Genomic DNA, 55,977 nt, shown 5'->3' on the forward strand with positions numbered 1-55,977 from the left:
CTTCAGTACATGTGAACGCAACAGTTCAGTCCAGATGAACTGGACGGGACAGTTCAGCGGGTTGGTAGCATGCGGGGCATGGCCGAACCACCCCGGCGCACGCCCACCGGCGAGCGCGCCGACCTCAAGCGCCGGGCCATCGTCCACGCCGCCCGCGAGGTGTTCCTCACCCGCGGCTACGAAGCCGGCATCGACCTCATCGCCCAGCGCGCCGACGTGTCCAAGGTGACGATCTACAACCACTTCGGGAGCAAGCGAGAGCTGTTCCTCGCGGTGATCCACGACGCCCTCGAAGACGCGCTCCAGCAACCGAAGTCGGCCCTGGAAAAGAGCCTGGCGGAGTCCAGCGACATGCGCGAGATCCTCATGCGGGCGGCGCGAGGATGGGTGGCCGGAATGGCGCAGCCACAGGTACTTGCGCTACGCACCCTCGTCGCCAGCGAGGTGGAGCGATTCCCCGAGCTCGGCCAGGCATGGAAGGCCAACGGCCCCGGCCCAACGTCCGCCATCCTCGTCGAGGAGTTCCGCGCACGCATCGACGCCGGCGAGCTCGACATCCCCGACATCGACCTGGCACTGGTCCAGCTCTACGCACTCGTCCTCTACCCACACTTCGCCCACCTCGCATACGGCGAACGAATCGACAAAAAACGCGCCAACGAGCTCATCGACCGCGGCGTGGACATGTTCCTCACCTACTACTCGGTGAGGCGTGCGTCGGCCCGGTAGTGGCCGGGGGTCATGTGGTACTCGCGGCGGAATGCCTTGGCGAAAGCGAACGCGGATCCGTAGCCGGCGGCGTCGGCGAGTTGGGCCAGCGGCTTGTCGGTGTCGCGGAGCAGGCGGGCGGCCGTGGTCATGCGCCAGCGGGTGAGGTAGGTCAGCGGCGGTTCGCCGACCAGGGCGGTGAACCGGCGCGCGAAGGCGGCGCGTGAGAGGCCCGCGACGGCGCCGAGCTGGCCGACCGTCCAGGTGCGTTCCGGGTGCTCGTGGATGGCGGCCAGGGCTCGGGCGGTCACGGGGTCGGCCAGGGCCGCCGACCACCCGTCCGCCGGGCTGGCGTCCCGCAACCAGGCGCGCAGCATGTACACCAGCAGCGCGTCGACGAGCGTCGGTGTGACGGCGGTCGATCCCGGTGGTCGGTTCTCCAGCTCGTCGCCGAGCAGCGTGGTCAGGGCGTGCAGGCCGGGATCGCGGCCCGGCCTGGCGGGCAGGTGCAGCACATCGGGCAAACCCGTCAGCAGCGGGTGTGGCCGGTGGCGCTGCAGCAGGTAGGCGCCGCACAGCGTGACGGCGCGGGCGCCGGCGCCGGGTATCGACATCTGTCCGAACGGCGCGGAGGGGGTGTCGCGCGTGGGTGCGAAGTCGATGAGCGGCACGTCCGGCGCGGACGCCATGGCGTGTGCGGTTCCTCGCCCGAGCAGGACGACGTCGCCGGGGGCCAGCTCGACGGGCTCGAACGTTGCCGAGTCCTCCGACGGCGGGAGGAGCCAGCAGGAGCCCTGGAGCACGACATGAAACGCGGCGCCGGTGATGTGCGTGAACCGCAGACCCCACGGTGCATGCGTCTCGGTGCGCGCGGCGACGGGCCGGCCGATGCGCATCGCGGCCAGGATGTCCGCCATCACGTCCATGCCGTGCAGGCTAGTCGTCTGCGAGAGCGAGATGCTTGGACAAAAGATCGAGCCTCTCAGCCATTTTTCGTCTCCCTGTCCGGACATAGCGTGGCGCTCCTAGGGCGACCCGACGCGAACGGAGGCGGATGATGAACGTTCTGGTGACAGGCGCGACCGGCAAGGTGGGGCGGCGGATGGTCGCGCGCCTGGCGGCGGCCGGCGTCGAGGTGCGGGCCGGCAGCCGCCACCCCGGCGCGGCGACCTCGCCCCATGTCACGCCCGTCGTGTTCGACTGGTACGACAGGTCGACCTGGGCGCCGGCGCTGGGGGAGGCCGAGGGCGTGGTCGTCAAGGGCCTGGACCTGGACCACTACGCCCACGAGACGGTCTCCCAGCTGATCGCCGCGGCTCCGCGGGTGCGGCGGGTGGTCCTGCTGTCCGCGCCGGGTGTCGAGCGGTTGCCCGATGACCAGCCCCGACGCGCCCTCGAGCTGACCGTGCGGGACCACGGCAGGGACTGGGTCATCCTGCGGGCGAACTGGTTCATGCAGAACTTCGACGAGGACGAGCGCGTCTTCGCCGAGGCACTGCGCACCCGTGGCGAGCTGCACGCGCCGACAGGCCGGGCCAGGGTCAGTTTCGTCGACACCCGCGACGTCGCCGACGCCACCGTCGCCGGCCTGACCGAGGACCGCGCCGGCGGCCACGCCTTTACCCTGACCGGCCCGGATTCCCTCACGTTCGGCCAGGTGGCGGACGCAATCGGCCGCGCAACCGGGCGCACCGTTCGGCACGTCGACGCGACCTTGCCCGAACACCGCGAGCACATGCGCCGACCCGACCGCCCCGCCGGCTACGTCAACCACATCAACCACCTGTTCGAGGTGGTCAGAACCGGCGTTCAGGCCGCCGTCAGCGACGACTACCGGCGGCTCACCGGTAACCCGCCGCGCACCTTCGAGAACTACGTCAAGGATGCCTGGACCCGCTGACGAACCTCCTTTCTTGGCTCGGGGTGCGCCCGGTCAGCCGGCGATCCACTCGAGCTGTGGCGGCCGCACCTGGGCGCACAGGGGTTGGCCACTGGCGTCGGTGAGCCGAAGGCGGGCGACGAGGCGTCCGGACCGGGTGGCCGCGCGCAGGACGTCCGGGTCGATCGCGTCCAGCATGAGCTTGGCCCTGCGGAACATGCTGAACTCGCCGGTCTCGCCGATCGTTCCCCACGACAGGTAGATGAACCGGTCCGTGGGACGGCCCTGGACGTATCGCCCCGTGACGTCGATGCCGGTCGGCGTGTTGGTGGCGGCGCAGTCGATGGACCATGTCGCGGTGGGAGCATCGCCCGGGTGCGGGTCGAGCAGCTCGGCGGGGCGATTTCGCCGTTGCAGCCCTACGTGGATGTTGGCGTAGCCCGGGAAGTTCGGGCCGGGGCCACAGGCGCGACCGGGCAGCCCCGTGGCCTCGATCCGGATCTCCATACCGCAATCATCCTCACTCGCAGGTGGTCAGCGTCCAAACGCCCACCCCACCATCAGCGGGAACTCTTCTCGCCAGAACGCGTCGCCGTGCGACCCGACCCGCTCGGTCATGACTACGTCCGTGCCCGCGTCGCGCAGCGCGTCCGCCCACCGGGTCGCGTTCTCGAGGAAGAACGGCTCCAGCGTGCCGGCGACGATGTACGCGCGCGGGAGCGAATCCGGCATCGGGGCGGGCGGCCGGTAGCCCGCCCCCGGCGACGCGCAGAAGACCGCGCCGTAGATGTCGGGATGGCGAAGCCCCATGGCGAGCGAGAGCTCTCCACTCGCGGAGACGCCACACACCGCCGTGCGCTCGGCGGCCAGCGCGACTCCGAAACGTGACAGCACCCATCGGGGGACGTCCTCGACGAAGAACTTCTCGTGCGCCGCGAACCGTTCCGCGTCAAAGACCGGCGAGTACTCGTGGAGCCTGGGCATCTCGTCGTCCGGCCGATGCGTACCGACGATCATGGTTGGCGGTACGTCGACGCCCTCGAGGGTTGCGCCCCACTGCGAGATCAACTGGCCGTCACCGGCGAACACCACCGCCTCGGGCGGAACCGATGGAACGTACGCCGTCACCTGCCGACCACCGTCGTAGTCCAGCGTCTCGGTGACGTACTCACCCGTGATGCTCACCGCCTCCTCCCTGTCGTCACGGCAAGCCCGAAACGCGGGGACATCGGGCTTGCCATTGCATCGAACATGTGTTCGAATGTACCACGTGCGTTGGGGAGGTCAAGAGGTCGTTGCGGACGGTGTCGGGAGCGATGCCGTGCTGCCGGGCATGCGCGGGCTGCTGCGGTCGGTGCGCACGCCCGAGTTTGCCGGCATGGTGTTTCACGAGGTCGAAGCCAGGTCCGCGCTGAACAAGGTGCCCGGCGGCTCGATGCCGTTCGGCTGGACCGTCAACCCCTACCGGGGCTGCAGCCATGCGTGCGCCTACTGCTTCGCCCGCAACTCGCACACCTACCTGGAGCTCGACGCCGGCGAGGACTTCAACCGCCAGGTCGTGGTGAAGGTGAACGTGGCGGGGGTGCTGCGGCGTGAGCTGCGCTCGTCGCGGTGGCGGCGCGAGCACGTCGCGATGGGCACGAACACCGACCCGTACCAGCGCGCCGAGGGGCGGTACCGGCTGATGCCCGGTGTGATCGACGCGCTGGCCCGGTCCGGCACGCCGTTCTCGGTGCTCACCAAGGGCACCCTGCTGGCCAGGGACCTGCCGTTGCTGGCGGCCGCCTCATCGGAGGTCTCGGTGGGCCTCGGCGTATCCGTCGCGCTGACCGACCGCGCGCTGCAGGCCAGCCTGGAGCCGGGCACGCCCACGCCGGCCGCCCGGCTGGACCTGGTGCGCCGGATCAGCGATGCGGGGTTGTCCTGCGGGGTGATGGTGGCGCCGGTGCTCCCGTTGCTCACCGACTCCGAACAGGCTCTCGACGCGCTGCTGGCCCAGGTGGCGGCGGCGGGTGCGAGCGGGGCGACCGTCTTGGCGCTGCACCTGCGCCGAGGCACCCGGGAGTGGTTCCTGAGCTGGCTGGCCCGCGAGCATCCGGGCCTGGTGGCTCCTTACCAACGGCTCTACTCCCGGGGCGCCTACGTCGACCGGCGCTACCGGGAGGAGCTGGGCAGGCGGGTGGCGCCGCTGCTGCGCAGGCACGGGCTGGCCCGCTCGGCCGCGCCGCGCGGGTTGCCGGGGGATGACGAGGGGACCTGGCCCAGGGGGAGCCTGCCGGAGGCGCGCCGGTCCCGGTCCCGAGACGGGGAGGAGGTGGATGGCGAGCAACTGTCACTGCTGTGAACGGGGTCGCCCGGGGGGAGTGTCGGGTCGCCGGAGGGCGGATCGGCGGGCGCGAACCGGCTAGGTTGGCGAGATGGAGCTGGACGAGGCCCGCGAGTACGTGCGCACCCACCACCGGGCGGTGCTCACCACGCTCAGGGCGGACGGGACGCCGCAGATGTCGCCGGTCAGCGTCGGCTTGCACGAGAGCGGGCGCGTGCTGGTGAGCAGCCGGGAGACCGCGTACAAGGTGCGGAACCTGCGCCGCGATCCCCGGGTGTGGTTGTGCGTCTTCCCGGACGAGTTTTTCGGGCGGTGGATCCAGGTCGGGGGCCGCGCGGAGATCGTCTCGCTGCCGGACGCGATGCCGGGGCTGGAGGAGTACTACCGGGGGATCTCCGGTGAGCACCCGGATTGGGCCGACTACCGGGCCGCCATGGTCCGCGAGCGGCGGGTCCTGGTCCACATCGACCTGGAGCACGCCGGTCCCGACCGCTCGGGCTGAGCGTCGGCCACCGTCGCCGGGCTTGCGAGCTTGGGTCGCCGGGGCTTGCGAGCTTGAGTGGCGTGGCGTACCTGACACGGGCTGTCAGGTACGGGTGCCAGGCTGCGGCCATGTCAGCAACGGCCACGTCAACTGCGGCCACGTCAACCGCGGCCGGGTCAACCGCGGCCGGGTCAGCCGCGGCGTCACGCGTGTACCTGGAGCTCGGGCCGAAGAAGGTGTTCGCGTGCTCGGTCGACTGGCCGGGGCTGTGCCGGGTCCGGAGCGGCGAGGAGCCGGCGCTCGACGCGCTGCGCGAGTACGAGCCGAGGTACCGGCCGATCGCCGAACGTGCCGGGCTGGGCGGCTTCCGGCTTGGTGAGCTCACCGTGGTGGAGCGCGCGCGGGGCGGCTCCAGCACGGACTTCGGCGCGCCCGGCGCGATCCCCGAGCTGGATGCCGCCCCGGTCGGCGCCGAGGAGGCCGGGCGCGCGGTCGCGTTGATGCGGGCGGCGTGGGCGGCGTTCGCGGAGGCGGCGGCCGAGTCGCCGGCCGAGCTGCGCAAGGGTCCCCGGGGCGGCGGGCGCGACCGGGACAAGATGGTCGCGCACGTGGTCGAGGCCGAGCGGTCCTACGCGCGCAAGGTCGGTGTGCGGCACCGTCCGTTCGACGTCGCCGACCCGGGGCCGCTGGCGGCGTTGCGCGACGAGCTGGTCGAGGTGCTCGGGCGGCCGTCCGACGGGGCGCCGCCGGTCGAACGGGGCTGGCCGGCACGGTACGCCGTCCGCCGGATCGTCTGGCACGTGCTCGATCACCTGTGGGAGATGCAGGACCGCGCGTCGTGAGCCTGGACACCCGCGGGCGCCTGACACGGACGCCGCGCCGCGCGCCCCGCGGGTGAACCGAAACCTGCTGGCCGGGCACCCGGGGCGGGCGGCTAACCTCACGTTCCGTGATTCGAACCCACTCCGCCGGCGCGCTGCGCGCCGAAGACGCTGGTAGCACCGTGACCCTCGCCGGATGGGTCGCCCGCCGCCGCGATCACGGTGGAGTGATCTTCATTGATCTCCGGGACGCGTCCGGGGTGGCGCAGGTGGTGTTCCGCGAGGGCGAGATGGCCGAGCGCGCGCACCGGCTGCGGGCCGAGTTCTGCGTCGCGGTCACCGGTGAGGTGTCCATCCGTCCGGAGGGCAACGAGAACCCGGAGCTGCCCACCGGGGACATCGAGGTCACCGCCACCGAGCTGACCGTGCTCAGCGAGTCCGCCGCGCTGCCGTTCCCGCTGGACGAGCACACCGAGGTCGGCGAGGAGGTCAGGCTCAAGCACCGCTACCTGGACCTGCGCCGCGCCGGCCCGGCCGCCGCGCTCAAGCTGCGCAGCGAGGCCAACCGGATCGCCCGCGAGGTGCTGCACGCGCGCGACTTCGTAGAGGTCGAGACCCCGACGCTGACCAGGTCCACCCCCGAGGGCGCGCGCGACTTCCTGGTGCCGGCGCGGCTGCGGCCGGGGTCCTGGTACGCGCTGCCGCAGAGCCCGCAGCTGTTCAAGCAGCTGCTCATGGTGGCCGGCCTGGAGCGGTACTACCAGATCGCCCGCTGCTACCGCGACGAGGACTTCCGCGCCGACCGCCAGCCGGAGTTCACCCAGCTCGACGTCGAGGCCAGCTTCGTCACCGAGGACGACGTCATCGAGCTGGGCGAGCTGATCGTCGCCGAGCTGTGGCGCGGGCTGGCCGGTTACGAGGTCCCGCGCCCGATCCCGAGGCTGACCTACGCCGACGCGATGGCCCGCTACGGCACCGACAAGCCCGACCTGCGCTACGGGGTCGAGCTCACCGAGCTGACCGAGTACTTCGCCGAGACCGGCTTCCGGGTGTTCCAGGCGCCGTACGTGGGCGCGGTCGTGATGCCCGGCGGCGCCGCCCAACCTCGCCGGCAGCTCGACGCCTGGCAGGAGTGGGCCAAGCAGCGCGGGGCGCGGGGCCTGGCCTACGTGCTCATCGACGACGACGGCACCGTCAGCGACCGCGGCCCGGTCGTCAAGAACCTGTCCGAGTCGGAGCGCGACGGGCTGGCCAAGGCGGTCGGCGCCGAGCCGGGGGACTGCGTGTTCTTCGCCGCCGGCCAGACCGGCGACGCCCGGGCGCTGCTCGGCGCCGCGCGCGACGAGATCGCCCGCCGCTGCGAGCTGGTCGACGAGGACGCCTGGTCGTTCGTGTGGGTGGTGGACGCGCCGATGTTCGAGCGGGTCCGCGACGACAGCGGCCGCGAGCTGGGCTGGACCGCGGTGCACCACCCGTTCACCGCGCCGAACGCGGACTGGACGGACCGCTTCGAGCAGGCGCCGGACCAGGCGCTGGCCTACGCCTACGACATCGTGTGCAACGGCAACGAGATCGGCGGCGGCTCCATCCGTATCCACCGCTCGGACGTGCAGCAGCGGGTGTTCGCGCTGCTCGGCATGGACGAGGCGGAGCAGCGGGAGAAGTTCGGCTTCCTGCTCGACGCGTTCGCCTACGGGCCGCCGCCGCACGGTGGCATCGCGTTCGGCTGGGACCGGATCTGCATGCTGCTGGCGCGGGCGGAGTCGCTGCGGGACGTGATCGCGTTCCCGAAGACCGGCGGCGGGTACGACCCGCTGACCGCCGCGCCCGCCCCGATCAGCGCCGAGCAGCGCAAGGAGGCCGGCGTGGACGCGGTGCCACCCAAGCCGGACTCGGGCACTTCGGCCGGATAGGGCGCGACGGTGCTGCGCATTCGGGTGCTCTCGCCGCCGGAGTACTCCGAGCGGGCGCGGCGGCTGCTGCTCGACGAGCCGGGGGCCACCCACGTGACGGTGTTCCCCGGCGCGGCGCTGCGGCCGGAGGGTGACGTGATCGAGGCGGTGCTGACCAGGGAGTGCGCCGACGGCCTGCTGTCCGCGCTGCAGGATCTCGGGCTGGAGCGCACCGGCGGGATCACCCTGGAGCACCTCGACACCGTGCTCTCCGACGCCGCGGACGCCGCCGAGGCGGCCGTGCCCGGCGACCCGGCCGACGCGGTGATCTGGGACGAGCTGATCGAGAACACCGGCGAGGAGTCCCGGCTCACCGTCAGCTTCCTGGCGTTCCTGACCATCGCCTGCGTGCTCGCCGCGATCGGCGCGATCACCGACTCGCCGGTCACCGTGGTCGGCGCGATGGTGCTCGGCCCTGAGTTCGGGCCGCTGGCTGCGCTCGCGGTCGGCGTGGTGCTGCGCCGGCGCGACCTGGTCAGGCGCGCGGGCCTGGCGCTCGGGGTGGGGTTCCCGGTGGCCATGGCGATCACCGGGGTGGCCAGCGTGCTGTTCCACCTCACCGGCCTGCTCGACCGCACCACCATCGCCAACATCCCGCAGGTGGACTTCATCTACGAGGTCGGCCCGTTCTCGCTGATCGTCGCGCTGCTCGCGGGCGCGGCCGGGATGCTGTCGCTGACCTCGGCGAAGTCGGGCGCGCTGGTCGGCGTGTTCATCTCGGTCACCACCGTCCCCGCCGCCGCGTTCGCCGCGGTGGCCGCCCTGGAGGGCAGCTGGGACCGCGCCGCGTCCTCCGCCGCCCAGCTCCTGGTCAACCTCCTCGGCATCGTCGCGGCCGGCGCCGCCGTCCTCTGGCTCTCCCCGCGCCGCCGCAAGTTATCCGCCCGCACAACCACTTCGTAGCTCGCACACGTGCTGAAGCAGGTGTGCAAGGTACGGACTGGGTGTGTGGGCGGTAGCGGGCAAAGGCCAGCGGGGACGCCTACCCCGGCGGTAGGGTCAGGGACGATGATCCGTCCCGCCGCCGGCCGCCGGTCGGCCGACTCGTCGACGGCCGTGGCAGTGGAGCGAGCGCTCGGCCTGGCCGAGCAGCTGCTCACCCGACGGTACGGCGCGACCGTGAGGCTGGCCGACCCGGAGGACCTCGGCGGCAGCGCCCGGTCGCTGGTGTTGCGCACCAAGGTGACGGAGAACCCGTTCGGGCTGCCGCGCAGCCTGGTGATCAAGCACTACCAGCGCAACCCCACCCCGGGCCGGGCTGACCGGTTCCGCCACGAGGCGGCCAGCTGCCAGCTGTTCACCGCCATGCAGGGGGACTCGCGGCCCAGCTCGGAGCTGTTCGGGTACGACGCGGCGAACCGGCTGCTGGTGCTGGAGGACCTGGGGCGCTCGTCCACCCTGGCGGACAAGCTGTTCGGCAGCGACGCGGGCGCGGCCGAGCGGTGCCTGCTCAGCTGGGCGCGGGCGCTGGGGCGGCTGCACGCGCTGACGGCCGGGCGCGAGCACGACTTCGACGCGCTGCTGCGCCGGCTGGGCGAGCGGTCCTGGCGCGACCCGATGGCCGACGAGGCGCGCTCCGCGCTGGCCACCCTGCCCGAGCTGATCGAGGCCAAGCTGGGGGTGCGGGTCGGGCCGGCGGCGGCCGAGGAGGCCAGGGCCACCGCCCGGCTGCTCGGCGGCACGCGATACCGCGCGTTCAGCCCGTCGGACACCTGCCCGGACAACAACCTGGTGACCAGGAAGGGCGTGCGGTTCGTCGACTTCGAGTGGGGCTGTTTCCGGGACGTGATGCTGGACGCGGCGTACACCCGGGTGCCGTTCCCGGCGTGCGAGAGCAGCTTCGCGCTGCCGGCCGGGATGGCCGACGCGATGCTCGCGGCGTGGCGCGCTGAGGTCGTCTCCGTGTGGCCCGACCTGGACGAACCGGCCAGGCTGCGGGCCCGGCTGCTGGACGCGCAGCTGCTGTGGGTGTGGCTGTGCACGTTGCTGCTGTTGCCGGCGGGGCTCGCGGAGAACTCCCTGATCGGCAGGGACACCACCCGCTCGCCCCGGGCGCTGCTCGCGCTGGCGCACTACTGGGGCGCGCTGGCCCGCGACGCCGCCGGCGGGGGACGGCCGGCGAGCGCGGAGCTGGCCGAGGCCATGGTGGCCGCGCTGCGCCCGAAGCTCGGTGACGGACAGCCCGAGCTCCCGCTGTTCCCGGCGTTCCGGGCGCGTACAACCGACTAGCAACACCCGCCGCACCGACCGTTCCGCAACAGGTCCACGGCCCGTCACTCCGTTCTCACCGTGGGTGAGTCCTGGTTCGTGATCGTGTTCAGCTGTGACCGCTGAGACCATTGCACCCCTGCCGGGCGCCGAGCCGGCACGGGTGGTACGAGGGCTGGTCGTCCTCGGCGACTCCACGCCGGTCGGCATCGGCGACCCGCTGCCCGGCGGTGGCTGGCGTGGGTTCGGGCCGCTGCTGCTGGGCTCGCTGGGCGCTCCGGGCGCCGTGCGCTACGCCAACGTGTCGTTCCCCGGGGCCAGGATGGCCGACGTGCGCCGCCGCCAGCTCGGCGCCGCCGTGCGGGTGCGCCCTGACGTCGCGGTGCTGGTCGTCGGGATGAACGACACGCTGCGCTCGGACTTCGACCCGGTGGCGCTGACCGAGGACTACGACGCGGTGGTGGCGGCGCTGCGGGCGGCCGGTGCCACGGTGCTCACCGTCAGGTTCCACGACCACAGCCGGGTGTTCTGGCTGCCGGGGCCGCTGCGGCGTGCGCTGCGGGTACGGATCAACGAGCTGAACGCGGTGACCGACGCGGTGGTGGCGCGGCACCGGATCGGCCGCCTCGACCTGGACACCCTGCCGGGCGGCTACCACCGCGCGGCGTGGAGCGTGGACCGGCTGCACCCCTCGGAGCTGGGGCACCGGATGCTGGCGCGCGGGTTCGGGGAGCTGCTCTCCGACGCCGGGTTCGCGGTGCCGCATCCGGTGAGCCTGGCGCGCGGCGGCGGCCGCGAGATCACCGCGGCGCACCACCTGCTGTGGCTGGTGCTCAAGGGGCTGCCGTGGGTGTGGCGGCGCGGGCGCGACCTGGTGCCGTACGCGGCGTCGATCGCGCTGCGCGAGCTGGCCGGCGCGCCGGCGCTCAGCGCCCGCCAATCACACTGAGGCCCGAGTCGAAGCCCTGCCCGTCGTACTCCGCCTGGGCGCGGCGCCGGTGGAGCAGCTCGCGCGCCTGACCGAGCAGCCGCCGGCCGGTGCGCGGTGAGGCGTTGATGTTGAGCAGCTCGCTGACCCGCTCGCCGGTGAGGTCCTCGGAGTCGTCGGTGGCCGCCAGGTGCCGGGCGAGCTGCTCGACGCGGGGGTCGACGGGCCGGTTCGGGTCGAAGCCGTTCTCGGTCTCGTTGTCGTTGTCCGGGTCGAGGTCGGTCTCGTTGTCGGGGGCCGTTCCGTTGGTCAGCTGCTCACCGTTGCGCGACGGCTCGGGCTCGTAGCGGGTCCGCTGGCGGGTCGCGACGGAGCCCGCGTCGGCCTGGCGGGCCACCTCGGTGGGCGGTGGCACGGGCCGGACGTGGCGAGCCGGCGCCGGGGCCGAGGGCGGTGGCGGCGGCTCGGGGTGCGCGGGCGCCGGGGGAGCCTCGGCCATCGTTGGCTCCGAGGGCGCGGGCTGGGAGTTCGGCGGGTTCGGCGCGGCGTGCGCGGGTTCACTCGGGGGCGCCGGGGCGTTCGCCAGCGGCGCGCTGAACGAGGGCGCGAGCGCCGGGGCCGGTGCGGCGTGCCGGGCGGCGGGCGGGGGTGGTACGGGCTGGACAGGTGTCGTGGCGTCGACCCGGGACACCGACGCGGTGGCCGGCACCGGATCCGGCTCGTCGTCGGCCGGCCGGTTCCGAGGCGTCCTGGCCGACGGCGCGATGGTGTGCTCCATCGCGGTGATCTCCAGGACCATGGTGCGCCAGGCGAAGAACGTGGCCCACGGCGCCAGCACGAACCGGATCAACCGGGGGTAGGGCACCGCGACCGGCGGCGGCAGGCCCCGGCGCCGCTGCACCTGCCGGCGCAGCTCGGCCAGCAGCACCTCGAAGGCCAGGTTGGCCGCGACGGGCACGGCCACGCCGAGCGTCACGGTGACCATGTCCTGGTTGGCCCGCAGGTAGGCCCAGACGCCGTTGCTCGCCGACGACGCGGCGACCGCGACCACGGTGGCCAGCCGGGCCGGCACCGCCGGGCGGGCGTCCAGCGAGGCCGCCCAGGCCACGCCGGCCATGGACACCGCGAAGCCGTCGATCACCAGCGGCAGCAGGTGGGGGAAGACGAAGCCCTTGGAGGCGGCGAAGTTGCTCTGTTCCTGGAACGACCACACACAGCCCAAGATCCACACGGAGGCGACGGCGAACAGCGCCGTGCGCATCGGCAGGGCGGCGCCCAGCCGGCGCCAGTACCCGTTTCCCGCTGACGGCCGGCGGTTCCACGCCGCGTCAGGGTCCGACATGGAGATCCCCCTCATGTCTCCCGCCGCGACGGTCGTCGGGCGGTCGGTGCTGTCACTGTAGGGCGTGACAGGGTGGTTCTCTACTCGACCGCGATTATGACCGCCGCCGGTGCCGTCACCCACCCTTTCGCAGGAATCGTGCCATCCGTTCCAGCGCCTCCTCCAACAGCGGCAGCGCCGTCGCGTAGGAGCACCTGATGTGGCCCTCGCCGGGCGCGCCGAACACGTTCCCCGGCACCACCGCGACGCCCTCGGCGTGCAGCAGCCGCTCGGCGAACGCCTCGGAGTCCAGGCCGCTGGAGCGGATGGAGGGAAAGGCGTAGAACGCCCCGCCGGGCTCCGGGCAGTCCAGCCCGATCTCGCGCAGCCCCTTGACGAACACCCGGCGCCGCCGGTCGTAGTCCGCGACCATCTGGGCGACGTCCTCGCCGCCCGCGGACAGCGCCTCCACGGCCGCGAGCTGGGACACGTGCGGCGCGCACAGCATCGTGTACTGGTGCATCCGCAGGCACAGCTCGGCCACCGGCGCCGGCGCGCACAGGTAGCCGACCCGCCAGCCGGTCATGGCGTGCGCCTTGGAGAACCCGCCGAGCAGCACCGTCCGCTCCCGAGCGCCGGGCAGCGAGGGCAGGCAGGTGTGCGCGGCGGTGTAGCTGAGCCGGTCGTAGATCTCGTCCGAGACCAGGTACAGGTCGTGCCGCCGGGCCAGCTCGACCAGCGCGGCGAGGTCCTCGCGGCTCTGCACCGCGCCCGTCGGGTTGGCCGGCGAGCCGATCAGCACCGCCTTGGTCCGCTCGGTGACCGCCGCCTCGATGGCCTGCGCCCGAAGCCGGAAGCCGTCCTCGGCGTGCGTGGCCACCGGCACCGGCACGCCGCCCGCGAACGACACGCACGGCTGGTACGCCACGTAGCAGGGCTCCGGGACGATCACCTCCTCGCCGGGCTCCAGCAGCACCCGCAGCGCCAGGTCCAGCCCCTCCGAGACGCCGGCGGTGATCACGCACTCGCCGTCGGGGGCGTAGTCGACCTGGTACCGGGAGGACAGCTCGGCGCAGATCAGCTCGCGCAGCCGGGGCAGGCCGGCGTTGGAGGTGTACGTGGTGGCGCCGTGCTCCAGCGCGTAGATCCCGGCCTCCCTGACCCGCCACGGGGTGACGAAGTCCGGCTCGCCGACGCCGAGCGAGATCACGTCGGCGCGCTGGGCCGCGATGTCGAAGAACCTGCGGATTCCGGACGGGGGACAGGCCGATATGACGCTGTTGAGCGGTTTCATGGCATGACGGGCAGGCGGTGGTCCGGCTCCGGTTCGACGAACGCGTCGCCGTCGCGCTTGTAGGTCTTGAGCACGAAGTGGGTGGCCGTGGCCTGCACCCGGTCGATGGTGGACAGCTTCTGCGCCACGAACTCGCTGACCTCGCGCAGGCTGCCGCCGGTGATCGTGCAGCGCAGGTCCTGGGTGCCGGAGACCAGGTACACCGAGCGCACCTCGGGGAACCGGGAGATCCGCTCGGCCACGTCGTCGAACCCGACGCCCCTGGCCGGGGCCAGCGACACGTCGATGAACGCGGTGATCGTCTCGGGCAGGTCGGGCTGGACCGCGCGGTTGAACCGGTCCCAGTCCACCACCGCCTTGTACCGGCGAATGATCCCGGCCGCCTCCCACTCGCCGATCCGCTCGCGGACGGTCTGCTCCGGGATGTCGGTCATGGTGGCGATCCGCTCGGCGGTCGCCCGCCCGTCACGGGCCAGGATCTCCAGGATCTCACGCACCTCGCGACCTTAACCGGGCCGGAACCGCTCACCCGTTCCGGCTGGTCGACCAGTCCTCCCACGCCGCGAGGGCGTCCTCGGCGAACCGGGTGCGCAACGGGTCGAGCCGCGAGCCCGGCCGGCCCGGCGGGTCCTGGTGGTCGCCCCGCAGCGCGTCGAGGTAGCCGCGCAGCGCATCGACGGCCCGTTTCGCCCCCTGCTCGGCCTCCTTGGCCTGGTCGGAGTCCAGCACGCCGGTGCGCAGCGCGGACAGCCACCCCTGCACCAGCGTCACCAGCAGCAGCACCGCCGCGCCGTCGTAGCTGGCGCGCCCCGGCCTGGCGGGGTCCACCCGCTGGTCCAGGTACGTCCAGGTCGCCTCGTGGTCGTTGAGCGCCTTGGCCACCGCGAACGCCCGGCCCGCGTGCTCGGCCACCTCGTCGGCGTCGTTCCAGCGCCGCAGCGCCTCGACGTGGCCCTGCAGCTGCGCCAGGTAGCTCATCCGCAGCGCGATCCAGCGGCCCTCCCTGGCCGCCGAGTGCTCCCGGCTCGCGCTCACCTCGGTCATCAGCTCCAGCCCCCGGCGCAGGCTGGTGTCGTCGCTGACCGGGTCGAGCAGGAACCGCGCGTACCCGTGGTCGAGGTGGCTGCGCTCGGCCGGGTCGTCGATCAGGTCGTCGCGCAGCCGGCGCGCGGTGCCCCACCACCGCTCCAGCGCCGCGGTCAGCCGCCGCACGCTGGGCCCCTTGCACATGCCGGTGGACACCGACCGGCGCACCGCGCGCAGGTTGTCCAGCACCAGCGGCAGCAGCTCGACCAGCACCGCCTTGCCCATCCCGCGCTCGGCCCGCTTGACCAGCCGCTCCAGCGCGTCGATCAGCGCCGGGTAGTCCTCGGTGGCCCGGCCGAAGGTCGCCTCGTACTGCATCACGTACCCGCGCGCGTACGCGCTGACCTGGTCGCGCAGCGGGTCCTCCGCGTCGAGCAGCGCCTCGGCGGCCTCGATCAGGCGGCGGCACCGGGCGGCGGTGTCCTCGCGGCTGCGGCGGTGGTCGAGCTTGATCATCCCGGCGAACCAGCCGGCGGCGCGCAGCGCGTAGTAGTGCGCCAGCAGCACCGCGCGGCGGGTCAGGGTGTCCTCGTCCCGCCAGCCGTCGATGTCCAGCTCGGGCAGGGCCAGCACCTGCCCCTTGCGGATCGGGCGGCCGGGCAGCGGCGCGAGCTGGCGGGCCATGCTGGCCACGATCAGCTCCACCTGGCGCTGGCGCGGCACCAGGACCTCCGCGTAGGGCGGGCCGTCGGCGGGGTCCTCGATCTGGATGGTGGACAGCGGCGCGCCGGCCATGCTGCCGATGAGCAGCGCCTCGCTCATGTCCTCGAGCATGGCGATCAGCAGCTCGCGGTGCTCGGGGCGCCCGGTCGCGGCCACCGTGTCGCTCTGCTCCCACCCGAACAGTGGGTTGAACCGCAGCCCGGCCTGGCTGCCCTGCACCTGGCCCTGTTCGTCGTACTGGTCGTGCTCGAAGATGCTGTCCCAGGTGGAGTGGATGACCTCCAGGTGCCGGGGGCTGTGCTTGATCTTCGGCTCGGCCTGCCCGCCGTACTCGATGCGCGACAGCGCGCGCCCGGTCCGGTTCGGGCGGGTGGGCTCGGGGCGGGGCTGCAGGAACGCCCGCTGGATCTGGGCGGCCTGCACGCCGTTGCGCACCAGGATCGGCTGGGACGCGAACACCTCCTGGAGCAGGCACAGCCCGACGGCAACCGCCAGGCTGGGGGAGTCGACCATCCCGCTGATGTCGGCCAGCGCCCGCCGCACGGCCCTGGCCACCGGGGCCAGCACGTGGTTCGCCCCGGTCAGGACCAGCGCGGCCTTGGTGTCCGGGCCGTAGGCCTGCACCGCGACGTTGGGGATCGGGGCGAAGTCGACGTCCTCGCCGTCCACGTGCCGGAACTGGCGGGTGGACTTCTCCGGGCGGTAGAACACGCCGCCGTCCGGGTCGTCCCGGTGCGGGATGACCGGGCCGCCGAGGGTGAGCTCGGTGGTGGTCAGCTCCCGGTAGTCGACCAGCCAGGCGCGCCCGCGGCCGGCGTCGTCTGAGCTCCACGGATCACCGGCGACACCGCTGAGGGCGGCGACCTTGCGCGCGATCCGCAGCTCCATGAGGCCGCGCGAACCGATCTTCGCCGGCGGCATCTGGGCGGCAAGGTGCATGGACGGAGCCCCTAACGGTCGCAACGAGATGAGTGTGGGCATGTCGAGGCCCAAGAGCAAGCATCTGGCCGACCCCTGTCGGCTGGACAAGAGTAACTCTCCGTTCAGGTGATTTCACCTGTACGGCTGGTTGTGCCTGTTTAGGGGGACTTGGATTCTGGGTACACAGTCCCTATAGAGGAGAGGGGCGCAACGATGATGACCTTCTGGATGATCCTTGGGTACGGCTTTCTGATATTCCTCGCCTTCCAGGCCGGCCGGTCGGCCGACGCATCCCGGGAGCGGGCACTGCGCCAGCAGACCGCGGCCGAGGTCGCGCGGCTCAGGCAGGAGCGTGAGTGGCTGGCCGCCGAGCGGGAGCGCTACCTCGCGGCGGTGGAGGAGTGGCGGCGCGAGACGCGTGAGCGGATCCGCACCGGTGGCGACGAGCGGCCACCCGGTGGCAACCCGCCCCTCGCGGCGTAGCGTCATGTGGGTGAGCGACGGTCTGTTCTCGGTCGACTCTGTCCAACTGGACGCTGGCAGCGACCGGTCCGCCGGCGGGGAACCGGTGTCCTCGGTTGCCCCGCTGGCGGTCCGGATGCGCCCGCGCACGCTGGACGAGGTGGTCGGGCAGTCCCACCTGCTCGCCGCCGGGGCGCCGCTGCGCCGTCTGGTGGAGGGGGCGGCGCCGGCGTCGGTGCTGCTCTACGGCCCGCCGGGCACCGGCAAGACGACCATCGCGCGGCTGATGGCCGGACAGGGCTCGCGTCATTTCGTCGCGCTGTCCGCGTTGTCGTCCGGGGTCAAGGAGCTGCGCGCGGTGATCGAGGACGCGCGCAAGCGGCTGGACTACACCGGGCAGACCACCGTGCTGTTCATCGACGAGGTGCACAGGTTCTCCAAGACCCAGCAGGACGCGCTGCTCGGCGCGGTGGAGGACCGGCTGGTGCTGCTCGTCGGGGCGACCACGGAGAACCCGTCGTTCTCGGTGGTCACGCCGCTGCTGTCGCGGTCGCTGGTGCTGCGGCTGGAGTCGCTGACCGACGCGGAGATCGGCACCCTGCTGGACCGCGCGCTGGCCGACCAGCGCGGCCTGAACGGCGAGTTCGAGCTGGCCGACGCGGCGCGCGAGCAGTTGGTGCGGCTGTCCGCCGGCGACGCAAGGCGGGCGCTGACCGTGCTCGAGGCCGCCGCCGACGCGGCCGCCGGCACGGACTCTGCCTCGATCGACATCGAGATCGTGCGGAAGGTGGTTGAAGAGGCCTCGGTGGCCTACGACCGCGCCGGCGACCAGCACTACGACGTGATCAGCGCGTTCATCAAGTCGATCAGGGGCTCGGACGTGGACGCCGCGCTGCACTACCTGGCGCGGATGATCGTGGCCGGCGAGGACCCCCGGTTCATCGCCCGCCGGCTGATGGTGCACGCCAGCGAGGACGTCGGCATGGCCGACCCGACGGCGCTCCCGGTCGCGGTGGCCGCCGCGCAGACCGTCCAGCTCGTGGGCCTGCCCGAGGCCCGGCTCGCGCTGGCCCAGGCCACCGTGCACCTGGCCACCGCGCCGAAGTCCAACGCGGTGATCACGGCGGTGGACGAGGCGATCGCCGACGTGCGCGCCGGCCACGCCGGGGCCGTCCCGCCGCACCTGCGCGACGGCCACTACGCCGGGGCCGCGCGGCTGGGCAACGCGGTGGGCTACCGGTATCCCCACAACGTGCCCGAGGCCGTGCTCGCCCAGCAGTACCCGCCGGACGAGCTGGTCGGCCGCGACTACTACCGGCCGACCCCGCACGGAGGCGAGCGCGCGCTGTCCGAGCGCGTGCCGAAGCTGCGCCGGGCGATTCGCGGCTCAGGAGGGCCGGCGGCCCAGTAGGGCGAGCGCGCGGTGCCAGTCGCCGGCGCCGTCGGCGGTGGGGAGTACGGGCGCGAACGTGGCCCCGGGCCGTTCCCGGTACGCGCCGGTCGGGACCGCCTCGGCGACTCGGAGGGTGGCGGCGACCAGATCCGGTTCGGGGTCGAACGGCAGGGCGAGCGCGGTGGCGACGTCCCAGCCGTGCACGACGGTGTCCAGCAGCTGAAAGCCGATCACCAGCGCGGTCGGGAACCGCTGTTCGGCGCTCAGCTCGGCCAGCAGTACGGGCCGGTCCAGGTCGGCTTTCACGAAGGCGTCGGCGACGTCGTCGGCGGAGGCCTGCCACCGTGTGGACGGCTGGGAGCCCGGGGGTCTCGAATCGAACGCGGAGAGTGGCGCGTCGCCAGGTCCGCGCACGGCGGCGGCGAAACCGTGGTTCTGGCCGATCATGTGCGCGAGCAGCGCGTCGAGGTCCCAGTCCGCGCATGGTGTGCTTTTGCCGAGGTCGGGCGGGGTGACCTTGTCGATCACGGAGCCGGCGAGGGCGAGCGCCCGGCGGTGCAGCGGTCGTGCGTCATTGATGTGCATATGTAGACCATCTACGAAGGTGGACGATTTGTCCAGGGGTTTATCGTCCCGGGGATGGGTGCGCAGAGGCACGACCTCGGGGCGATGTTCGTCCGTCTGGGCCATGCCATGGTGGAGGCCGAGCGTCCGGTCCTGTCCGGCCTCGGCGTCGAGATGTGGGACTACGTCGTGCTGGCCGCGCTGCGCCGCGCACCCGCCCGCTCGCAGGCGCGGCTGGCCGAGACCGCCGGCCGGGACAAGACCCGGCTGATCCCGATCCTGGACAGGCTGGAGCGGCGCGGCCTGGTGCGCCGCACCCCCGACCCCGCCGACCGCCGCAACCGCATAGTCGAGCTCACTGAGGCGGGCGAGGAGCTGGTGGCGTCGTGTCGCTCGGCCATCCGGCGGATGGAGGCGCGGATGCTGGCCGATCTCCCCGAGCCGGAGCGCGCGGCGTTCGTCGCCTCGTTGGAGCGGGTGAGCGACCTGGTCCTCGGTCCGAACTGGAGCGCTTCACACCGTTAGCCCGGCTTGTCGTGGCCACCGTGCGTGGCTCGGGAGCACCCCCACGTCCACGCTCACGTCGACGTCCAAGTAGAACGATCTATCTATTGCTAGAACGATCTATCCACTTGTAGAACGATCTATCTACCGCGAACGGGACGCCAGCGCCCGTATGGAGCATGGACATACCGGGCTCACGGTTCGAGCGTGATGCCCAGAGCGGGCACATGCAGCCCGTCGCCGGACCCGAACCGTTTCGAACTCAGCGGGTCGCCCTCGTCGGTGGCGCGCACCATGATCGTGCCGACACCCACGCCGGCCTGGATCCACGAACGGACCAGGTCCGTGAGGTCGATGCTGACCCAGCCGGCCCCGCAGGCCGGGTCGTGCCCCCTGGTCTCCGTGCTGCTGGCCCACGCCCGTTCACCGGCCGGCTGGTTGCCCCATCGGGTGGCCGGCCCGACCCCAGGGCTGGACCAGACCTCCCACCCCCGCGCCTCACACGTCGCCGACCAGTCCGAATACAGCCGCAGCGTCGCCGACGAGACCCGCTCCCCGCCCAGCCGCGACAGGTCCCAGGACAGGAACCCGCGCGCCACCGAGCCGCCCTCCGAACTACCCACCCGCAGCTCCGGCTCGCTGGACAGGTCGCTGCCCGCCGCCGTGCTCAGCACCGAGGTGTCGAAGGGCAGCGTGGCCCCGCCGTTGGCCGCCACCTGGCTGAGCGCGGGCGCGGCGGCGAACATGTCCGACGGACCTCCGCCAGGAACCGGCGCGGTGGCCGGGTGCAGTGACGAGGCGGCGCCGGGCCGGGTGACCCGCAGGACCAGCGGCGCCGGCGGCGCGGCCGGCGCGCCCAGGCCGGAGGCCGTCGCGATGTGGTCGGGGGGAGCGGCCGGTGGGGCCAGCGACCGGCGCAGCGAGGCGACGAACCCGGTGCGGGTGGCCTCCACGACCAGGTCGGCGCCGGGCCGCGCGCCAGGATAGGTCGCCCTGGTGCCGTCCACCTGGGGTGCGGGCAGCGGACCGTCCCAGGCCAGCGCGGTGTTCGTGCCGTCCGGCGCGCGCACCGAGGCCGCGTCCGCCGCCGCGCCGCCGCCGGAGAGCCACAGCAGGTACGGATGCGCGCCCGCCCGCACGGCCCCGTCCGGCTCGCGGTGCAGCGCGAGGTCGAGCGGCGCCCAGCCGTTCCCGCGCTGCACCCGGACCGGGCCGGTGGTGAGCACCACGGTACGAGCCCCGTTGGGATGCCGGTACGTCGTCGACGTCTCGCTGCGCTGTTCGGTGACCTCGACGGGCCCCGAGGCCGGCGGCGGCGCGGGCTCGCCCGGCGGGGCCGACGGCGGTGCCGCCGGCGGGAACCAGGTGACCAGCGACAGCGTCACGCCCACCACCGCGCCGATCCCTGGTCTCATGCCGCCAGAGGGTGCGAGCGCGCCGGTCGCGGTACAAGCGCACAGGCCGGGCGGACCCACGTCGGTGCACCCGCTCCGCCCGTTCGGGTGGCTGAACCGAGCGAAACCGGGCGGTCACCGAGGCGGCGCACGGGGGCGGTAGCCTTGATCTGATCACCGATGACACAACTCCGGGAGGCGCGCCATGACGGCCGAGCAGATCGCCGCGGTGGTCGCCGCCGGTGCCTTCGTGGTGCTGGTCGTGCTGCTCGCCATTCCGCTGATCAAGCTGGGCCGCACGCTGGACGAGGCCACCATCGCGATCCGTGAGGCGCACCAGCGCGGCGGCCCGATGCTGGACAACACCAACACCACGATCACGCAGGTGAACACCCAGCTGCGGCGGGTGGACGGGATCACCACCAACGCGCGCGCCGTGACCAGCAACGTCTCGGCCCTGACCTCGCTGTTCACCGCTACCATGGGAGGGCCGCTGGTACGGGCGGCCGCGTTCTCGTACGGCGTGTCGAAAGCGATCAAGGCGAGGCGTGCCCGCAAGGAACGGCGGCGATGAAACGGTTGTTCTGGCTAGGCCTGGGGATCGCGGCCGGCGTGGTGGCCACCCGCAAGGCCGCCGACGCCGCCCAGCGGCTGACCCCGGCCGGGGTGGGTGAGCAGATCGGCGACGGGCTGCGCGAGCTGGCCTCGGCGCTCGGCGCGTTCGGGGCCGAGGTGCGCGCCGGCATGGCCGAGCGCGAGCACCAGCTCACCGACATGGTCGAGCACCGCACCGGCCAGCCGCTGCCCGGGCTGGCCGACACGATCTTCCCGACCGAGGCCGGGCGAGCGCGCGGGGCGGGCGACCGGGCCTGACCGGCCTCGTCCCCGCCGTCCTCGCGTCCGCAACACAGGCTCACGACCGCGTAAGAGAGTGCCACCGTGGAAACCCACGAGATCAATCGACGTTTCACCGACCATTTCGTCAACGCCGGACACACGAAGGTGCCCAGCGCCTCGCTGATCCTCGACGACCCGACCCTGCTGTTCGTCAACGCCGGCATGGTGCAGTTCAAGCCGTACTTCCTCGGCGAGGTCCCGCCGCCCTACCCGCGCGCCACCTCCATCCAGAAGTGCGTGCGCACCGGGGACATCGACGAGGTCGGCAAGACCACCCGGCACAACACGTTCTTCCAGATGGCCGGGAACTTCAGCTTCGGCGACTACTTCAAGGCCGGCGCCATCGAGTACGCCTGGAACCTGGTCACCGGCTCCCAGGACGCCGGCGGCTACGGCTTCGACCCGGACCGCATCTGGCCGACCGTCTACCACGATGACGACGAGGCCTTCGAGCTCTGGCGAAAGATCACCGGCCTGCCCGAGGAGCGGATCCAGCGCCGGGGCGGCAAGGACAACTACTGGGACATGGGCGTGCCCGGCCCGGGTGGGCCCTGCTCGGAGATCTTCTACGACCGGGGCCCGGAGCACGGCCGCGAGGGCGGGCCCGTCGCGGACGAGGACCGCTACCTGGAGCTGTGGAACCTCGTCTTCATGCAGGACGAGCGCGGTGAGCGCAGCCCCAAGCAGGGGCACAAGCCGATCGGCGAGCTGCCCAGCAAGAACATCGACACCGGCATGGGCGTGGAGCGGGTCGCCTACCTGCTCCAGGGCGTGGCCAACGTCTACGAGACCGACCTGGTCCGCCCGGTGATCGCCCGCGCCGAGGAGCTGTCCGGGCGGCGCTACGGCGCGGACCCCACCGACGACGTGCGGTTCCGGGTGATCGCCGACCACGCCCGGTCCGGCGTGATGATCATCGGCGACGGCGTGACGCCGTCCAACGAGGCCAGGGGATACGTGCTGCGCCGGCTGCTGCGCCGGATCGTGCGCTCGGCCCGGCTGCTGGGCGTGCGCGAGCCGGTGCTCGGCTCGTTCGCCGAGGTGGTGCGCGACGCCATGGCCCCGTCCTACCCGGAGCTGGTCACCGACTTCGAGCGGATCAACGCCGTGGTGCGCGCCGAGGAGGACGCCTTCCTGCAGACGTTGTCGTCCGGGTCGCGGATCTTCGACACGGCGGTCACCGCCGTGAAGAACCAGGGCGGCACCCAGCTCGCCGGTGACCAGGCGTTCCAGCTGCACGACACGTACGGGTTCCCGATCGACCTGACCCTGGAGATGGCCGCCGAGGCCGGGCTCAGCGTCGACGAGGACGGCTTCCGCCGGCTGATGAACGAGCAGCGCTCCCGGGCCAAGGCCGACGCCGCCGCCCGCAAGACCGGCCACGTGGACGCCTCGCTGTACCGGGCCGTGCTGGACAACCACGGCAACACCGTGTTCCTCGGCTACACCGAGCTGGCCAGCGAGGGCCGGGTGGTCGGGCTGCTGCGCGACGGGCAGAGCGTGGCCGCCGCCTCCGAGGGCGACGCCGTCGAGGTGATGCTCGACCGCACGCCGTTCTACGCCGAGGCCGGCGGCCAGCAGGCCGACACGGGCTACCTGCGCGGCGACGGGTTCGTGGTCCGGGTGGACGACGTGCAGTCCCCGGTGGCCGGCCTGCGGGTGCACCGGGGCGAGGTCACCGCCGGCACCGTCACGCTGGACGCCCAGGTGATCGCCGAGATCGACCCGGCGCGGCGGTCCGGCGTGTCCCGCGCGCACACCGCCACCCACCTGGTGCACGCCGGCGTGCGCAACGCCCTGGGCACCTCGGCGCGCCAGGCCGGCTCGCTGAACGCCCCCGGCCGGCTGCGGTTCGACTTCACCTCCCCGTCCGGGGCCGTCTCGCCGGCCGCGCTGGGCGAGATCGAGGACGAGGTCAACACCGTGCTGCAGCAGAACCGGGAGGTCGAGGCGTACGAGACGTCGATGGACGAGGCCCGCAAGCTGGGGGCGCTGATGTTCTTCGGCGAGAAGTACGGCGACCGGGTGCGGGTCGTGGACATGGGGGAGTACTCCCGCGAGCTGTGCGGCGGCACGCACGTGCACCGCACCGGCGAGCTGGGCATGGTCAAGGTGCTCTCCGAGGGGTCGATCGGCTCGGGCGTGCGCCGGGTCGAGGCCCTGGTCGGGCTGGACGCGTTCCGGCACATGTCCAAGGAGCACCTGCTGCTCACCCAGCTCTCCGACCAGCTCAAGGCCCGCCCCGAGGAGCTGCCCGACCGGGTGGCCGGCCTGGTGGAGCGGCTGCGCGTGGTCGAGCGGGACCTGGAGAAGCAGCGCGCCGAGGCCGTGCTGTCCTCGGCCGGGTCGCTGGCCGATGCCGCCGAGGACGTCGACGGCACCGCGCTGGTGGCCGTCGAGGTGCCCGGCGGGGTCGGCGCCAACGACCTGCGCGCGCTGACCGCCGACGTCCGGGGCAGGCTGGGCGCCCGGCCCGGGGTGGTCGCGCTGTTCGGCACGGACTCCGACCGGGTGACGTTCGTGGTGGCCACCACCGAGGCCGCCCGCACCCGGGGGCTGGCCGCCGGGAAGCTGATCCCGACGTTCGCCGGGTCCGTGGGCGGGCGCGGCGGCGGCAAGGCCGACCTGGCCCAGGGCGGCGGCACCAACCCGGCCGGCGTGCCGGACGCGGTGGCCGCGCTGCGAACAGCCGTACGCGCTCACTGAGAGTGACTGGGGTGAGCGGAGAGTGAGTGAATCCGGCCGGCTGTTGGGCGTCGACGTCGGTTCGGTCCGGGTCGGGGTCGCCGTCAGTGACCCCGGCGGCCTGCTCGCCACACCCCTGGTTACCCTCCGACGAGACGAGCGGGACGGCACGGACCTCCGCCGGCTGGCCGAGCTCGTGGCCGAGTACGAGGTAGTAGAGGTGGTGGTCGGTCTGCCCCGCACGCTCGCGGGCCGGGAAGGCCCGGCCGCCGAGGCCGCGCGCCGCTATGCGGACGCCCTCACCCCGCTGCTGCCGGTGCCGGTGCGGATGGTCGACGAACGGCTGTCCACCGTGGTGGCCACCCGCGCGCTGCGCGGCAGCGGGGTGGCCGGCCGCAAGCAGCGCGCCGTGGTCGACCAGGCGGCCGCCGTCGCGATCCTGCAAGGTTGGTTGGACACGCGTCGTTCCGCCGGAGGCGGGATCGAGGCGTGACCGGGCCGAGGAGCAGGGACGACACCCAGCCGCTGCGCGTCATCGGACCCCGCCTCGGGGGCGGGCGCCCGGCGCGGGCCGGTGCCGACTTCGGCCGGAGCTGGCACGAACGCGCGCGGGCTGACGACGACCGCGCCCGAGCACGCGGAGGACGACCGGCCATGGAGCGCCCACCGGGGAAACGGCCGTCCGCCCCCGTCGAGCGGACGGAGCGTGTCGAGCGGCCGTCCCGCCGCCGTCCTCGGCGCCGTCGTCGCGGGCCGCTGCTGCTGGTGCTGGTGGTGCTGGTCGCGGCCATCGGGGCGGGCGGCTACCTCGGGTACAAGAAGATGTTCGGGGTGCCCGACTTCGAGGGCGACGGCAACGGCGACGTGATCGTCCGGATCAAGCAGGGCGACCTGATCAGCGCCATGGGCACCGAGCTGGCCAGGCAGGGCGTAGTGCAGAGCGCCAAGGCGTTCACCACCGCCGCCGCGCTGGACGACGCCAAGGCCCGCTCCCTGCAGCCCGGGTACTACCGGCTGCGGTTGGGCATGTCCGGGCAGAAGGCCGTCGAGCTGCTGCTCGACCCGACCTCGCGGGTGGGCCAGCTGGAGATCAAGGGCGGCGTCCAGCTGGACGACACCAGGCTGCCCGACGGCAAGGTCGCTCCCGGGGTGCTGTCGATGATCTCCAAGGCGACCTGCGTCGACATCAACGGCTCGGACACCTGCATCACGCCCGAACAGCTGCGCGCGACCATGATGAGCACCCCGCCGTCGCAGCTCGGGGTGCCCGGCTGGGCGGTGGCCGAGGTCGGCAAGGCCGAGCCCAAGCGCCGGCTGGAGGGCTGGTTGGCGCCCGGGCGCTACGACGTGCGGCCGGGCAGCTCGCCGGTCGAGGTGCTGCGCACCCTGGTCAGCGCGTCGGCGGCGCAGTACGAGTCGCTGGGGCTGCTCACGACGGCCGAGAAGAGCAAGTACAGCGCGTACCAACTGCTGGTGATCGCCTCGCTGGTGGAGCGGGAAGGCCTCACCCCGGACTTCAACAAGATCTCCAGGGTGATCTACAACCGGCTCAAGGACCGGGTCCGGCTCGGGCTGGACTCCACCGTGAACTACCCGCTGGACCTGCAGGAGGTGCGGACCAGCACGGAGGACCGCAACCGCCCCGGCCCGTACAACAGCTACCTCAACTACGGCCTGCCGCCCACCCCGATCGGCGCGCCGGGCAGGGAGGCCATCCAGTCCGCGCTGAACCCCGAGGACGGCCCGTGGATGTTCTTCGTGCGCTGCCACAAGGACGGCACCTCGTGCTTCGCCACCTCGCTGCCCGAGCACCAGAAGAACGTGAAAGAGGCGTTGGCGGCCGGTGCCTTCTGATCAGACGGTCAGGCGGGCGGCCGTGCTGGGCTCGCCGGTAGGACACTCCCGTTCGCCCGCGCTGCACCGGGCTGCCTACGCCGCGCTCGGGCTGACCGGCTGGCGCTACGACGCGATCGAGTGCGACGAGGCCCGGCTGCCCGGCCTGGTGGACTCGCTGGGCCCGGAGTGGGTGGGGCTGTCGGTCACCATGCCCGGCAAGCGGGCCGCGCTGGCCCGCGCGGACGAGCGGACCGACCGGGCGGTGGCCGTGGACTCGGCGAACACCCTGGTCAGGTTGAAGGACGGCGGGTGGCGCGCGGACTGCACGGATATCGACGGGGTGACCGGAGCTCTTAAATCCGTGGGCTGGACGGCACCGCGAACCGGCCGGGCGCTGCTGCTCGGCGCCGGGGCCACGGCGGCCGCCGCCGTCGCCGGCCTCGCCGAGCTGGGCATTCAGCGGCTGGAGATCATGGTGCGCACCCCGGCACGGGCGGCCGGCACGGTGGCCGTCGCCGAGCACTTCGGCCTTGACGCCACGGTGGTGACCTGGGACCCGGCGCTGCCCGGCGCGTCGTCCGTCGACATCCTGGTCAGCACCGTCCCGGCCGGCGTGGCCGACGACTGCGCGCCCGCCGCGGCCGCCGCCCCGTTCGTGCTCGACGTCATCTACCACCCGTGGCCCACGCCGATGGCCAGCGCCGTGCAGGCCGCCGGCGGCCGACTCGCCACCGGCCTGGACATGCTGCTGCACCAGGCGTTCGGCCAGGTCGAACAGTTCACCGGCCGCCCGGCCCCCCGCGACGCGATGGCCGCCGCCCTGAACCCGTGAGTGGTTAGCGTTGTCATAGCAACGCTAACCACTCACGGGTTCTTCGGTCGGGTGGTGACACGCGACTCGGGGTGTTCCTCCTCCGGTAACCATGCCGTCGCCTTGACGGCATCGGCCGCCCGCACGCTCTGTGCCGTCGAACGGACTCGAGGAAGGCCCCCGATGAGCTTGATCCCCCGGCGCGCGCTCGGAGCGCTGGTCGCCGTGGTCACCGCGTCCGCGCTGGCCCTGACCGGTTGCGGGCAGAGCGCGAAGGACGGCGGCGCCGGCGCCGGCCCGCGCAACCCCGACGAGCTGGTGTTCGCCGCCATCCCGTCGGAGAACGCACAGACCATGCAGCAGGCGTACCAGCCGCTGATGGCGATGCTGGGCAAGGCGACCGGCAAGAAGATCCGGTTCCAGAGCGCCACCAACTACGCGGCCGTGATCGAGGCGCAGCGCACCGGCAAGGTGGACATCGCCCAGTACGGGCCGCTGTCCTACGTGCTGGCGCGCGGCACCGGGGTGAAGGCCACGCCGGTCGCCGCGCAGACCAAGACCAAGGGCGCGCAGCCCGGCTACCAGTCCTACGCCATCGCCAGGGCCGGGTCGCAGGTCCATGACCTGGCCGGGTTCAGGGGCAAGAAGGTCTGCTACGTGGACCCGAACTCCACCTCGGGGCACCTGTACCCGTCGGCCGCGCTGATCGAGGCCGGCATCAACCCGGACCGGGACGTGACCCCGGTGATGGCCGGCGGGCATGACGCCTCGGCGCTCGCGGTGGCCAGCGGGCAGTGCGACGTCGGCTTCGCCCAGGACGTCATCGTGGACAAGGTCCTGATCGAGAAGGGCCAGCTCAAGCCCGGCCAGCTGGACACGGTGTGGAAGTCCGAGGTGATCGCCGGCTCCCCGGTGGCGATCAGCGACGACCTGGACCCGGCGCTGCGCGCCACCCTGACCGACGCGTTCCAGAACAAGGCCAACGTGGACTACCTCAACGCCAACGGCTTCTGCGCCACCGCCTGCAAGGCCGCCGACGACTCCGGCGACTGGGGCTACGCGAAGGTGGACGACGCGTTCTACAACAGCGTCCGCAAGGTCTGCGACGTCACGAAGGCGAAGCAGTGCAGCGCCTCCTGAGCGTCGAGGGGTCGGCGCCGGACGAGGTGGTGCGGTTCGAGCGGGTCAGCAAGCGGTTCGGGCCGGAGCTGCTGGCGCTCAACGAGGTGTCGCTGAGCGTGCGGGCCGGCGAGGTGGCGGTGCTGCTGGGGCTGTCCGGGTCGGGCAAGTCCACGCTGCTGCGCCACGTCGACGGGCTGCAGCGGCCCAGTTCGGGCTCGGTGACGGTGCTGGGGACGGACGTGGGCCGCCGCGGCGGCTCCGAGCTGCGACGGCTGCGTCGGCGGATCGGGTTCGTGTTCCAGCAGTTCCACCTGGTGGGCAGCCTGACCGTGCTGGAGAACGTGTGCACCGGCGCGCTCGGCGGGCTGCGCGGGCCCCGGCTGGGCCTGTTCAGCTATCCGAAGGCCGTGCGGCACGAGGCGCTGGGGCACCTGGAGCGGGTGGGGCTGGCCGACCGGGCGTTCCAGCGCGCCGACACGCTGTCCGGCGGACAGCAGCAGCGGGTGGCGGTGGCCAGGGCGCTGATGCAGAACCCCGAGATCCTGCTCGCCGACGAGCCGGTGGCCTCCCTCGACCCGGAGACCTCCGCGCAGGTGATGAGCCTGATCCGGGAGATCAGCGCGGAGCGCAAGCTCACCGTGCTGTGCAGCCTGCACCAGGTCGACCTGGCGCTGAGCTGGGGGGATCGGGTGATCGGGCTGCGCGCCGGGTGCGTGGTGCTGGACACCCCGGTGGCCGGGCTCGGCCGCGACGAGGCGATGTCGCTGTACTCCCGGGTCGGCGCGCTGCCGGTGGCGGCCGCGGTCTGACGTGACGGCTACCTACCTGCCCGTCGAGCGGGCGGCACGGACGTTGGCGCGGCCCAGGCCTGCCGGGGTGGCGGCCTGGCTGGCCATCGCGGCGCTGCTCGGGCTGGGCTGCTGGGCGGTCGGGGACCTGCGGATCAACCTGGCCACCCTGGTCGACAGCTGGCACAACGCGGTGGACTTCGCCGGGCGGATGTTCCCGCTGGACTTCCCGCCGCTCGACGAGCTGCTCGCGCTCAGCGGCCGGACGCTGGCCATCGTGGTGTCCGCGACGGTGCTCTCGGTGCTGATCAGCGTCCCGCTCGCGGTCCTCGCCGCCGGCAACACCACGCCGCACCCGGGCGCCCGGTTCGGCGCGCGGACGGTGATCGTGCTGACCAGGGCCGTCCCGGACGTGGTGCTGGCGATCATCTTCTTCCGGCTGTTCGGGCTGGGCGCGATGACCGGCGTGCTCGCGATGGGGCTGCACTCGGTCGGCATGGTGGCCAAGCTCTACGCCGACGCGGTCGAGCAGATCGACGAGGGGCCGCGCACGGCCGTGCGGGCCGGCGGGGCGGCGCGCGGGCAGGAGCTGGTCAGCGGGGTGATGCCGCAGGTGCTGCCGGCGTTCGTGGCCACCGCGCTGCACCGGCTGGACATCAACCTGCGGATCTCGGTGGTGCTCGGGTTCGTCGGGGTGGACGGCCTCGGGTACGGCATCGCCAACGCGTTCGGGCGGCTGGACTACCGGCGGGGGATGGCGCTCGCGCTGGTCGTGCTGCTGCTCTGCGTGGCCGTCGAGATGGTGTCCGGGTCGATCCGGGTGGCGCTGCTGCGCGGCTCGGGGTCCGGGGCTGCGGTGGCCGGGCGGGCGCGGCCGGGGGCGATCAGCCCGGACTGGACGCCGGCGAGGGTGCGCCGCGCCGGGTACGTCGTGGTGACCGGGCTGGTGGTGGCGGCGTCGGTCTGGGGCGCGGACCTCTCGCCGGTGCGTTTCCTCGCGGCACTGGGCGACCTGGGGAACACGCTCGGGCTGTTCTGGCCGCCGTCGGCGGGCGGCCAGTTCGACACCCTGCTCGCCGACCTCTGGATCACCGTCAAGATCGCGCTGGCGGCCACCGTGCTGGGCGCCGCGATGGCGTTGCCGATCGGCGTGCTGGCCGCCCGCAACGTGGCGCCCTCGCCGGCGGTGGCGCGGGCGTTCCGGCTGGTCATCGTGCTGATCCGGGGCGTGCCCGAGCTGGTGCTGGCGGTGGTGTTCGTGGTGGTCACCGGGCTGGGCGCGGTGGCCGGCGCGCTGGCCCTGGGCGTGGGCGCGATCGGGCTGCTCGGCAAGCTGATCGCCGACTCGGTGGAGGAGGTCGACCCCGGCGTCGAACAGGCCGTCCGCGCCACCGGAGCCGGCCGCTGGCAGGTGCTGTTCGCGGCCACCGTGCCCCAGGCCGCCCCCGCGTTCGTCGCCCACCTGCTCTACCAGCTCGACGTCAACATCCGCTCGGCCACGCTGCTCGGCATCGTCGGCGCCGGCGGCATCGGCTTCGACCTGCTCTCCGCGTCCCGCATCCTGGAGTTCGGCATGGTCACCACCGTCCTCCTGCTCATCTTCGCCACCGTGCTCCTCGTCGAACTCCTCGCCGTCTGGTGGCGCCGCGTGCTGAGCTAGAGGACGGCGGCTACCTCGCGCTGGAAGGTGGCCACGTGGTCGATGGCGAGGGCGCGGGCCTGGTCGGCATCGCCGGCCAGCACGGCGTCGAGCAGCGGCACCAGCTCGGCGATGTGGGTGGTGACCGGGGGCAGCCGGTCCAGGGCGACGTGCCAGATGCGCAGGATCAGGTTGTAGTACTGCTCCAGGGTGGCCTCCAGGTACGGGTTGTGCGCCGCGCGGTAGATCGCCCGGTGCACCCGGCTGTCGAAGTCGATCTCGGCGGCCGCGCCGGGCTCGCAGTCCTGGGCGCGTGCCATCAGCTCGCGCAGCAGCTCGCGGTCGGTGCGGGAGGCCCGGCGGGCGGCGTGGTAGGCGGCCTCGCCCTCCAGCGGGGCGCGCACCGCGCCGAGCAGCTCCAGGTCGGCGACGTGCACGGCGGTGGCGAACGCGCCCCGGCGCGGGTAGACGACCACCAGCCGCTCGGTCTCCAGGCGCTTGATCGCCTCCCGGACCGGCGTCCGCCCGACACCCAGGTGCCGGGTCAGCCGCTCCTCGGACAGCGGGGCGCCCGGGCGGATGCGCACGGTGACGAGCAGGTCCCTGATCTCCTGGTACGCCCGCTGCGCCATCGAGGCCGGCGGCCCTGAATCCAGCTCCACAGGGTTGTCGTTCACAGTCACGTGACCTAGCTTACAAACTGGTATATGAGTTGTCGGCAACCCCCCTGGAGGTGGACCCGCCATGCTGACCGAGGAGCAGCGGGAGTTCTACGTCGCCAACGGCTACCTGCTGCTGGAGGAGGTCGTGCCGGCGGACTGGCTGGCCCGGCTGCGCGCGGCCACCGAAGAGATGATCGAGCGCAGCCGCGCGGTCGCGGCGTCCGACGCGGTGTTCGACATCGAGCCCGACCACACCGCCGCCGAGCCCCGGCTGCGCCGGGTGACCAGCCCGGTCGACCAGCATCCGGACTACTGGGCCTACGCCCGCGACTCGCTGCTCGCCGACGTCGCCGCCGACCTGGTCGGCCCGGACGTGAAGTTTCATCACTCGAAGCTGAACTTCAAGTGGGCGCGCGGCGGCGCCGAGGTCAAGTGGCACCAAGACATTCAGTACTGGCCGCACACGAACTACAGCCCGCTCACCATCGGCACCTACCTCTACGACTGCGGCATGGACCAGGCCCCGCTGGGCGTGCTGCCCGGCAGCCACGACGGCGAGCTGTACGACCTCTACGGCGCCGACGGCGTGTGGACCGGCTCGCTGTCCGAGGCCGACGCCGCCTCGGTGCCCGCCGACCAGGCCGTCTACCTGCCCGGCCCGGCCGGCTCGCTGACCGTCCACAACTGCCGCACGCTGCACTGCTCGGCCAAGAACGACTCCGACCTGGGCCGCCCGCTGCTGCTCAACGTCTACAGCGCCGCCGACGCGATGACCTACACCGCGAACCCGCTGAACAGCAGCCACGCCGGCGAGATCGTGCGCGGCCGCCCCGCCCGCTGGGCCAGGCACGACCCCCGCCCGTGCCTGCTGCCCCCGGACTGGTCCGGCGGCTACACCAGCCTGTTCGCACTGCAGAAGCGGGAGTCGTAACCGGAACAACTGTCTCCGGAGTTCACCTTCGGGGACCTGCGCGTTGGCTCGTGCGAAGTTGTCCGGACAAGCTCACCGGCAAGAGTCGGGGACATGACCTCGACGAGGTACCTGAAGATCGCCGAGCGGCTGGCCACCGAGCTGGCCGGCCGCCCGCCCGGGAGCAGGGTGGCCAGCGAGCCAGAGCTGGCGGAGCGGTTCGGGGTGGGGCGGGCCGCGGCGCGGTCGGCGCTGCAGGAGCTGGAGCGGCGGCTGCTGGTCCGGCGGGTGCAGGGCGCCGGGACGTTCGTGAACCGGCGCATCGACTACGTGATCTCGCACAGCCGGCCGCCGTCCTGGCACGCGACCGTCGAGGCGGCGGGGGCGACGCCGCGCTCGCAGGTCAAGTCGGTGCAGCGGGTGGAGCTGCCGGCGGAGCTGGCCGAGCGGCTGGAACGGCCGGCCGGCTCGCCGGTGCACCGGATCGTGCGCAACTTCTACATCGACGACCTGCTCGCCACCTGGACCGAGGAGTGGGTCCCGGTGGACGTGGCGCCGGACCTGGACCTGGCGCTGCACGCCGTCGAGTCCATCGACCTGGTGCTGCGCCAGATGGGCCGGGCGCACCCGGTGCGGGCGTGGTGCCGGGTCAGCTTCGAGGTGCCGCCGGCCGAGGTGCTGCGCGGGTTGGGCGTCGAGGCGAGCGTGCCGGTGTGGCTGGTGGACAGCGTGAACCGGGACGCCGAGGACGGCCGGGTGCTCATGTCCAGCAGCGCGTGGACCCGCGCGGACGCGGTGCGTGTCGTGGTGGAACTACAGGAGGAGACGAAGTGACCCTGTTCAACAGGGAGGAGCGGTGCGGCCTGCTGGCCGTGGCGCAACCGGAGGAGCTGCGCGAGCTGGCCGACCGGTGTCTTGCCGACGGGTCGCCGGTGTCGGTGCCGCGGCCGCCGGAGGTGGGCTGCGTGTCCACCCAGGTGCGCGAGCCGGTGGCCGCCCAGCGGTTCCTGCTCGGCGACGTGCTGGCCTGCCACGCCGAGGTCGAGCTGGACGGGCACCGGGGCTGGGCGATGCGCCTCGGGGACGACCGCGCGGCCACGCTGGCCGCCGCCGTGCTGGACGCGGAGGCCACCGCCGGCCGGCCGAACGCCGAAGCCGTGGACGCGCTGTGCAGGCGGGTCGCGCACCGGCGCGCCGAGGCCCTGGACCGGGAGTGGGCGCAGCTCGCCCCCACCGTCGTCGAGTTCGAGGAGCTGGCGTGACCGTCGTCGAACCCGCCGCGCCCCCGACTGCGGCCCTGCGCCCCGCCGACGCGCAACAGACCTTCCGGGCGGTACTGGACGCGCTGGCCCGCCCCGGTCAGGTGTTCCGGCTGCCGGTTGATCACCGGCTGCCCGCCGCGTTGTGGCCGACGCTCGCGCTCGCCGACCTGGGCACCGGCGTCTGCCTGCTCGACCCGGACCGCCGGTGGGCGGAGTCCGTGCGGACCGCGACGTCCGCGCCGGCCGTCCCGCTGGAGCGGGCCCGGCTGGTGGCCGCGCTGCGCCCGATCACCGGTGACGAGGTCCGTGCCCTGCACCGGGGCAGCGCCGGCGCGCCGGAGCGGGCCGCGCTGCTGTCGGTGGCGGTGGAGTCCATCGACGGCGGCCCCCGGACGTGGCTGCTCAGCGGACCCGGCGTGCCCGGCGTTAAGAAGATCGCCCCAGCGGGTGTGCCCGACGACCTGGTCACGGCCCGGCGGGACGCGGTGGCCGGCTTCCCGGCGGGCATCGACGTGCTGCTGGTGGCGCCGGACGGCGCGGTGCTCGGGCTGCCGCGCACCACTCGTATCGAGGAGGACGGCTGATGGGGTACTCGGGCGCTCGGGGCGGCCTGGACGCGATCGTGGCCGCCGAGGAGCTGGTTCGGACCGCGCGCGATCACGCGCCGGTGCCGTGGGCCTCGACCGAACAGATCACCGGCCGGTTCCGGCTGGCGGTGGACCGGGTGATGGGCGAGGCCGGGCTCTACGACGAGGCGACCTCGGCGGCGGCGTTCCGCCAGGCCGAGGGTGACGCGCTGGAGGCGGCGCACCTGGTGCGGGCGTACCGCTCGACGCTGCCCAGGCTGGCGGTGAGCGAGCCCGTCGACCCGGACGAGCTGCTGATCCTGCGGCGCATCGTGCCCGCGTTCCGCCAGCCCGACGGCCCCCAGCTGCTCGGCCGCACCACCGACTACACAGGTCGGCTGCTGGACAAGTCCGAGAGGGAGCGGAGCGACCGACCTCCGGCGAGCGAGCTGTCGAACGGGTCCCACCCGCCGGCCGTCGAACGCAACGGCTCCGGACCCGGCAACGAACAGGGCCGGCGCCCGCGCCGGTTCCTGGACCTGCTGCGCGAGCTGGACCTCGCGGTGGACCACCGCCGCGACACGACCGACGACCCCGACCCGGTGGACGTCACCCGTACCGCCGCCCGCCCGCCGGCGCCCCGCTCGGCCACCCTGGCCGCGATGGCCCGCGCCGAGACCGGCGCGCTGGTGGCACTCTGGTACCGCTCGATCCTCGGTCCGGACGGCAACCTGCACGAGGTCACCCTCGGCGAGGTGCGGCACGGGCGGCTGCCGCTGCGGGTCGTCCATCCGCACACCGGCAACCCGGTCACCGTCGGGGAGTTCCGGGTCACCGAGACCGAGGCGATCGAGGACCTGGACGGCGCCGACGAGGACCGCGGCCGGTTCGACGTCGGGTACGGGCTGTGCTTCGGGCACAACGAGCGCAAGGCCATCGCGATGGCGAACCTGGACATCGCCAACCGCCGGTTCGGCCGCTCCGGGCCGCTGGAGCAGCTGCTGCTGCTCACCACGGACGGGCTGGACTCCGGAGGCTTCCTGGAGCACCTGAAGCTGCCGCACTACGTGACGTTCCGCTCGATGGTCGAACGCAAGCAGTCGCTGCAGGCCGCCGGGGATCCAGGCCCGGTGCGCCAGAGCGAGCCGATCGGGAGGGCCTGCTGATGACGTCCACGATGGAGCTGATCGACGCCGCCGACGCGGCGATTTCGATGCCGGCCGGCATCCTCGACGAAGGCGCCAAGCGGGAGATCCGCCGCGCCACGCTGACGGCGGTGTGCGTGCCCGGCTACCAGGTGCCGTTCGGTTCCCGGGAGATGCCGGTGGCCAGGGGCTGGGGGTCCGGCGGGCTGCAGGTCACGCTCGCGGTGATCGGCGATCGGGACACCGTCAAGGTGATCGACCAGGGCGACGACGGCGGCGTGAACGCCACCAACCTGCGGCGGATGATCGCGGCCAGCACCGGCTGCGCGGAGTCCGCCGACACCCGGGAGGCGACCGTCGTCCAGACCCGGCACCGGATCCCCGAGGAGGCGATGTCCGCCGAGCACGTGCTGGTCTACCAGGTGCCGGTGCCCGAACCGCTGCGCGGCGTGCAGAAGTCAGTCGTCGAGTGTGCCCGGATGCACGCCGAGGACGACTACTCCGCGATCTGGGTCAGCCTCTACGAGGACATCGTCCGCAACGGGATGATCACCCAGACCACCGGTTACCCCGTGCTCGTGGACGGCCGCTACGTGATGGCCACCTCGCCGGTCCCGCGCTGGGACATCCCCCGGCTGGACCGGTGCGAGCACCTGAACCTCTACGGCGCCGGCCGGGAGAAGCGGATCTACGCCATCCCGCCGCACACCGACGTGGCCCCGCTGGCCTTCGACGACGTGCCGTTCGAGGTCGAGCACGCCCCCGGCGCCCGCTGCCGGCTGTGCGGAAGCGACGACGTCTACCTGGTCGAGGCCGGATCGTCCGGCGGTTACCTGTGCAGCGACACCGAGTGGTGCGCGCGCGTCCGCGCCGGAGACGCCGACCTCACCGCGCACCGCGAGCGCGCACCGCTGCACCTGCTGCCCGACCCCGCCCGCCGGGCGCGGGCCACCTCGGCGACCACGACCGAGCCCCGGCCGCACCGGCGCACGAAGGCCGGCGGACGCGACTGGGCTTTGAAAGTGGACGGGATCGGCAAGGTGCACGGACTGGGGGGCGCCGGCGCGGTGGACGGCACCGGCCCGGAGCACGCCACGGCGATCAGCCCCTCCACCGGCGCGGTGGTGGCCGCCTGGGACGTCTCGTTCGACGTCGCCCCCGGCGAGGCGCTCGGCGTGATCGGCGAGTCCGGCTCCGGCAAGTCCACGGTGCTGTCCTGCGTGGTCGGCGACGAGCCCGCCACGGCAGGCGAGGTGCGGCTGGCCACCGTGGCGGACGGCCGCACCGACGTGCTGTCGCTGCCGGACGCCGAGCGCCGCCGGCTGCGGGTGGACTCCATGGCGGTGGTGCACCAGGACCCGGCGGCCGGGCTGGACCTCGGCGTCAGCGCCGGCGGGAACATCGCCGAGCGCCTGACCGCCGCCGGCTGGCGCGGCTACCACGACATCCGCCGCCGGGCCAGCGAGCTGCTGGACCGCGTCGAGGTGCCGCTGGCCCGGATGGACGACCCGGTGCGGACGTTCTCCGGCGGCATGCGCCAGCGCGTGCAGATCGCCAAGGCGCTGGCCACCGAGCCGCCGGTGCTGCTGCTGGACGAGCCCACCACCGGCCTGGACGCGTCGGTCGCCGCCGGCGTGCTGGACCTGCTGCGCGGCCTGCTCGCCGAGCGGGACATCGCGGCGGTGGTGGTCAGCCACGACTTCGCGGTCATCGAGGCGCTCACCGACCGCTGCCTGGTGATGCAGCTGGGCCGGATCGTCGAGCGCGGCCTGACCGACCAGCTGTTCCACGACCCGCACCATCCCTACACCCAGCGGCTGGTCGCCGCGGCAAGGAGGTGAGTCGGGTGTTAGGCGCGACCCGCACCGAGATCGGAGCAAGCCAATGAAGAGCGCTCATTCAGCCCCGCCGGCGTGTGAGGCGAGAATACAGGTTCGGGACCTGCGCAAGTCGTTCACCCTGCACACCATCGACGGCCGGACGGTCAGCTCGCTGCACGGCATCGACCTGGACGTGCACGCCGGCGAGCACGTCGGGCTGGCCGGCCCCAGCGGCGCCGGCAAGTCGTCGCTGCTGCGCTGCGTCTACCGCACCTACCTGCCGGACTCGGGGTCGGTGTTCCTGCGCCGCGACGGCGATGCCGAGCCGGTGGAGCTGACGGCGCTGCCGGACCGGGAGATGGCCAGGCTGCGCGGGCGCGAGCTGGGCTACGTCTCGCAGTTCCTGGCCGCGCCGCCGCGCACCGGGCCGATGGAGGTGGTGGCGGCCTCGGCGCGGCGGCGTGGGCTGGACCGTTCCGAGGCGCGCGACGCCGCCGCCGAGTCGCTGCGGCGGCTGCGGCTGGAGGAGGCGCTGTGGGACGTCGACTGCTCGGTGCTCTCCGGCGGCGAGCGGCAGCGGGTGAACCTCGCGGCCGGGACGGTCAGCCCGCCCCGGCTGCTGCTGCTCGACGAGCCGGTGTCCGCGCTCGACCCGGCGAACCGCGAGGTGGCGCTGGAGCTGGTCGACTCGCTGGCGCACTCCGGCGTCGCGGTGCTGGCGGTGTTCCACGACCTGGACGCGCTGCGCCGGCTGGCCAGCCGCGTGGTGCTGCTCGCCGACGGCCGGATCGCCCGGCAGGGCACGCCGTCGGAGATCCTTCAGGAGGCGGCGTGACTGTCAGCACTGAACGGTGGACCCTGGGCGCGCCGCCGGGGGACTACGTGCTCGGGCACGTGCGCGCCGTGCTGTCCGACCGGATCCTGGACGACGCGCTGGTCGCGGTGCGCGGTGGCCGGATCGACTCGGTGGAGCGGCACCCGCCCGGGGTCGGCGCGGACGTGGACGGCCAGGGCCTGCTGTGCCTGCCCGGGCTGGTGGACGTGCACAGCGACGGGCTGGAGAAGGAGCGGCTGCCCCGCCCGGGCGCCGAGCTGCCGCTGGAGTTCGCCATGCTCTCCTTCGAGGGCAAGCTGCGCGCCGCCGCCGTGACCACCGCCTTCCACGGCGCCGGCTTCGAGGAGAGCCGCGGCCGGGGCATCCAACGCTCGGTGGCGGAGGCCGAGCGGGTGTGCGACGTCGTCGAAGCGCGCACCGACGACCTGGTGGACCACCACATCCTCTACCGGCTCGACGTCCGCTGCCCGGAGGGGCTGGCCGCGCTGCGCCGCCGGCTCGCTTCAGGGGGCGGGCGGGCGCTGGTCTCCCACGAGGACCACACGCCCGGCCAGGGCCAGTACGCCGACCGCCGCTACTACGAGCGCTACCTGGTCGGCGCCAGGCAGATGTCCGAGCGGCAGGCCGCCGAGCACGTCGACGAGCTGATCGCGGAGCGCGACGGGCGGCTGGACGTGCGGGAGGAGGCGCTGGACTGGCTGGGGGAGCGGGCCCGGGCCGGGCGGATCCGGCTGGTCGGCCACGACCCCAGCTCGGCGGAGGAGATCGGCGAGCTGGTCGCGCGGGGCGTCTCGGTCGCGGAGTTCCCGACCACGGTGGCGGCGGCGCGGGCGGCGCGGGAGCGCGGGCTGCCGGTGGTGATGGGCGCCCCGAACGTGCTGCGCGGCGGCTCGCACAACGGCAACGCGTCCGCGCGCGAGCTGGTGGCCCAGGGCCTGGTGACCGCGCTGGCCTCGGACTACCTGCCGTCCGGGCTGCTGGCCTCGGCGTTCGCGCTGGCCGAGGCCGGGCTGGTCGGGCTGCCGGCGGCGGTCGGGCTGGTCACCTCGGGTCCTTCCGCCGCCGCCGGTCTCAGCGACCGGGGCCTGCTGGACCCGGGGCGGCGCGCGGACCTGGCGTTGGTCGCGCCGGGGTCGGCGGCGGGGTCACAGTGGCCGGTGGTGCGGACGGTACTGCGCGCGGCGGTGTCGTCGTGACGATCGTCGACGGCCTGAGCTGGCAGCTGCCCGAGCCCCGGATCCCGGACGGCACCGACCCCGTGCTCGCCGAGGTCGCCCGCGCGGCGGCCGCCGCCTTCGCCGAGGCCCGCCGGCGCCACGCCAAGGCCTCGCTGGCCGAGTACGTCCAGACCGGCGCGGACGGCACCCCGACCACCCGGCTGGACATCCTGGTGGACACCGCCGTCGCCGCCGTCATCGAACGGCACCGGGTGAACCTGCTCAGCGAGGAGCTGGGCGTGATCGACAACGGCTCGGCGCTCACCCTGGTGATCGACCCGGTGGACGGCACCGCGAACGCCGTCGCCGGGGTGCCGCTGGCCAGCTTCGCCGGCGTCCTCGCCCGCGACGGCGTCCCCGTCGAGGCCCTGACCTGCTGGCTGGACACCGGCCGCTGCTGGCACGCGGTGGCCGGGCAACCGTCCCGCTACCGGACCAGCGGCCGGCGCGAGCTGTCCGGTGCCGCGGTGAGCCTGCTGCGCCCGCACGAGAACGACCACGAGGCGTGGTGGCGGGTGACCCGGCGCGCCGGCCGGGTCCGGATCCTGTCCACCAGCTGCCTGGAGGCCGCGCTGGTGGCCGAGGGCTCGACCGACGCGTTCGCCGACGCCGGCTCCGACACCCACCGGATCATGGACCTGGCCGCCGCCATGGTCACCGTCCCCGCCGCCGGCGGCGCCGTCATCGACGCCTTCGGCCGCCCGCTGGAGATCGACACCGACCTGACCCGCCGATGGTCGGGCGTGGTGGCCGCGACCCCCCGGCTCGCCGAGGAGATCGCATGTGTCATCAAGGAGACGTCATGACGACACTGACCTCGCACGAGCTGGCCGACCTGATCGACGGCCTGGCCGGCCTGCCCTACGGCGGGGAGGCCGTCGACCAGCGCACCCACGCGCTGCAGGCCGGCTGGCTGGCCGCGCGCGCCGGCGCCGACGACGAGCTGCTGCTCGCCGCCACCCTGCACGACATCGGGCGCGCCGAACCGGTCCGCGCCGCCCACCCCGGCCTGCCGCACGAGGACGCCGGCGCCGAGTTCGCCCGCGCTCGCCTCGGTGACCGGGTAGCCGCCGTGATCGCCCTGCACGTCCCCGCCAAGCGCTACCTGGTGGCCACCGACCCGGCCTACAACGCGCTGCTCAGCCCCGCTTCGGTGGCGTCGCTGCGCCGCCAGGGCGGCCCGATGGACGCCAGCGAGGTGGCCGAGTTCGACGCCCGCCCGTGGGCCGCCGACGCCGTCGCGGTCCGGCGCTGGGATGACGCCGCCAAGGACCCGGACGGCCCGGTGCTCGACCTGGCCGACGTCCTCGCCGCCCACCGCCGCCTCACCGGAGGTAACTAACTCGGCCACCGGCTGTTACACACGGTCATCTCGACGTTACGGCGGCTTCCTAGCGTCTGCCGGCATGACGCAGACCTCGGACGTGACAGTTCCACGCTCGACCGCCGGCGGGGGCCGGTGGCGCCGCTGGGCCGCACGCGAGTCCATCGAGGACTACTCCCTGCGGTACGCGCCGACCACGTTCCGCCGCTGGGCGCCGGTCGTGGTGGCGTCCACCGCCCTGGGCGGCATCGCCTACCTGGCGGACTACGCGATCGGCGCCTCGGTGGTGCTGGCCAACGGCACCCCCAGCGCCCTGGTCGGCATCCTGCTGGCCGCCGTCGTCATCTTCGTCACCGGCATTCCGATCGCCTACTACTCGGCACGCTACGCGGTGGACATGGACCTGCTGACCCGGGGTGCGGGCTTCGGCTACCTGGGCTCCACCATCACTTCGCTGATCTACGCGAGCTTCACCTTCATCTTCTTCGCGCTGGAAGGCTCGATCATGGCCCAGGCCTTCGAGCTCGGCCTGGGCATCCCACTTCCGGTCGGCTACCTGATCACGTCGTTGGTCGTGATCCCGATCGTGGTCTACGGGATGAAGGCCCTGGCCAAGCTGCAGGCCTGGACCCAGCCGATCTGGCTGCTGATCTTCGTGGCGCCGCTGGTGGCGCTGGGTCTGCAACAGCCCGAGGCGTACTCGAGGTTCCTCGCGTTCGCCGGTCCGTCCGGCGACGGGGTACACCTGCTCGGGGTGGGCCTGGCCGCCGGCGTGGCGCTGTCGCTGATCGCGCAGATCGGCGAGCAGGTGGACTACCTGCGGTTCATGCCACCGCTCACCGGCCAGAACCGGCTGCGCTGGTGGAGCGCGGTGCTGGCCGCCGGGCCGGGTTGGGTGATCCTGGGCGCGGTCAAGCAGCTCGCCGGCGGGCTGCTGGCGGTCTGGATCCTGGACCAGGTCGGCCAGGCGGCCGCCGTCGAGCCGATCCAGCAGTTCGTGCACGGGCTCGGCCTGGTGCTGCCTACCTGGGCGGTGCTGCCGGTGGCGGTGTTCTTCGTGGTGCTGTCCCAGATCAAGATCAACGTCACGAACGCCTACTCCGGGTCGCTGTCCTGGTCCAACTTCTTCTCCCGGGTGCTGCACGCCCACCCCGGCCGGGTGGTGTGGATCTTCCTGAACGTGGGGATCGCGCTGGCCCTGATGGAGCTGGGGGTGTTCGGCTTCCTGAACGCGGTGCTCGGCTTCTACTCCAACGTGGCGATCGCCTGGATCGGGGCCGTGGTGGCCGACCTGGTGATCAACAAGCCGATCCTGCGGCTGAGCCCGTCCTACATCGAGTTCAAGCGGGCGCACCTGCACGCGGTGAACCCGGTCGGCTTCGGCTCGATGGTGATCGCCTCGGTGTTCTCCATCCTCGCGTTCTTCGGCGCATTCGGTGCGCTGCTCGCGGCGTTCTCCCCGTTCCTGGCGCTGGCCATCGCGTTCGTGCTGTCCCCGGTGCTCTGCCTGGCCACCCGGGGCCGCTACTACCTGGCGCGCGCCGACGAGCTGCGCCCACCGCTGCGCGACCACACGGGTGCGCTGTCCATCGAGTCGCTGACCTGCGGCGCCTGCGGGGGCTCGTACGAGCGTCCGGACCTGGCCGGCTGCCCGTACCACCGGGGCGGGGTGGTGTGCTCGCTGTGCTGCAGCCTGGAGACGGGGTGCGGGGACGCGTGCCGGAAACCGGCCGGCGGCACCGTCGACCTGGCGATGCCGCCGTCGGGTTCGCCCGCGCCCGCCCCGGTGACCGGGTGGCGGTCGTGATCGCCACTGGCCGCGTCAGGCGGCCGGGGCGTTGGCCTCCTCGACATCGGCGCGGGCGGCCTGCCCTCCGGCGCTCGGGGCGCACGGTATGAGCAGGCCCAGGACGAGTCCGATCGCCAACGCCATGAAGATGCTCGGTGAGTAGGCCTGGGGGTCGTACGCCGGCGGGTTGCCGGCGAGCGCGGTAAGCCAATCTCCCAGGACCCACTCGTTGTACCGAGCGAGGTAATCCGCCCAAACCCACTCGAGCACGGCCGCCAGCGCGAACCAGCCGAGCATCACCGCCAAGACGGTGCCCCGATAGGGGCCTACTCGGCGCGGTACCTGACCGAGTATGGCCACCGCGAGCCGAGGCGGCTCCTCCGAGGCGATGTCCCACACGCCCACGGCCCCGGTCACCAGCGCCACCACGATGACCGGGATCATGAGAAAGTCCGACTTCACGGTCATCGCGAGGCCAACGGCACCGGCCGCGACCAGGACACACAGACCGACCGGTACCCGAACGGGCATGGCCACCGCCGTCAACATCGACACCATGATGACCGGGCTCATGAGAGCGGATGGCATCACGGTCACCGCGAGGCCAAGCGCAAGGGCGGCCACCAGCCCGCACAGACCGAGCGGCCGCCGCACCGGACCCCCCGGGATGGCCGACGCGCAGCCCAGCGTGGTGAGGATGCCCAGGCCACCGATGACCAGTGGGCACAGCGTCGACCATGGTTCGGGCACCTCGGCCGCCACCTCGGTCCAGGGTCCGGATCCGGCGACGGTGGCGGCGATGGCCCCGGCCGCGACCAGCAGGCCGCGCGACGATCGCGCCGGTGTGCCACGCCCGGCCAGCCAGCACAGGCCCCCCAGCACGGTGCTGCACCCGACCGCCAGCAGCGCGCACGCGAACGGACCGACGACGTTGTCGCGGTCGAGGACCACATCGAGGGTGACCCAACCCGCCACACCCGCCACCGCGAACCAGCCCACCAGCCGACGACCCCGACCGGCCCAGACGAACGCGGCCGCCACCAGCACGATCAGCGCCAGCCGCACGTCACGTGCCCAGTACGTGTCACGTTCCGGCGACGGCTCGGTGAGCGGCTGGCCGAACGTCAGCGCCACGCTCCAGCCCATCACACCTACGCACACCACCATGAGAGCCAGCAGCCGCTCGATGCGGGAATGGTCGCTGTCTACGGCCATCGAGGCGCTCCTCGTACCGGCAAGACGGGAGACCGCGCGCGGGGCTTGGCGCGACCATGACGCGGCGGAGCGTATACCGACCGCCGGCGGGCGAACGGCAGGGACGTAGTGCGAGGCGGCTGGTCACCGTGTCGCACGGCATGTAACTCGGTGGAGACATGGCGGTAACACGATCTCCCTAATGTCGTCCGCACCGGAGCGCGACCCGCACCGATCAGAGAGCTACCACGAAGAGAACGCGGTTCGAGCCCCGCCGGCGAGCAAGGCGAGATCACAGGGAGATCGCCCGTGTTGTTGTCCCCGCATGAGCAGGAGCGGCTGCTGGTGCACCTGGCCGCCAGGCTGGCCCAGGAACGCCGGGAGCGCGGCCTCAGGCTGAACTACCCCGAGGCGGTGGCGGTGATCAGCTCGTTCGTGCTGGAAGGGGCGCGGGACGGCCGCTCGGTCGCGGACCTGATGGCGGCCGGCCAGCGCGTGCTGACCAGCGCGGACGTCATGGACGGGGTGCCCGAGATGCTCACCTCCGTGCAGGTCGAGGCCACCTTCCCGGACGGCACCAAGCTCGTCACCGTGCATCGGCCCGTCGCGTGATCCCGGGGGAGTACCTGCTGGCCGAGGAGCCGGTGCGGGCGGAGGGCGACAGTGTGGAGCTGGTCGTGGTGAACACCGGCGACCGGCCGATCCAGGTGGGCTCGCACTACCACTTCGCGGCGGCCAACCCCGCGCTGGACTTCGACCGGGTGGCGGCCCGGGGTTGCCGGCTGGCCATCCCGGCCGGCACCGCCGTGCGGTTCGAGCCGGGGCTGGAGCGGGTGGTCCGGCTGACCCCGCTGGGCGGGACGGCGACGGTACCGGGCCTTCGGATGACGCCATGAGCTGGAGCATCGAGCGCGAGCGGTACGCCGAGCTGTACGGACCCACGGTCGGCGACCGGGTCCGGCTGGCCGACACCGACCTGTTGGTCGAGGTCACCGAGGACCGCTGCCGGGGTCCGCGCGGCGGCGACGAGGTGGTGTTCGGCGGCGGCAAGGTGATCCGCGAGTCGATGGGCCAGGCGCGGGCCTCCCGGGCCGAGGGCGCCCCGGACCTGGTGATCACCGGCGCGCTGGTGCTGGACCACTGGGGCGTGGTGAAGGCCGACGTCGGGGTGCGCGACGGGCGGATCGTCGGGCTGGGCAAGGCGGGCAACCCGGACACCATGGACGGCGTCTCCCCGGAGCTGGTGATCGGCCCGGGCACCGAGGTGATCGCCGGCAACGGGCTGATCCTGACCGCCGGCGCGGTGGACTGCCACGTGCACCTGATCAGCCCCACCCAGGCGCCCGAGGCGCTCGGCTCCGGGGTGACCACCTGGATCGGCGGCGGCACCGGCCCGGCCGAGGGCACCAAGGCCACCACCGTCACCCCCGGCGAGTGGTACCTGACCCGGATGCTGCGCGCGATGGACTCGCTGCCGCTGAACGTGGCGCTGCTCGGCAAGGGCAACACCGTCGGGGCCGAGGCGCTGCGCGAACAGATCAACAGCGGAGCCGCCGGTTTCAAGTTGCACGAGGACTGGGGCTCCACGCCCGCCGCCATCGACGCCTGCCTGCGGGTGGCCGACGAGACGGGCGTGCAGGTGGCCATCCACACCGACACGCTCAACGAGGCCGGCTACGTGGCCGACACCCTGGCCGCGATCGCCGGCCGGGGCATCCACGCCTACCACACCGAGGGCGCCGGCGGCGGGCACGCGCCGGACATCATCACCGTGGCGTCCGAGCCGCACGTGCTGCCCAGCTCCACCAACCCGACCCGCCCGCACACCGTCAACACCCTCGACGAGCACCTCGACATGCTGATGGTCTGCCACCACCTCAAGCCGTCGGTGCCCGAGGACCTGGCGTTCGCGGAGAGCCGGATCCGCCCGTCCACCATCGCCGCCGAGGACCTGCTGCACGACCTCGGCGCCATCTCCATGATCGGCTCGGACAGCCAGGCCATGGGCCGGGTCGGCGAGGTGATCATCCGTACCTGGCAGACCGCGCACGTGGGCAAGCGCCGCTGGGGGTCGCTGCCCGGCGACGGCCAGGCGGACAACGCACGCGCCCGCCGCTACGTGGCCAAGTACACGATCTGCCCGGCGGTGGCGCACGGCCTGGACGACGAGATCGGCTCGGTCGAGGTGGGCAAGCTGGCCGACCTGGTGCTCTGGGCGCCCGCGTTCTTCGGGGTACGACCGTCGCTGGTCATCAAGGGCGGGTTCATCGCGTGGGCGGCGATGGGCGACGCGAACGCATCCATCCCGACCCCGCAGCCGGTGCTGCCCCGGCCGATGTTCGGCGCCTCCCCGGACGCAGCGGCGGACACCTCGGTGCACTTCGTCGCCCCCGGGGCGCTCGACGGCGGCGGGCTGGCCGAGCGGCTCGCGGTGCGACGGCGGCTGGTGCCGACCAAGGACACCCGGTCGGTGCGCAAGGCGGACCTGCCGGGCAACGACGTCCTGCCCCGCATCGAGGTGGATCCGGAGACGTTCACGGTCCGGGTGGACGGCTCCGTGGTGGAGCAGGCGCCGGCCGTCGAGCTGCCCATGGCCCAGCGCTACTTCCTGTTCTGACCATGGACGTCGCCGTCCCTGCCCTCGCCGGGGTGCTGCTGCTGGCCGACTCGCGGCTGCCGTCGGGCGGGCACGGGCACTCCGGCGGCGTGGAGGCGCTGGTGGACCGGGGGCTGCTGCGCGATGTGGACGACCTCGCGCTGTTCCTGGACGCCCGTATCCGCACCGCCGGCCTGGTCGCCGCCTCGTTCGCCGCCACCGCCCTCGGCTGGGAGGGCGAATGGGCACCGTTGGACGGGGCGCTGGACGCGCGGACCCCGTCGGCGGCGCTGCGGGAGGCGTCGCGGGCACAGGGCGCGGCGTTGCTGCGGACGGTGGCGGGGGCGTGGCCAGGCTCGGACGGCCTGCGTGCGCTCGGCGGCGAGCTGGGCCGCCCGCACCACCCGCTGGTGCTCGGCGCGGCGGCGGCGGCCGGTGGCGCGGACCCTGGCACGGCCGCCGCGCTGGCGGTGCACCAGCTGGTCGGTGCGGCCGCCACCGCCGCGGTGCGGCTGCTCGGGCTGGACCCGCTGCGGGTGGCCGCCGTCCAGGCCGGCCTGGCCCCGCTGGCCGACCAGGTGTCCGCGCGCGCGGCGGCCGCCGCTACGGCTGCTCGGGCCGCCCGTGACCCCGACCTGCTCCCGGCGGACTCCTGTCCGTTGCCGGAGATCATGGCCGAACTGCACAGCACCTCGGAGGTGACCCTCTTTGCATCGTGACGACCTGGAGCACGCGCCGGCGGCCACGCTGCCCGCCGCGTCCCGCCGGGAGGTCCGGATCGGCATCGGCGGGCCGGTCGGCGGCGGCAAGACGGCGCTGGTCGCGGCGCTGTGCGCGCGGCTGCGCGACGAGCTGTCCGTGGTGGTGGTGACCAACGACATCTACACCGAGGAGGACGCGGAGTTCCTGCGCCGCCACGCCGTGCTGCCCGACGACCGGATCGCGGCGGTGCGCACCGGCTGCTGCCCGCACACCGCCATCCGCGACGACATCACCGCGAACCTCGCGGCCGTGGAGGACCTGGTGCGCCGGCACGACCCCGAGCTGGTGCTGGTGGAGAGCGGCGGGGACAACCTGACCGCCACCTTCAGCTACGGGCTGGTGGACGCCCAGATCTTCGTGGTGGACGTGGCCGGCGGGGACAAGGTGCCGCGCAAGGGCGGCCCCGGCGTCGTCCGGTCCGACCTGCTCGTGATCAACAAGGTGGACCTGGCGCCGCTGGTCGGGGCGGACCTCGCGGTGATGCGCGCGGACGCCGAGCGGGTCAGGGACGGCCGGCCGACCGTGTTCACCTCGCTGCGCGAGCGTCCGGACGCCCCCGAGGTGGTGAGCTGGGTGCGCGGGAAGCTCTCCATGGCGCGACCCGCACCGGGACCGAAGCAACCCCGTGAAGAGCGCCAACTCAGCCCCGCCGGCGAGTGAGGCGAGAACATGGCCGTGTTGTGAGGGCGGTCGCCGAGCTGGACGTCGAGCCGGGGCAGCGGATCCGCTGGCGGGCCGAGCCGCCGGTGGTGCTGCGCCGCACCGGGCCGTCCAGGGTGCACCTGGTCCAGGCCGCCGGCGGCCCGCTGGGCGGTGACGACCTCGCGCTCAACCTCCGGCTCGCGGCGGGCACCCGGCTGGAGGTGGCCTCGGCGGCCGCCACCGTGGTCCAACCTGGATCCGGGCCGGTCCGCTGGACCGTGACCGCCGAGCTGGCCCCCGGTGCCCGGCTGCGCTGGTGGCCGGAGCCCACGGTGGTGTGCGACGGCGCCGAGCTGCACGCTTCGGTCCGGTTGCGGGTGGCAGGGGGAGCGGGCGCGCTGGTCCGCGAGGAGGTCCGGCTCGGTCGGCACGGCCAGCGCGGCGGGCGGTATCGGGGGACCTTGACGGCCGACCACGCCGGCGAGCCGCTGGTCCGGCACAGCACCGTGCTGGACGGTGCGGACCCGGGCCTGTGCGGCCCGGCGGGGACGGCCGGCGGGCGGACGGTGGCCAGCGTGCTCGGGGCGGGCACCGAGCCGGCGCCCGGGATCGACCCGGTGGGGGAACGCGACGGGCTGCGCTGGGCGCGGCACGAGCTGGCGGGCGATGGCTGGCTGCTGCTCGCCGTCGGCTGCCGTTCGGTGTGTCACGAAAGCGAAACGGGCCGGGACATGCACCGGTAGCCGTCGGGACAATCCCCGAGAGGCCCAGGGAGGCAGCCGTGTCGGACAGCCATCCACCGCACGACAACTACGGCCCGGAGGCACGGTTCGCCGTCGAGGCCGAGGCCGCGTTGCCGTCCACGAAATGGGACGAGGAGGTGGCGCGCGGCCTGGAGTACGGCCTTCCCGGCGCCGACTCCATCGTGGACAGGCGCATTCCCACGTTCTCCAGGGGCGAGCTGCCGCACTTCGCCGGCATCAACACCTTCCTCAAGGCGCCCTACCTGGAGGACGTGCGGCGCTGCGGGGAGTACGACGTGGCGGTGCTCGGCGCGCCGTTCGACGGCGGCACCACGTACCGCTCCGGCACCCGGTTCGGCCCGCAGGGCATCCGCAAGATCTCCGCGTTGTACGGGCCGTACAGCTTCGAGCTGGGCGTCGACCTGCGGGAGTCGATCACGATCGCGGACCTGGGGGACGTCTTCACCATCCCCGGCAACATCGAGAAGACCTTCGACCAGATCAGCAAGGCGGTCTCGCACGTCTACGCCTCCGGCGCGTTCCCGGTGGTGCTCGGCGGCGACCACTCCATCGGCTACCCGACGACCAGGGCCGTCGCGCCGCACCTGAACGGCGGCAACCTGGGGATCATCCACTTCGACCGGCACGTGGACACCCAGGAGACCGACCTCGACGAGCGGATGCACACCACGCCGTGGTTCCACGCCACCGACATCCCGAACGTGCCGGCCAAGAACCTGGTGCAGATCGGCATCGGCGGCTGGCAGGCGCCCCGGCCGGGGGTGAAGGTCGGCCGCGAGCGCGGTACGACGATCATGACGGTCACCGACTGCGTGGAGATGGGCATCGAGGACGCCGCGCGGCGGGCGTTGGACGTGGCCTGGGACGGCGCGGCCGCGGTGTGGCTGTCCTTCGACGTGGACTGCCTGGACGCGGCGTTCGTGCCCGGCACCGGCTGGCCGGAACCGGGCGGCTTCCTGCCCCGCGAGGTGCTCAAGTTCATCCAGATCGTCGCCGGCGCGGCGCCGCTGGCCGGCATCGAGGTCGTGGAGTGCTCGCCGCCGTACGACAACGCGGAGATCACCGCGCTGATCGCCACCCGGGTCATCTGCGACACGCTCGGCTGCCTGGTGCGGTCCGGGCACCTGCCGGTTTCGCGGGGGTGAGCCGTGATCATCGCCGGGGTTGCGGGCGGGGTTTTCGTCATCGTCGTGGTGGGCCTGCTGGTGGCCCGCAAGGTGGACGGTGACAGTACGAACTTCCTGGTGGCGGGCCGGTCGCTGGCGCTGCCGCTGTCCGCTGCCGGCCTGATGGGGCAGGCGGTGGACTCGAACGCGACGCTGGGCAACAGCGACCTGTCCTACTCCGCCGGGTTCTGGGCGGGGGCGAGCCTGCCGCTCGGGCTGGGGTTGTGCCTGCTGCTGACCGGCGTCTTCTTCGCCAAGCCGATGAACCGGATGGGGCTGCTGACGCTGCCGGACTTCTACCGGCGCAGGTACGGGCGGGGCGTGGAGCTGGCCGCCTCGGTGCTGATGATCCTGAGCTTCGCGATCCTGCTGGCCGGGAACCTGGTCGCCGGCGGGTTCCTGTTCGAACGGTTCCTCGGCACCAGCTACACGGTCGGCGTGCTGACCATCGTCGCGGTGGTGCTCGCCTACACGCTGGCCGGCGGGATGTTCTCCGACGCCTACACCGCGTTCCTGCAGATGGTGATCACGGTGGTCGGCTCCGCCGCGCTGCTGGTGTGGGTGGGGGTGCGGTACGGGATCGGCGTGCCGGACGGCATGGGGCCGTTCGACCTCGGTCAGCTCGGCGATCCCGGGCGGGGTGCGGTGACGAACTGGGCGACGCTGGTCTCGCTCGGGATCGGCGACATCGTCGCGATCGACTTCATGCAGCGGATCTTCTCGGCGCGGTCTCCCGAGGTCGCGCGGCGGGCCTGCTTCGTGGGTGCGGCCGGGACGGCGATCGTCGGCGTGCCGTACGCGCTGGTCGCGCTGTCCATGCACCGGGTGCTCGGGGAGTCGGCCCGGACGCCGGTGTTGTTCACGGTGCTCGGTGAGCTGGCGCCGGTGGGCCTGGCGATCCTGGTGCTGTCCGCGATCATCGCGGCGTCCTGTTCGACGGCGAACGGAGTGGTGCTGGGCACGGCGGCGGTGGCGGTGCGCAACATCGGCGGCATGGCGCAACCCCCGCCCGGGGAGGGCCGTGACCCGTTGTTGCGGATGGTGCGGATCACCATGGTGCCGATGGTGGGGCTGGCCATCCTGTTCGCGCTGCGGGTGCCGCAGACCGGCATCCTGCTCACCCTGGCGTTCGACCTGATGCTCGCCGCGCTGGTCGTTCCGTTCGTGTTCGGCCACTTCTGGTCGCGGATCACGCCGGCGGCCGCCGTCGCGTCGATCGTCGCCGGGCTGACGACCAGGTTGGTGTTGTTCGTGCTGACGCCGACCATCTACGGGGTGGGCAACACCTTGCTGTACGTGCCCAATGGGCTGGTCGGGGCGGGGTTCGACGGGTGGCCGACGTTCGTCGCGGCCGCCCTGTCGCTGGTCGCGTTCGTGGTCACCGCGTTGTTGACCAGTGGGCGGGCGCCGCGTGCTGTGGCCGGGAACGCGCCGGTCGCGGCATCGTAGCGGTCGGCCCGACGGTTTCGGCGTGCCGAGCCCGCAAGGCGCCGGGTTGTCCACACCGCCGGTGGTTGTCCACAGCCGGGCTCTTCACGGCGGCGGTTCCTGTTGGGGCAGGGCAGCGTTGTCGTCATGGCGTACGTGGTCGTCTTCGGTGGTCTCGGGATGCTCGCGGGCTCGGCGGCGCGGGTGCTGCTCGGCCGGCTGCGTCGGGGTGCCCGGGTGCCGCCGCCGTACCTGGAGCTGGCGGTCGGGTCCGTGTGGGCCGGGGCCGGTGGGTGGTGGTCCGTCGGCGGGTTGGCCGCGGCGTGGTTGCCGCTGCTGCTCGGGGTGGGGTGGCTGGCGGTGGCGGCGGGCGCGGTGGACATCGCGTGTCGCCGGTTGCCGGACGCGCTGACCCTGCCCGCGCTGCCGGCGGCGGTGCTGCTGGCCGTCCCGCTGGGCGGCGCGGCGGTCGGGCGCGCGCTGGCGGGCGCGGCGGTGCTCCTCGGCGCCCACCTGGCGGTGCGCCTGACCGCGCCGGCCGCGTTGGGCGCGGGGGACGTGAAGCTGGCGGCGGCGCTTGGCGCGGTGCTGGGCGCGGTGTCGTGGCCGGCGTTGCTGGTGGGCACGCTGCTGGCCTCGGCGCTCACCTCGATGGTCGCGCTCGCCGAGCTGTTGGCCCGCCGTTTCCGGCCAGCGGAACCCGGCGGTGCCGGCGGGGTGCCGCACGGCCCGGCGATGCTCGCGGCCGGCTGGCTGGTCGTCGCGGTGGCCGCCACCGGCGGGGTGGGCACCGGTGCGTGAGAAGATTCGTATGTGTTGCGTTGGATCACCGCTGGTGAGTCGCACGGCCCCGCGCTGGTGGCCGTGCTGGAAGGCATGGTGGCCGGGGTCGAGGTCACCACCAAGGAGCTGGCCGCCGAGCTGGCCCGCCGCCGCCTCGGCTACGGCCGGGGTGCCCGGATGAAGTTCGAGGCCGACGAGCTCGAGGTCATCGGCGGGGTCCGGCACGGGGTCACCCAGGGCGGGCCGGTCGCCGTGCGGATCGGCAACACCGAGTGGCCCAAGTGGGAGACCGTGATGGCGGCCGACCCGGTGGACCCCGAGCTGATCGCCAACCGGGCGCGCAACGCCCCGCTGACCCGGCCGCGCCCCGGCCACGCCGACCTGGCCGGCATGACCAAGTTCGGCTTCGACGATGCCCGGCCGGTGCTGGAGCGGGCCAGCGCCCGCGAGACCGCGTCGCGGGTGGTGCTCGGCACCGTGGCCAAGGCGTTCCTGCGCCAGGGGCTCGGCGTGGAGATCGTCTCGCACGTGGTCGCGCTCGGCTCGGTGGAGGCGGCCGACGACGAGCTGCCCGGCCCGCGCGACCTGGAGCGGGTGGACGCCAGCCCGGTGCGGGCGTACTCGGAGGCGACCACCGAGGCGATGGTGGCCGAGGTGGACGCCGCCCAGAAGGACGGCGACACCCTCGGCGGCGTCGTCGAGGTCATCGCGTACGGCATGCCGGTCGGCGTCGGCAACTACGTGCAGTCCGACCGGCGGCTGGACGCCCGGCTGGCCGGCGCCCTGATGGGCATCCAGGCCATGAAGGGCGTCGAGATCGGCGACGGGTTCCGGACCGCGCGGCGGCGGGGCAGCGCCGCGCACGACGAGATGGTCCCCGGCGCCCCGGTGCACCGGCTCAGCAACCGCGCCGGCGGCATCGAGGGCGGCATGACCAACGGCGAGCCGGTCCGGGTCAGGGTGGCCATGAAGCCGATCTCCACGGTGCCCCGCGCGCTGGCCACCGTGGACGTCTCCACCGGCGAACCGGCGCAGGCCATCCACCAGCGCTCCGACGTGTGCGCGGTGCCGGCCGCCGGGGTGGTCGCCGAGGCCATGGTGGCCCTGGTCCTCGCCGACGCGGCGCTGGAGAAGTTCGGCGGCGACTCACTGCCGGAGACCGTCCGCAACCTGCGCGCCTACCTCACCGCCGCGGCCAACCGGCTCAGCCACTGACCGCTCACGGTGCCGCCGGCACCGCCTGAGCGTCGGCGTCGGTGAGCTGACGCATCAACGCGGCGACGTCCAGCCACGCCTGCTCACGGCTGATCCGCCCGTCCGCGAACTCGCACACGTGCATCAGCCGGAACGTCACCGGCCGGCCGTGGCCGGGGACACCGAGTGGGCTACCGACCGCACGCGCGCTGACCATCGACTCGTCGACCAGGAAGTTCTCCCCGTACATCCGGCGGATCGGCGTGACCCGCTCGTCGGAGAAGTCGGCGAACAGCTGGGCGTAGCGCTGCTTGACGGCCTCATGCCCCCGCAGCTCGCCGAGCGGGTCGCCGACGAAATCGTGCACCACGTCCCCGGTCAGGGTGTCCAGCGCCGCGTCCAGGTCGTGCGCCGCCTCGGCGGCGAAGTGCCGCCCGAGGATCTCGTCCATCTCGCTGGGCAACATGTCCCGTTCCTCCCCGTTCTCGATGAGATGAACGTATCGTCGTGAGACACACTTCTCATGTCAATAGGATTGACGCATGGCAACCCGGGACAACCAGAAGCAACGAACCCGCCGCGCCCTCATCGACGCGGCGGTCCGACTGGCCACCGAGGGGCGGTCGCCGACGATCCCCGAGGTCGCCGAGGAGGCCCTGGTCTCGACGGCGACGGCCTACAGGTACTTCTCGAACACCCGTGAGCTGATGTTCGAGGTGGCCGCCCGGCAGGCGCAGCCCCGGATCGAGGACCTGGTCGAAGCGCTGCCCGCCGGCCCCGAGGAACGCATCGACGTCCTGGTCGCCCGGATCGCCGAGTTCCAGCTGGAGAGCGAGCCGCTGTGGCGCGCGGTGCTCGGCGCCACCCTGGAACGCTGGTTCGCGGAGGCCGAGGTGGCTGAGTCCGAGCGGGTCCCGGTGCGCGGCAGCCAGCGCCTGGACGCGGTCACCGCCGCCCTGGCCCCCCTGCGCGACACCCTGCCGTCGGAGGAACTGCGCCGCCTCACCATGGCCACCATGCTCGTCTGCGGTGTCGAGGCGATGGTCGCCGCGCGCGACGCCTGCGGCCTGGAGCCCGCCGAGGCCAAGGAGACCATGCGCTGGGCCGCGCGGGCACTCCAACGCGCCGCCCTGCACGACCACACCCGCAACGGCTCGGCACCCGAGCCCCCGGCCTGACACGCCGTCGCGGGTTGTTTCTGGGGCGGCCGGGGGTGGGTTTGTTGCTCATTCGTGATTCTGAATCGATTGAGGGGTCTTGGCCGACCGGGGGGCGGGAAGTACGTTGTGCGTCACAACATATTCAGCGCAGGGCTCTCAAGGGCGAGGGTTCGACGGCGTGAGGGCGCGGGTCCCCGAGCTCGACGACGATCGCCGGACACGCTGGGCTCACCGTGGAGGGAGCGGCCCAGGGGCGCCTGCTGAGGGGAGGAGCTACATATGGGCAGGACCAGCGTGGCCCTGATCGCCGCCGGCGCGGGCTTGATGCTCGCGCTCAGCGCGTGCGGGGCGAACACCCAGGGCGGCGGTGGTGGCGGAGGCGGGGCCACCAGCGGCGGGGCCGGCGGGGCAGGTGTCAAGGTCGGCGTCATTTTGCCGGACACCGCCTCGTCGGCTCGTTACGAGAGCTTCGACCGGCCGCTGCTGGACAAGGCGCTGCGGGCGGAGGGCCTCGATCCGGACATCCAGAACGCGCAGGGGGACGTGCAGAAGTTCTCCCAGCTCGCGGACGGGATGATCAACAGCGGCGTCAAGGTCCTGATCATCGACAGCCTGAACAGCGAGTCGGGCGCCGCGGTGGCCAAGAAGGCGCAGGCCTCCGGCATCCCTGTGATCGACTATGACCGGCTCAACCTGGGCGGCAGCTCGGACTACTACGTCTCGTTCGACGCGACCAAGATCGGCGAAGTGCAGGGGCAGGGGCTGCTGCTCGGGGTCGGGGAGAAGCAGGGCGCGAACATCATCGAGATCGAGGGCGCGGCCACCGACAACAACGCGACGCTGGTCATCAACGGCCAGAAGAACGTGCTCAAGTCCAAGTACGACTCGGGCGCCTACAAGGTGGTGGGCAGCCAGCAGATCCCGGAGTGGAACAACCAGCAGGCCGGCACCACCTTCGAGCAGCTGCTCACCGCCAACGGCGGGAAGGTCGACGGGGTGCTGGTGGCCAACGACGGCATGGCCGGCGCCGTGGTGACCGTGCTGAAGAAGACCGGCCTGGCCGGCAAGGTCCCGGTGACCGGGCAGGACGCCACCCCGGACGGCCTGCAGGCGATCCTGCGCGGCGAGATGTTCATGACGGTGTTCAAGCCGATCACCGAGGAGGCCAACGCCACCGCCAAGGTGGCCGCCGCGCTGGCCAAGGGCGACAAGGCGGGCGCCGACAAGCTGGCCACCGCCACCGCCGACGACACCAAGAACGGCCGCAAGGTCAAGTCGGTGCTGCTCAACACCGTGCTGATCACCAAGGACAAGGTCAAGCAGGTGGTGGACGCGGGAGGCGTGAAGGCCTCGGAGATCTGCGTCGCCGACACCAAGGCGGCCTGCGACCAGCTCGGCATCAAGTAAACGCATGCTCGATCCGCTCCTCTCGGCGGGGTGCCCGGCCATCACCGGGCACCCCGCCGGCGGTATCGGGGCGACGGACGACACACAGGGGATAGCGGGATGACCAAGCCGATCCTGGAACTCAGGGGCGTCAACAAGAGCTTCGGCCCGGTGCACGTGCTGCACGACGTCGACTTCGCGGTCCGGCCCGGCGAGGTGACGGCGCTGGTCGGGGACAACGGCGCGGGGAAGACCACGCTGATCAAGTGCATCACCGGGATCTACCCCGCCGACTCCGGCGAGGTGTTCTTCGCCGGCGAGCCCGTCAGGATCCACGGCCCGAGGGACGCCGCCGCGCTGGGCATCGAGGTCGTCTACCAGGACCTGGCGCTGGCCGACAATTTGGACATCGTGCAGAACATGTTCCTCGGCCGGGAGCGCGGGCATGCCTGGGCGCTGGACGAGGCCAGCATGGAGCGCGCCGCCCGCGAGACACTGGCCACGCTGTCGGTGCGCACCGTGAAGTCGGTCCGCACCCCGGTCGCCGCCCTCTCCGGCGGCCAGCGACAGACCGTGGCCATCGCCAAGTCCGTGCTCTGGGACAGCAAGGTGGTGCTGCTCGACGAGCCGACCGCCGCGCTCGGCGTCGCGCAGACCCGCCAGGTGCTCGACCTGGTCCGCAGGCT

General features: G+C 73.1%; 57 protein-coding genes (1 of these 57 only partly in view). 45 read left to right on the plus strand and 12 right to left on the minus strand.

Going from position 1 to position 55,977, the window contains the following annotated elements; translation table 11 throughout:
* Positions 1–78: 78 nt before the first annotated feature.
* Complete coding sequence (locus N912_RS0132085) at positions 79–729, plus strand: TetR/AcrR family transcriptional regulator (RefSeq protein ID WP_028925621.1); 651 nt, start codon at positions 79–81, stop codon at positions 727–729.
* On the opposite strand, the gene N912_RS0132090 is transcribed toward N912_RS0132085, so the two are convergent.
* Positions 699–1,634, minus strand: a complete 936-nt coding sequence (locus tag N912_RS0132090; protein WP_028925622.1) for an AraC family transcriptional regulator — start codon at positions 1,632–1,634, stop codon at positions 699–701. The genes N912_RS0132085 and N912_RS0132090 overlap by 31 nt on opposite strands.
* Before the next feature lie 131 nt (positions 1,635–1,765).
* On the opposite strand from N912_RS0132090, the gene N912_RS0132095 reads away from it, so the two are divergent.
* A complete protein-coding gene (locus tag N912_RS0132095; RefSeq protein WP_169747997.1) occupies positions 1,766–2,608 on the plus strand; it encodes an NAD(P)H-binding protein in 843 nt (280 codons plus the stop codon).
* Between the two features lie 33 nt (positions 2,609–2,641).
* Here the strand turns inward: N912_RS0132095 and N912_RS0132100 are convergent, their stop codons facing one another.
* Both N912_RS0132100 and N912_RS0132105 read right to left on the minus strand, forming a co-directional pair.
* Positions 2,642–3,094, minus strand: coding sequence for a DUF5990 family protein (locus tag N912_RS0132100; RefSeq protein WP_028925624.1), 453 nt, complete (start codon positions 3,092–3,094; stop codon positions 2,642–2,644).
* A gap of 27 nt (positions 3,095–3,121) precedes the next feature.
* Entirely contained in the window at positions 3,122–3,772 is a 651-nt protein-coding gene (locus N912_RS0132105) for an alpha/beta hydrolase (protein ID WP_028925625.1), read from the minus strand.
* A 76-nt stretch (positions 3,773–3,848) separates the two neighbouring features.
* Here N912_RS0132105 and N912_RS0132110 point away from each other — a divergent pair, with 76 nt between their 5' ends.
* The 7 genes from N912_RS0132110 (at position 3,849) to N912_RS56025 (ending at position 11,327) form a co-directional block, all read left to right on the plus strand.
* Entirely contained in the window at positions 3,849–4,931 is a 1,083-nt protein-coding gene (locus N912_RS0132110) for an Rv2578c family radical SAM protein (protein ID WP_028925626.1), read from the plus strand.
* Between the two features lie 73 nt (positions 4,932–5,004).
* Positions 5,005–5,415, plus strand: coding sequence for a PPOX class F420-dependent oxidoreductase (locus tag N912_RS0132115; protein ID WP_028925627.1), 411 nt, complete (start codon positions 5,005–5,007; stop codon positions 5,413–5,415).
* 191 nt (positions 5,416–5,606) lie between these two features.
* Positions 5,607–6,239 carry a hypothetical protein gene (locus N912_RS0132120; RefSeq protein ID WP_028925628.1) on the plus strand — a complete coding sequence of 211 codons (633 nt, stop codon included), beginning with the start codon at positions 5,607–5,609 and terminating at the stop codon, positions 6,237–6,239.
* A 107-nt stretch (positions 6,240–6,346) separates the two neighbouring features.
* On the plus strand, positions 6,347–8,131 hold the full coding sequence (gene aspS / locus N912_RS0132125) for an aspartate--tRNA ligase (protein WP_028925629.1): 1,785 nt from the start codon (positions 6,347–6,349) through the stop codon (positions 8,129–8,131).
* 9 nt (positions 8,132–8,140) lie between these two features.
* On the plus strand, positions 8,141–9,073 hold the full coding sequence (locus tag N912_RS0132130; RefSeq protein WP_028925630.1) for a DUF389 domain-containing protein: 933 nt from the start codon (positions 8,141–8,143) through the stop codon (positions 9,071–9,073).
* 105 nt (positions 9,074–9,178) lie between these two features.
* A complete protein-coding gene (locus N912_RS56020; RefSeq protein ID WP_051581113.1) occupies positions 9,179–10,399 on the plus strand; it encodes a hypothetical protein in 1,221 nt (406 codons plus the stop codon).
* A gap of 94 nt (positions 10,400–10,493) precedes the next feature.
* Positions 10,494–11,327: an SGNH/GDSL hydrolase family protein gene (locus N912_RS56025; RefSeq protein ID WP_064745461.1), complete on the plus strand. Its 834-nt coding sequence runs from the start codon at positions 10,494–10,496 to the stop codon at positions 11,325–11,327.
* On the opposite strand, the gene N912_RS66565 is transcribed toward N912_RS56025, so the two are convergent.
* The 4 genes from N912_RS66565 to N912_RS0132160 form a co-directional block, all read right to left on the minus strand.
* Positions 11,305–12,648 (minus strand): DUF2637 domain-containing protein, encoded by a 1,344-nt coding sequence (locus N912_RS66565; protein WP_028925631.1) that lies wholly within the window; start codon positions 12,646–12,648, stop codon positions 11,305–11,307. The two genes, N912_RS56025 and N912_RS66565, sit on opposite strands and share 23 nt — an antisense overlap.
* Before the next feature lie 115 nt (positions 12,649–12,763).
* A complete protein-coding gene (locus tag N912_RS0132150; protein ID WP_028925632.1) occupies positions 12,764–13,921 on the minus strand; it encodes an aminotransferase class I/II-fold pyridoxal phosphate-dependent enzyme in 1,158 nt (385 codons plus the stop codon).
* Complete coding sequence (locus N912_RS0132155; RefSeq protein WP_028925633.1) at positions 13,918–14,418, minus strand: Lrp/AsnC family transcriptional regulator; 501 nt, start codon at positions 14,416–14,418, stop codon at positions 13,918–13,920. The genes N912_RS0132150 and N912_RS0132155 overlap by 4 nt, the downstream gene beginning before the upstream one ends.
* A gap of 28 nt (positions 14,419–14,446) precedes the next feature.
* Positions 14,447–16,609, minus strand: coding sequence for a hypothetical protein (locus N912_RS0132160; protein ID WP_156994190.1), 2,163 nt, complete (start codon positions 16,607–16,609; stop codon positions 14,447–14,449).
* 195 nt (positions 16,610–16,804) lie between these two features.
* Here N912_RS0132160 and N912_RS0132165 point away from each other — a divergent pair, with 195 nt between their 5' ends.
* Positions 16,805–17,074 (plus strand): hypothetical protein, encoded by a 270-nt coding sequence (locus N912_RS0132165; protein WP_156994191.1) that lies wholly within the window; start codon positions 16,805–16,807, stop codon positions 17,072–17,074.
* A gap of 4 nt (positions 17,075–17,078) precedes the next feature.
* Positions 17,079–18,464 carry a replication-associated recombination protein A gene (locus N912_RS0132170; RefSeq protein ID WP_084211406.1) on the plus strand — a complete coding sequence of 462 codons (1,386 nt, stop codon included), beginning with the start codon at positions 17,079–17,081 and terminating at the stop codon, positions 18,462–18,464.
* Here N912_RS0132170 and N912_RS0132175 read toward each other — a convergent pair.
* Complete coding sequence (locus tag N912_RS0132175) at positions 18,441–19,031, minus strand: TIGR03086 family metal-binding protein (RefSeq protein ID WP_028925637.1); 591 nt, start codon at positions 19,029–19,031, stop codon at positions 18,441–18,443. The genes N912_RS0132170 and N912_RS0132175 overlap by 24 nt on opposite strands.
* A 54-nt stretch (positions 19,032–19,085) precedes the next feature.
* On the opposite strand from N912_RS0132175, the gene N912_RS0132180 reads away from it, so the two are divergent.
* Positions 19,086–19,535 carry a MarR family winged helix-turn-helix transcriptional regulator gene (locus N912_RS0132180; protein WP_037067797.1) on the plus strand — a complete coding sequence of 150 codons (450 nt, stop codon included), beginning with the start codon at positions 19,086–19,088 and terminating at the stop codon, positions 19,533–19,535.
* 173 nt (positions 19,536–19,708) lie between these two features.
* On the opposite strand, the gene N912_RS56030 is transcribed toward N912_RS0132180, so the two are convergent.
* A complete protein-coding gene (locus N912_RS56030) occupies positions 19,709–20,929 on the minus strand; it encodes a DNRLRE domain-containing protein (protein ID WP_156994193.1) in 1,221 nt (406 codons plus the stop codon).
* 184 nt (positions 20,930–21,113) lie between these two features.
* Between N912_RS56030 and N912_RS0132190 the strand changes: the two genes are divergently transcribed.
* The 9 genes from N912_RS0132190 (at position 21,114) to phnE (ending at position 30,707) form a co-directional block, all read left to right on the plus strand.
* Complete coding sequence (locus tag N912_RS0132190; RefSeq protein WP_028925639.1) at positions 21,114–21,482, plus strand: DUF948 domain-containing protein; 369 nt, start codon at positions 21,114–21,116, stop codon at positions 21,480–21,482.
* On the plus strand, positions 21,479–21,781 hold the full coding sequence (locus N912_RS0132195) for a hypothetical protein (protein ID WP_028925640.1): 303 nt from the start codon (positions 21,479–21,481) through the stop codon (positions 21,779–21,781). Before N912_RS0132190 ends, N912_RS0132195 begins: the two co-directional genes overlap by 4 nt.
* A gap of 66 nt (positions 21,782–21,847) precedes the next feature.
* Positions 21,848–24,511 (plus strand): alanine--tRNA ligase, encoded by a 2,664-nt coding sequence (alaS, locus tag N912_RS0132200; protein WP_028925641.1) that lies wholly within the window; start codon positions 21,848–21,850, stop codon positions 24,509–24,511.
* A gap of 22 nt (positions 24,512–24,533) precedes the next feature.
* Positions 24,534–24,983 (plus strand): Holliday junction resolvase RuvX, encoded by a 450-nt coding sequence (gene ruvX, locus N912_RS0132205; protein WP_028925642.1) that lies wholly within the window; start codon positions 24,534–24,536, stop codon positions 24,981–24,983.
* On the plus strand, positions 24,980–26,344 hold the full coding sequence (gene mltG, locus N912_RS0132210) for an endolytic transglycosylase MltG (protein ID WP_211261480.1): 1,365 nt from the start codon (positions 24,980–24,982) through the stop codon (positions 26,342–26,344). Before ruvX ends, mltG begins: the two co-directional genes overlap by 4 nt.
* Positions 26,334–27,158: a shikimate dehydrogenase gene (locus tag N912_RS0132215; RefSeq protein WP_028925644.1), complete on the plus strand. Its 825-nt coding sequence runs from the start codon at positions 26,334–26,336 to the stop codon at positions 27,156–27,158. Before mltG ends, N912_RS0132215 begins: the two co-directional genes overlap by 11 nt.
* A 162-nt stretch (positions 27,159–27,320) precedes the next feature.
* Positions 27,321–28,277: a phosphate/phosphite/phosphonate ABC transporter substrate-binding protein gene (locus N912_RS0132220; RefSeq protein WP_051581114.1), complete on the plus strand. Its 957-nt coding sequence runs from the start codon at positions 27,321–27,323 to the stop codon at positions 28,275–28,277.
* Positions 28,262–29,068: a phosphonate ABC transporter ATP-binding protein gene (phnC, locus tag N912_RS0132225; RefSeq protein ID WP_245645572.1), complete on the plus strand. Its 807-nt coding sequence runs from the start codon at positions 28,262–28,264 to the stop codon at positions 29,066–29,068. The genes N912_RS0132220 and phnC overlap by 16 nt, the downstream gene beginning before the upstream one ends.
* 1 nt (position 29,069) lies before the next feature.
* A complete protein-coding gene (gene phnE / locus N912_RS0132230) occupies positions 29,070–30,707 on the plus strand; it encodes a phosphonate ABC transporter, permease protein PhnE (RefSeq protein ID WP_028925647.1) in 1,638 nt (545 codons plus the stop codon).
* On the opposite strand, the gene N912_RS0132235 is transcribed toward phnE, so the two are convergent.
* Positions 30,704–31,369 (minus strand): GntR family transcriptional regulator, encoded by a 666-nt coding sequence (locus tag N912_RS0132235; protein ID WP_245645574.1) that lies wholly within the window; start codon positions 31,367–31,369, stop codon positions 30,704–30,706. The genes phnE and N912_RS0132235 overlap by 4 nt on opposite strands.
* Before the next feature lie 61 nt (positions 31,370–31,430).
* Here N912_RS0132235 and N912_RS56035 point away from each other — a divergent pair, with 61 nt between their 5' ends.
* The 11 genes from N912_RS56035 to N912_RS56045 all read left to right on the plus strand — a co-directional run bounded on the left by N912_RS56035 (position 31,431) and on the right by N912_RS56045 (position 42,234).
* Positions 31,431–32,279, plus strand: a complete 849-nt coding sequence (locus tag N912_RS56035) for a phytanoyl-CoA dioxygenase family protein (RefSeq protein WP_051581115.1) — start codon at positions 31,431–31,433, stop codon at positions 32,277–32,279.
* 93 nt (positions 32,280–32,372) lie between these two features.
* The gene (locus N912_RS0132245; protein ID WP_037067802.1) at positions 32,373–33,092 is read left to right on the plus strand and encodes a GntR family transcriptional regulator; all 720 of its coding nucleotides are present in this window, start codon (positions 32,373–32,375) and stop codon (positions 33,090–33,092) included.
* A complete protein-coding gene (locus N912_RS0132250) occupies positions 33,089–33,520 on the plus strand; it encodes a phosphonate C-P lyase system protein PhnG (RefSeq protein ID WP_028925650.1) in 432 nt (143 codons plus the stop codon). The genes N912_RS0132245 and N912_RS0132250 overlap by 4 nt, the downstream gene beginning before the upstream one ends.
* The gene (gene phnH / locus N912_RS0132255) at positions 33,517–34,104 is read left to right on the plus strand and encodes a phosphonate C-P lyase system protein PhnH (RefSeq protein WP_028925651.1); all 588 of its coding nucleotides are present in this window, start codon (positions 33,517–33,519) and stop codon (positions 34,102–34,104) included. The genes N912_RS0132250 and phnH overlap by 4 nt, the downstream gene beginning before the upstream one ends.
* The gene (locus tag N912_RS0132260) at positions 34,104–35,252 is read left to right on the plus strand and encodes a carbon-phosphorus lyase complex subunit PhnI (protein WP_028925652.1); all 1,149 of its coding nucleotides are present in this window, start codon (positions 34,104–34,106) and stop codon (positions 35,250–35,252) included. The genes phnH and N912_RS0132260 overlap by 1 nt, the downstream gene beginning before the upstream one ends.
* Positions 35,252–37,072 (plus strand): alpha-D-ribose 1-methylphosphonate 5-phosphate C-P-lyase PhnJ, encoded by a 1,821-nt coding sequence (locus N912_RS60930; protein ID WP_064745462.1) that lies wholly within the window; start codon positions 35,252–35,254, stop codon positions 37,070–37,072. Before N912_RS0132260 ends, N912_RS60930 begins: the two co-directional genes overlap by 1 nt.
* Positions 37,073–37,115: 43 nt before the next feature.
* Positions 37,116–37,886, plus strand: coding sequence for a phosphonate C-P lyase system protein PhnL (locus N912_RS0132270; protein WP_051581116.1), 771 nt, complete (start codon positions 37,116–37,118; stop codon positions 37,884–37,886).
* Positions 37,883–39,082 carry an alpha-D-ribose 1-methylphosphonate 5-triphosphate diphosphatase gene (locus N912_RS0132275; RefSeq protein WP_051581117.1) on the plus strand — a complete coding sequence of 400 codons (1,200 nt, stop codon included), beginning with the start codon at positions 37,883–37,885 and terminating at the stop codon, positions 39,080–39,082. Before N912_RS0132270 ends, N912_RS0132275 begins: the two co-directional genes overlap by 4 nt.
* Positions 39,079–39,909, plus strand: coding sequence for an inositol monophosphatase family protein (locus tag N912_RS0132280; protein ID WP_028925655.1), 831 nt, complete (start codon positions 39,079–39,081; stop codon positions 39,907–39,909). Before N912_RS0132275 ends, N912_RS0132280 begins: the two co-directional genes overlap by 4 nt.
* Entirely contained in the window at positions 39,906–40,445 is a 540-nt protein-coding gene (locus N912_RS0132285) for an HD domain-containing protein (RefSeq protein WP_037067804.1), read from the plus strand. Before N912_RS0132280 ends, N912_RS0132285 begins: the two co-directional genes overlap by 4 nt.
* A 64-nt stretch (positions 40,446–40,509) precedes the next feature.
* Entirely contained in the window at positions 40,510–42,234 is a 1,725-nt protein-coding gene (locus N912_RS56045; RefSeq protein ID WP_051581118.1) for a purine-cytosine permease family protein, read from the plus strand.
* Between the two features lie 15 nt (positions 42,235–42,249).
* Here the strand turns inward: N912_RS56045 and N912_RS0132295 are convergent, their stop codons facing one another.
* Positions 42,250–43,431, minus strand: coding sequence for a hypothetical protein (locus N912_RS0132295; RefSeq protein ID WP_028925657.1), 1,182 nt, complete (start codon positions 43,429–43,431; stop codon positions 42,250–42,252).
* Between the two features lie 288 nt (positions 43,432–43,719).
* Here N912_RS0132295 and N912_RS0132300 point away from each other — a divergent pair, with 288 nt between their 5' ends.
* The 10 genes from N912_RS0132300 to aroC all read left to right on the plus strand — a co-directional run bounded on the left by N912_RS0132300 (position 43,720) and on the right by aroC (position 52,766).
* Positions 43,720–44,022: an urease subunit gamma gene (locus N912_RS0132300; RefSeq protein WP_028925658.1), complete on the plus strand. Its 303-nt coding sequence runs from the start codon at positions 43,720–43,722 to the stop codon at positions 44,020–44,022.
* Complete coding sequence (ureB, locus tag N912_RS56050) at positions 44,019–44,306, plus strand: urease subunit beta (protein ID WP_037067807.1); 288 nt, start codon at positions 44,019–44,021, stop codon at positions 44,304–44,306. Before N912_RS0132300 ends, ureB begins: the two co-directional genes overlap by 4 nt.
* A complete protein-coding gene (locus N912_RS0132310) occupies positions 44,303–46,027 on the plus strand; it encodes an urease subunit alpha (protein ID WP_028925659.1) in 1,725 nt (574 codons plus the stop codon). Before ureB ends, N912_RS0132310 begins: the two co-directional genes overlap by 4 nt.
* Positions 46,028–46,029: 2 nt before the next feature.
* Positions 46,030–46,725, plus strand: a complete 696-nt coding sequence (locus tag N912_RS0132315) for an urease accessory protein UreF (protein ID WP_037067809.1) — start codon at positions 46,030–46,032, stop codon at positions 46,723–46,725.
* A complete protein-coding gene (ureG, locus tag N912_RS56055) occupies positions 46,715–47,428 on the plus strand; it encodes an urease accessory protein UreG (RefSeq protein WP_084211408.1) in 714 nt (237 codons plus the stop codon). Before N912_RS0132315 ends, ureG begins: the two co-directional genes overlap by 11 nt.
* A gap of 20 nt (positions 47,429–47,448) precedes the next feature.
* Entirely contained in the window at positions 47,449–48,153 is a 705-nt protein-coding gene (locus tag N912_RS60935) for an urease accessory protein UreD (RefSeq protein ID WP_051581119.1), read from the plus strand.
* Between the two features lie 38 nt (positions 48,154–48,191).
* On the plus strand, positions 48,192–49,319 hold the full coding sequence (locus N912_RS56065; RefSeq protein ID WP_051581120.1) for an agmatinase family protein: 1,128 nt from the start codon (positions 48,192–48,194) through the stop codon (positions 49,317–49,319).
* A gap of 3 nt (positions 49,320–49,322) precedes the next feature.
* Positions 49,323–50,789 (plus strand): high affinity choline transporter 1, encoded by a 1,467-nt coding sequence (locus tag N912_RS56070; RefSeq protein ID WP_037067812.1) that lies wholly within the window; start codon positions 49,323–49,325, stop codon positions 50,787–50,789.
* A gap of 126 nt (positions 50,790–50,915) precedes the next feature.
* Complete coding sequence (locus tag N912_RS0132340; protein ID WP_028925661.1) at positions 50,916–51,569, plus strand: prepilin peptidase; 654 nt, start codon at positions 50,916–50,918, stop codon at positions 51,567–51,569.
* A gap of 12 nt (positions 51,570–51,581) precedes the next feature.
* Positions 51,582–52,766 carry a chorismate synthase gene (gene aroC, locus N912_RS0132345; RefSeq protein ID WP_028925662.1) on the plus strand — a complete coding sequence of 395 codons (1,185 nt, stop codon included), beginning with the start codon at positions 51,582–51,584 and terminating at the stop codon, positions 52,764–52,766.
* A 4-nt stretch (positions 52,767–52,770) separates the two neighbouring features.
* Here the strand turns inward: aroC and N912_RS0132350 are convergent, their stop codons facing one another.
* Positions 52,771–53,211: an ester cyclase gene (locus tag N912_RS0132350; protein ID WP_028925663.1), complete on the minus strand. Its 441-nt coding sequence runs from the start codon at positions 53,209–53,211 to the stop codon at positions 52,771–52,773.
* Positions 53,212–53,287: 76 nt separating this feature from the next.
* Here N912_RS0132350 and N912_RS56075 point away from each other — a divergent pair, with 76 nt between their 5' ends.
* The 3 genes from N912_RS56075 to N912_RS0132365 form a co-directional block, all read left to right on the plus strand.
* Positions 53,288–53,923, plus strand: a complete 636-nt coding sequence (locus N912_RS56075) for a TetR/AcrR family transcriptional regulator (RefSeq protein WP_051581121.1) — start codon at positions 53,288–53,290, stop codon at positions 53,921–53,923.
* A gap of 261 nt (positions 53,924–54,184) precedes the next feature.
* Positions 54,185–55,312 carry a sugar ABC transporter substrate-binding protein gene (locus N912_RS0132360; RefSeq protein ID WP_028925664.1) on the plus strand — a complete coding sequence of 376 codons (1,128 nt, stop codon included), beginning with the start codon at positions 54,185–54,187 and terminating at the stop codon, positions 55,310–55,312.
* Positions 55,313–55,411: 99 nt separating this feature from the next.
* Positions 55,412–55,977: the 5' portion of an ATP-binding cassette domain-containing protein gene (locus N912_RS0132365; protein ID WP_028925665.1), read on the plus strand. It continues 208 nt past the right edge of the window; the window shows 566 of its 774 coding nt (coding positions 1–566); it begins with the start codon at positions 55,412–55,414; the stop codon falls past the right edge of the window.

Origin of the sequence: Actinospineispora acaciae DSM 45401 (genome assembly GCF_000620785.1) — a bacterium.
In the GTDB taxonomy this organism is placed as follows: Bacteria; Actinomycetota; Actinomycetes; order Mycobacteriales; family Pseudonocardiaceae; genus Pseudonocardia; species Pseudonocardia acaciae.

Coding starts and splice junctions, on each gene's coding strand:
- N912_RS56045 (WP_051581118.1), top strand. CDS start 40,510: ATGACGCAGACCTCGGACGTGACAGTTCCACGCTCGACCGCCGGCGGG.
- N912_RS0132095 (WP_169747997.1), top strand. CDS start 1,766: ATGAACGTTCTGGTGACAGGCGCGACCGGCAAGGTGGGGCGGCGGATG.
- N912_RS0132220 (WP_051581114.1), top strand. CDS start 27,321: ATGAGCTTGATCCCCCGGCGCGCGCTCGGAGCGCTGGTCGCCGTGGTC.
- N912_RS0132150 (WP_028925632.1), bottom strand. CDS start 13,921: ATGAAACCGCTCAACAGCGTCATATCGGCCTGTCCCCCGTCCGGAATC.
- N912_RS0132190 (WP_028925639.1), top strand. CDS start 21,114: ATGACGGCCGAGCAGATCGCCGCGGTGGTCGCCGCCGGTGCCTTCGTG.
- N912_RS0132195 (WP_028925640.1), top strand. CDS start 21,479: ATGAAACGGTTGTTCTGGCTAGGCCTGGGGATCGCGGCCGGCGTGGTG.
- N912_RS0132160 (WP_156994190.1), bottom strand. CDS start 16,609: ATGCACCTTGCCGCCCAGATGCCGCCGGCGAAGATCGGTTCGCGCGGC.
- N912_RS56035 (WP_051581115.1), top strand. CDS start 31,431: ATGCTGACCGAGGAGCAGCGGGAGTTCTACGTCGCCAACGGCTACCTG.
- N912_RS0132340 (WP_028925661.1), top strand. CDS start 50,916: ATGGCGTACGTGGTCGTCTTCGGTGGTCTCGGGATGCTCGCGGGCTCG.
- N912_RS56020 (WP_051581113.1), top strand. CDS start 9,179: ATGATCCGTCCCGCCGCCGGCCGCCGGTCGGCCGACTCGTCGACGGCC.
- N912_RS0132110 (WP_028925626.1), top strand. CDS start 3,849: ATGTACCACGTGCGTTGGGGAGGTCAAGAGGTCGTTGCGGACGGTGTC.
- N912_RS0132245 (WP_037067802.1), top strand. CDS start 32,373: ATGACCTCGACGAGGTACCTGAAGATCGCCGAGCGGCTGGCCACCGAG.
- N912_RS0132115 (WP_028925627.1), top strand. CDS start 5,005: ATGGAGCTGGACGAGGCCCGCGAGTACGTGCGCACCCACCACCGGGCG.
- N912_RS0132090 (WP_028925622.1), bottom strand. CDS start 1,634: ATGGACGTGATGGCGGACATCCTGGCCGCGATGCGCATCGGCCGGCCC.
- N912_RS0132360 (WP_028925664.1), top strand. CDS start 54,185: ATGGGCAGGACCAGCGTGGCCCTGATCGCCGCCGGCGCGGGCTTGATG.
- N912_RS0132260 (WP_028925652.1), top strand. CDS start 34,104: ATGGGGTACTCGGGCGCTCGGGGCGGCCTGGACGCGATCGTGGCCGCC.
- N912_RS0132100 (WP_028925624.1), bottom strand. CDS start 3,094: ATGGAGATCCGGATCGAGGCCACGGGGCTGCCCGGTCGCGCCTGTGGC.
- N912_RS60930 (WP_064745462.1), top strand. CDS start 35,252: ATGACGTCCACGATGGAGCTGATCGACGCCGCCGACGCGGCGATTTCG.
- N912_RS0132180 (WP_037067797.1), top strand. CDS start 19,086: ATGGGTGCGCAGAGGCACGACCTCGGGGCGATGTTCGTCCGTCTGGGC.
- N912_RS0132270 (WP_051581116.1), top strand. CDS start 37,116: ATGAAGAGCGCTCATTCAGCCCCGCCGGCGTGTGAGGCGAGAATACAG.
- N912_RS0132310 (WP_028925659.1), top strand. CDS start 44,303: ATGAGCTGGAGCATCGAGCGCGAGCGGTACGCCGAGCTGTACGGACCC.
- N912_RS56030 (WP_156994193.1), bottom strand. CDS start 20,929: ATGAGACCAGGGATCGGCGCGGTGGTGGGCGTGACGCTGTCGCTGGTC.
- N912_RS0132175 (WP_028925637.1), bottom strand. CDS start 19,031: ATGCACATCAATGACGCACGACCGCTGCACCGCCGGGCGCTCGCCCTC.
- N912_RS0132170 (WP_084211406.1), top strand. CDS start 17,079: ATGTGGGTGAGCGACGGTCTGTTCTCGGTCGACTCTGTCCAACTGGAC.
- N912_RS0132315 (WP_037067809.1), top strand. CDS start 46,030: ATGGACGTCGCCGTCCCTGCCCTCGCCGGGGTGCTGCTGCTGGCCGAC.
- N912_RS66565 (WP_028925631.1), bottom strand. CDS start 12,648: ATGTCGGACCCTGACGCGGCGTGGAACCGCCGGCCGTCAGCGGGAAAC.
- N912_RS56075 (WP_051581121.1), top strand. CDS start 53,288: ATGGCAACCCGGGACAACCAGAAGCAACGAACCCGCCGCGCCCTCATC.
- N912_RS0132295 (WP_028925657.1), bottom strand. CDS start 43,431: ATGGCCGTAGACAGCGACCATTCCCGCATCGAGCGGCTGCTGGCTCTC.
- N912_RS0132285 (WP_037067804.1), top strand. CDS start 39,906: ATGACGACACTGACCTCGCACGAGCTGGCCGACCTGATCGACGGCCTG.
- N912_RS0132085 (WP_028925621.1), top strand. CDS start 79: ATGGCCGAACCACCCCGGCGCACGCCCACCGGCGAGCGCGCCGACCTC.
- N912_RS0132350 (WP_028925663.1), bottom strand. CDS start 53,211: ATGTTGCCCAGCGAGATGGACGAGATCCTCGGGCGGCACTTCGCCGCC.
- N912_RS0132165 (WP_156994191.1), top strand. CDS start 16,805: ATGATGACCTTCTGGATGATCCTTGGGTACGGCTTTCTGATATTCCTC.